This window comes from Rhizobium sp. PEPV16 (genome assembly GCF_008919455.1).
In the GTDB taxonomy this organism is placed as follows: Bacteria; Pseudomonadota; Alphaproteobacteria; order Rhizobiales; family Rhizobiaceae; genus Rhizobium; species Rhizobium leguminosarum_Q.
The window spans coordinates 11,394-68,186 of record NZ_VSZV01000350.1; the positions used below are offsets into that span (position 1 = coordinate 11,394).

The 56,793-nt window shown below is 61.3% G+C and carries 53 protein-coding genes and 1 pseudogene (1 of these 54 cut by a window edge); 19 read left to right on the forward strand and 35 right to left on the reverse strand.

Features of this window, described 5'->3' with window-relative positions; translation table 11 throughout:
- The 3 genes and pseudogenes from FY112_RS30325 to FY112_RS30340 form a co-directional block, all read right to left on the reverse strand.
- Positions 1–1,144, reverse strand: a pseudogene (locus FY112_RS30325) (cisplatin damage response ATP-dependent DNA ligase); the annotation flags it as partial.
- Positions 1,145–1,424: 280 nt separating this feature from the next.
- Entirely contained in the window at positions 1,425–2,435 is a 1,011-nt protein-coding gene (locus tag FY112_RS30335) for a ligase-associated DNA damage response exonuclease (protein ID WP_017959550.1), read from the reverse strand.
- Between the two features lie 88 nt (positions 2,436–2,523).
- Complete coding sequence (locus FY112_RS30340) at positions 2,524–3,330, reverse strand: alpha/beta hydrolase (RefSeq protein WP_017959549.1); 807 nt, start codon at positions 3,328–3,330, stop codon at positions 2,524–2,526.
- Positions 3,331–3,441: 111 nt separating this feature from the next.
- Here FY112_RS30340 and FY112_RS30345 point away from each other — a divergent pair, with 111 nt between their 5' ends.
- Positions 3,442–4,413: a glycerophosphodiester phosphodiesterase family protein gene (locus tag FY112_RS30345; protein ID WP_131630561.1), complete on the forward strand. Its 972-nt coding sequence runs from the start codon at positions 3,442–3,444 to the stop codon at positions 4,411–4,413.
- Positions 4,414–4,470: 57 nt separating this feature from the next.
- Here the strand turns inward: FY112_RS30345 and FY112_RS30350 are convergent, their stop codons facing one another.
- Positions 4,471–5,157, reverse strand: a complete 687-nt coding sequence (locus tag FY112_RS30350; RefSeq protein ID WP_245512223.1) for a GGDEF domain-containing protein — start codon at positions 5,155–5,157, stop codon at positions 4,471–4,473.
- A gap of 248 nt (positions 5,158–5,405) precedes the next feature.
- A complete protein-coding gene (locus FY112_RS30355) occupies positions 5,406–7,196 on the reverse strand; it encodes a PAS domain-containing methyl-accepting chemotaxis protein (RefSeq protein ID WP_151519995.1) in 1,791 nt (596 codons plus the stop codon).
- Between the two features lie 479 nt (positions 7,197–7,675).
- Between FY112_RS30355 and FY112_RS30360 the strand changes: the two genes are divergently transcribed.
- Positions 7,676–8,398, forward strand: a complete 723-nt coding sequence (locus FY112_RS30360; protein WP_017959545.1) for a LuxR family transcriptional regulator — start codon at positions 7,676–7,678, stop codon at positions 8,396–8,398.
- Positions 8,399–8,433: 35 nt separating this feature from the next.
- On the opposite strand, the gene FY112_RS30365 is transcribed toward FY112_RS30360, so the two are convergent.
- Positions 8,434–10,731: an EAL domain-containing protein gene (locus FY112_RS30365; RefSeq protein WP_017959544.1), complete on the reverse strand. Its 2,298-nt coding sequence runs from the start codon at positions 10,729–10,731 to the stop codon at positions 8,434–8,436.
- 286 nt (positions 10,732–11,017) lie between these two features.
- On the opposite strand from FY112_RS30365, the gene FY112_RS30370 reads away from it, so the two are divergent.
- Complete coding sequence (locus FY112_RS30370; RefSeq protein ID WP_151520051.1) at positions 11,018–12,385, forward strand: TIGR03808 family TAT-translocated repetitive protein; 1,368 nt, start codon at positions 11,018–11,020, stop codon at positions 12,383–12,385.
- Positions 12,386–12,420: 35 nt separating this feature from the next.
- Here FY112_RS30370 and FY112_RS30375 read toward each other — a convergent pair whose 3' ends face one another.
- Together FY112_RS30375 and FY112_RS38195 are read right to left on the reverse strand one after the other, a co-directional pair.
- Positions 12,421–12,885, reverse strand: a complete 465-nt coding sequence (locus FY112_RS30375) for a YbhB/YbcL family Raf kinase inhibitor-like protein (RefSeq protein WP_151519996.1) — start codon at positions 12,883–12,885, stop codon at positions 12,421–12,423.
- A gap of 17 nt (positions 12,886–12,902) precedes the next feature.
- The gene (locus FY112_RS38195) at positions 12,903–13,142 is read right to left on the reverse strand and encodes a hypothetical protein (protein WP_065279281.1); all 240 of its coding nucleotides are present in this window, start codon (positions 13,140–13,142) and stop codon (positions 12,903–12,905) included.
- Positions 13,143–13,431: 289 nt separating this feature from the next.
- Here FY112_RS38195 and FY112_RS30385 point away from each other — a divergent pair, with 289 nt between their 5' ends.
- Entirely contained in the window at positions 13,432–14,097 is a 666-nt protein-coding gene (locus FY112_RS30385) for a glutathione S-transferase family protein (protein ID WP_151519997.1), read from the forward strand.
- A 3-nt stretch (positions 14,098–14,100) separates the two neighbouring features.
- Here FY112_RS30385 and FY112_RS30390 read toward each other — a convergent pair whose 3' ends face one another.
- Positions 14,101–14,997, reverse strand: coding sequence for a LysR substrate-binding domain-containing protein (locus tag FY112_RS30390; protein WP_151519998.1), 897 nt, complete (start codon positions 14,995–14,997; stop codon positions 14,101–14,103).
- Positions 14,998–15,170: 173 nt separating this feature from the next.
- Here FY112_RS30390 and FY112_RS30395 point away from each other — a divergent pair, with 173 nt between their 5' ends.
- Together FY112_RS30395 and FY112_RS30400 are read left to right on the forward strand one after the other, a co-directional pair.
- Positions 15,171–15,368 carry a hypothetical protein gene (locus FY112_RS30395; protein ID WP_151520052.1) on the forward strand — a complete coding sequence of 66 codons (198 nt, stop codon included), beginning with the start codon at positions 15,171–15,173 and terminating at the stop codon, positions 15,366–15,368.
- 38 nt (positions 15,369–15,406) lie between these two features.
- A complete protein-coding gene (locus FY112_RS30400; RefSeq protein ID WP_151519999.1) occupies positions 15,407–15,772 on the forward strand; it encodes an MmcQ/YjbR family DNA-binding protein in 366 nt (121 codons plus the stop codon).
- Here FY112_RS30400 and FY112_RS30405 read toward each other — a convergent pair.
- Positions 15,757–16,377: a glutathione S-transferase family protein gene (locus FY112_RS30405; RefSeq protein ID WP_151520000.1), complete on the reverse strand. Its 621-nt coding sequence runs from the start codon at positions 16,375–16,377 to the stop codon at positions 15,757–15,759. The two genes, FY112_RS30400 and FY112_RS30405, sit on opposite strands and share 16 nt — an antisense overlap.
- Before the next feature lie 357 nt (positions 16,378–16,734).
- Entirely contained in the window at positions 16,735–17,091 is a 357-nt protein-coding gene (locus FY112_RS30410; protein WP_017990746.1) for a hypothetical protein, read from the reverse strand.
- A 140-nt stretch (positions 17,092–17,231) separates the two neighbouring features.
- Between FY112_RS30410 and FY112_RS30415 the strand changes: the two genes are divergently transcribed.
- On the forward strand, positions 17,232–17,987 hold the full coding sequence (locus tag FY112_RS30415; RefSeq protein ID WP_151520001.1) for a DeoR/GlpR family DNA-binding transcription regulator: 756 nt from the start codon (positions 17,232–17,234) through the stop codon (positions 17,985–17,987).
- Here the strand turns inward: FY112_RS30415 and FY112_RS30420 are convergent.
- Both FY112_RS30420 and FY112_RS30425 read right to left on the reverse strand, forming a co-directional pair.
- Entirely contained in the window at positions 17,962–18,702 is a 741-nt protein-coding gene (locus FY112_RS30420; protein ID WP_151520002.1) for a hypothetical protein, read from the reverse strand. The genes FY112_RS30415 and FY112_RS30420 overlap by 26 nt on opposite strands.
- A gap of 129 nt (positions 18,703–18,831) precedes the next feature.
- A complete protein-coding gene (locus tag FY112_RS30425; protein WP_077975900.1) occupies positions 18,832–19,839 on the reverse strand; it encodes an asparaginase in 1,008 nt (335 codons plus the stop codon).
- A 410-nt stretch (positions 19,840–20,249) separates the two neighbouring features.
- Here FY112_RS30425 and FY112_RS30435 point away from each other — a divergent pair, with 410 nt between their 5' ends.
- On the forward strand, positions 20,250–20,471 hold the full coding sequence (locus FY112_RS30435; protein WP_231285186.1) for a hypothetical protein: 222 nt from the start codon (positions 20,250–20,252) through the stop codon (positions 20,469–20,471).
- A gap of 144 nt (positions 20,472–20,615) precedes the next feature.
- A complete protein-coding gene (locus FY112_RS30440; protein WP_151520003.1) occupies positions 20,616–21,827 on the forward strand; it encodes an MFS transporter in 1,212 nt (403 codons plus the stop codon).
- Positions 21,828–21,852: 25 nt separating this feature from the next.
- On the opposite strand, the gene FY112_RS30445 is transcribed toward FY112_RS30440, so the two are convergent.
- A complete protein-coding gene (locus FY112_RS30445) occupies positions 21,853–22,476 on the reverse strand; it encodes a metalloregulator ArsR/SmtB family transcription factor (RefSeq protein ID WP_131630554.1) in 624 nt (207 codons plus the stop codon).
- Positions 22,477–22,576: 100 nt separating this feature from the next.
- Here FY112_RS30445 and FY112_RS30450 point away from each other — a divergent pair, with 100 nt between their 5' ends.
- Positions 22,577–24,016: an MFS transporter gene (locus tag FY112_RS30450; RefSeq protein ID WP_151520004.1), complete on the forward strand. Its 1,440-nt coding sequence runs from the start codon at positions 22,577–22,579 to the stop codon at positions 24,014–24,016.
- Between the two features lie 91 nt (positions 24,017–24,107).
- Here the strand turns inward: FY112_RS30450 and FY112_RS30455 are convergent, their stop codons facing one another.
- The 4 genes from FY112_RS30455 to FY112_RS30470 form a co-directional block, all read right to left on the reverse strand.
- Positions 24,108–25,106: an NAD(P)H-quinone oxidoreductase gene (locus FY112_RS30455; RefSeq protein ID WP_151520005.1), complete on the reverse strand. Its 999-nt coding sequence runs from the start codon at positions 25,104–25,106 to the stop codon at positions 24,108–24,110.
- Between the two features lie 164 nt (positions 25,107–25,270).
- Positions 25,271–27,148 carry an EAL domain-containing protein gene (locus FY112_RS30460; RefSeq protein ID WP_151520006.1) on the reverse strand — a complete coding sequence of 626 codons (1,878 nt, stop codon included), beginning with the start codon at positions 27,146–27,148 and terminating at the stop codon, positions 25,271–25,273.
- Between the two features lie 113 nt (positions 27,149–27,261).
- On the reverse strand, positions 27,262–27,501 hold the full coding sequence (locus FY112_RS30465; RefSeq protein WP_017959525.1) for a type II toxin-antitoxin system ParD family antitoxin: 240 nt from the start codon (positions 27,499–27,501) through the stop codon (positions 27,262–27,264).
- Positions 27,502–27,719: 218 nt separating this feature from the next.
- Positions 27,720–28,268 carry an HdeD family acid-resistance protein gene (locus FY112_RS30470; protein ID WP_017959524.1) on the reverse strand — a complete coding sequence of 183 codons (549 nt, stop codon included), beginning with the start codon at positions 28,266–28,268 and terminating at the stop codon, positions 27,720–27,722.
- Positions 28,269–28,422: 154 nt separating this feature from the next.
- On the opposite strand from FY112_RS30470, the gene betI reads away from it, so the two are divergent.
- The 3 genes from betI (at position 28,423) to betA (ending at position 32,389) form a co-directional block, all read left to right on the forward strand.
- Entirely contained in the window at positions 28,423–29,049 is a 627-nt protein-coding gene (gene betI / locus FY112_RS30475) for a transcriptional regulator BetI (RefSeq protein ID WP_131623952.1), read from the forward strand.
- Complete coding sequence (gene betB, locus FY112_RS30480) at positions 29,046–30,509, forward strand: betaine-aldehyde dehydrogenase (protein ID WP_094086463.1); 1,464 nt, start codon at positions 29,046–29,048, stop codon at positions 30,507–30,509. Before betI ends, betB begins: the two co-directional genes overlap by 4 nt.
- A 230-nt stretch (positions 30,510–30,739) precedes the next feature.
- Positions 30,740–32,389 carry a choline dehydrogenase gene (betA, locus tag FY112_RS30485; protein WP_131630549.1) on the forward strand — a complete coding sequence of 550 codons (1,650 nt, stop codon included), beginning with the start codon at positions 30,740–30,742 and terminating at the stop codon, positions 32,387–32,389.
- A 227-nt stretch (positions 32,390–32,616) separates the two neighbouring features.
- Here the strand turns inward: betA and FY112_RS30490 are convergent, their stop codons facing one another.
- Together FY112_RS30490 and FY112_RS30495 are read right to left on the reverse strand one after the other, a co-directional pair.
- Positions 32,617–33,714, reverse strand: coding sequence for an NADH:flavin oxidoreductase/NADH oxidase (locus tag FY112_RS30490; protein WP_131630563.1), 1,098 nt, complete (start codon positions 33,712–33,714; stop codon positions 32,617–32,619).
- A 94-nt stretch (positions 33,715–33,808) separates the two neighbouring features.
- Positions 33,809–34,609, reverse strand: a complete 801-nt coding sequence (locus FY112_RS30495; protein WP_151520007.1) for an SDR family oxidoreductase — start codon at positions 34,607–34,609, stop codon at positions 33,809–33,811.
- A gap of 89 nt (positions 34,610–34,698) precedes the next feature.
- On the opposite strand from FY112_RS30495, the gene FY112_RS30500 reads away from it, so the two are divergent.
- Positions 34,699–35,238 (forward strand): MarR family winged helix-turn-helix transcriptional regulator, encoded by a 540-nt coding sequence (locus FY112_RS30500; protein ID WP_017959518.1) that lies wholly within the window; start codon positions 34,699–34,701, stop codon positions 35,236–35,238.
- 443 nt (positions 35,239–35,681) lie between these two features.
- Here the strand turns inward: FY112_RS30500 and FY112_RS30510 are convergent, their stop codons facing one another.
- The 5 genes from FY112_RS30510 to FY112_RS30530 form a co-directional block, all read right to left on the reverse strand.
- The gene (locus tag FY112_RS30510) at positions 35,682–36,089 is read right to left on the reverse strand and encodes a transcriptional regulator (RefSeq protein ID WP_017959517.1); all 408 of its coding nucleotides are present in this window, start codon (positions 36,087–36,089) and stop codon (positions 35,682–35,684) included.
- A 4-nt stretch (positions 36,090–36,093) separates the two neighbouring features.
- Positions 36,094–36,381 (reverse strand): type II toxin-antitoxin system HigB family toxin, encoded by a 288-nt coding sequence (locus FY112_RS30515; RefSeq protein ID WP_131708496.1) that lies wholly within the window; start codon positions 36,379–36,381, stop codon positions 36,094–36,096.
- A gap of 109 nt (positions 36,382–36,490) precedes the next feature.
- The gene (locus tag FY112_RS30520) at positions 36,491–36,964 is read right to left on the reverse strand and encodes a DUF6644 family protein (protein ID WP_017959516.1); all 474 of its coding nucleotides are present in this window, start codon (positions 36,962–36,964) and stop codon (positions 36,491–36,493) included.
- Positions 36,965–36,986: 22 nt separating this feature from the next.
- Positions 36,987–37,373, reverse strand: a complete 387-nt coding sequence (locus tag FY112_RS30525) for a DUF6152 family protein (RefSeq protein ID WP_131630546.1) — start codon at positions 37,371–37,373, stop codon at positions 36,987–36,989.
- Between the two features lie 95 nt (positions 37,374–37,468).
- Entirely contained in the window at positions 37,469–37,915 is a 447-nt protein-coding gene (locus FY112_RS30530) for an Rrf2 family transcriptional regulator (RefSeq protein WP_027664993.1), read from the reverse strand.
- A gap of 419 nt (positions 37,916–38,334) precedes the next feature.
- Between FY112_RS30530 and FY112_RS30535 the strand changes: the two genes are divergently transcribed.
- From FY112_RS30535 to FY112_RS30555, 5 genes are all read left to right on the forward strand, one after another.
- A complete protein-coding gene (locus FY112_RS30535) occupies positions 38,335–39,075 on the forward strand; it encodes a phosphoadenylyl-sulfate reductase (protein WP_151520008.1) in 741 nt (246 codons plus the stop codon).
- A gap of 114 nt (positions 39,076–39,189) precedes the next feature.
- Positions 39,190–40,143 carry a sulfate adenylyltransferase subunit CysD gene (cysD, locus tag FY112_RS30540; RefSeq protein WP_003546395.1) on the forward strand — a complete coding sequence of 318 codons (954 nt, stop codon included), beginning with the start codon at positions 39,190–39,192 and terminating at the stop codon, positions 40,141–40,143.
- A gap of 1 nt (position 40,144) precedes the next feature.
- Positions 40,145–41,641, forward strand: coding sequence for a sulfate adenylyltransferase subunit CysN (cysN, locus tag FY112_RS30545; RefSeq protein WP_094086467.1), 1,497 nt, complete (start codon positions 40,145–40,147; stop codon positions 41,639–41,641).
- Positions 41,642–42,038: 397 nt separating this feature from the next.
- On the forward strand, positions 42,039–42,680 hold the full coding sequence (locus tag FY112_RS30550; RefSeq protein ID WP_151520009.1) for a peroxiredoxin-like family protein: 642 nt from the start codon (positions 42,039–42,041) through the stop codon (positions 42,678–42,680).
- Positions 42,681–42,864: 184 nt separating this feature from the next.
- Positions 42,865–45,150 carry a PBP1A family penicillin-binding protein gene (locus FY112_RS30555; RefSeq protein ID WP_151520010.1) on the forward strand — a complete coding sequence of 762 codons (2,286 nt, stop codon included), beginning with the start codon at positions 42,865–42,867 and terminating at the stop codon, positions 45,148–45,150.
- Positions 45,151–45,313: 163 nt separating this feature from the next.
- Here the strand turns inward: FY112_RS30555 and FY112_RS30560 are convergent, their stop codons facing one another.
- The 10 genes from FY112_RS30560 to FY112_RS30605 all read right to left on the reverse strand — a co-directional run.
- Positions 45,314–45,817, reverse strand: coding sequence for a hypothetical protein (locus FY112_RS30560; RefSeq protein ID WP_151520011.1), 504 nt, complete (start codon positions 45,815–45,817; stop codon positions 45,314–45,316).
- 463 nt (positions 45,818–46,280) lie between these two features.
- On the reverse strand, positions 46,281–47,462 hold the full coding sequence (locus tag FY112_RS30565; protein WP_151520053.1) for a cellulase family glycosylhydrolase: 1,182 nt from the start codon (positions 47,460–47,462) through the stop codon (positions 46,281–46,283).
- Positions 47,463–47,478: 16 nt separating this feature from the next.
- Entirely contained in the window at positions 47,479–48,858 is a 1,380-nt protein-coding gene (locus tag FY112_RS30570) for a hypothetical protein (RefSeq protein ID WP_151520012.1), read from the reverse strand.
- A 2-nt stretch (positions 48,859–48,860) separates the two neighbouring features.
- Positions 48,861–49,862 carry a glycosyltransferase family 2 protein gene (locus FY112_RS30575; protein ID WP_151520013.1) on the reverse strand — a complete coding sequence of 334 codons (1,002 nt, stop codon included), beginning with the start codon at positions 49,860–49,862 and terminating at the stop codon, positions 48,861–48,863.
- Positions 49,855–50,682 (reverse strand): hypothetical protein, encoded by an 828-nt coding sequence (locus FY112_RS30580; RefSeq protein ID WP_151520014.1) that lies wholly within the window; start codon positions 50,680–50,682, stop codon positions 49,855–49,857. The genes FY112_RS30575 and FY112_RS30580 overlap by 8 nt, the downstream gene beginning before the upstream one ends.
- On the reverse strand, positions 50,679–51,566 hold the full coding sequence (locus tag FY112_RS30585; RefSeq protein ID WP_131630537.1) for a DUF6492 family protein: 888 nt from the start codon (positions 51,564–51,566) through the stop codon (positions 50,679–50,681). The genes FY112_RS30580 and FY112_RS30585 overlap by 4 nt, the downstream gene beginning before the upstream one ends.
- Positions 51,563–53,662, reverse strand: coding sequence for a hypothetical protein (locus FY112_RS30590; protein WP_151520015.1), 2,100 nt, complete (start codon positions 53,660–53,662; stop codon positions 51,563–51,565). Before FY112_RS30590 ends, FY112_RS30585 begins: the two co-directional genes overlap by 4 nt.
- Positions 53,649–54,809 carry a glycosyltransferase family 4 protein gene (locus tag FY112_RS30595; RefSeq protein ID WP_151520016.1) on the reverse strand — a complete coding sequence of 387 codons (1,161 nt, stop codon included), beginning with the start codon at positions 54,807–54,809 and terminating at the stop codon, positions 53,649–53,651. Before FY112_RS30595 ends, FY112_RS30590 begins: the two co-directional genes overlap by 14 nt.
- A gap of 26 nt (positions 54,810–54,835) precedes the next feature.
- Positions 54,836–55,609: a glycosyltransferase family 2 protein gene (locus FY112_RS30600; protein WP_020485977.1), complete on the reverse strand. Its 774-nt coding sequence runs from the start codon at positions 55,607–55,609 to the stop codon at positions 54,836–54,838.
- 116 nt (positions 55,610–55,725) lie between these two features.
- A protein-coding gene (locus FY112_RS30605) for a polysaccharide biosynthesis/export family protein (RefSeq protein ID WP_245500464.1) crosses the window boundary here: on the reverse strand, positions 55,726–56,793 show its 3' portion. 273 nt of this gene lie beyond the right edge of the window; 1,068 of the gene's 1,341 nt are visible here — the last part of the coding sequence; its start codon lies off the right edge, out of view; it ends in the stop codon at positions 55,726–55,728.

The window sequence follows — 56,793 nt, forward strand, 5'->3', positions numbered from 1 at the left end:
TCACGCCTTCGATGACCGGATCGGGCGGGGCGGCGCGCAGAGTATCGAGCTCTTCCCACGACGAGAACGGCACGAGCGGCGAGAGATCGAAACGATCATGGGGGGCGCGGTCGATGATCTCGGTCAGCCGGTCGCGGCGATCGACATAGGTGCGGCCGCGGACGTCGTCGTCGCCATCGAAGAGCAGGTCATAGGTGCGGATGAAAGCGGGGTAATCGCCAAGCATCTTTGCCGTCACCGTCTTGCGGTTCAGGCGCTGCTGCAGGTCGGAGAAGGTGCGGGTCGGGCTATTGGAGCGGGCGGTGCCGCCGACCAGGAGCTCGCCGTCGACGACGCCGGAAAAATTGATCGCGTCGAGAATATCGGGAAAGGCGCCTGATATGTCGTCGCCGGAGCGGGAATAGATCTTGCGCCTGTCGCCGGAGCGGGAGAGCTGGACGCGGATGCCGTCCCATTTCCATTCGGCGGCATAATTCGCCGGATCGAGACTGGTCAGATCCCCCTCCTCCACCGCATTGGCGAGCATGACTGAATGGAATATCGCCGGTGTGGCCAGCACCGGTTTTTCGCCGCCACCCGCCAGCCATTCGAACAGCGTCTCATAGGGCGGCTGCAGGCCATGCCAGAGAGTTTCGATCTCGGTGACGTCCTTGTCGCCGAGATCGGCGAGCGCCTGCTTGGCAAGGCGGGCGGAAACGCCGATGCGCATGGCGCCGGTGGCAAGCTTGATGAAGGCGAAACGGCCGGACGAATCCAGCCGGTCGAGCAGATCGCGGACGTAGCTGCGCACTTCGGTGCGGCCGAGCGCATTCATGCCGGTGACGATCTCGCCGAGACGCGGCTGGGCAAGGGCCGAGCGGTCGATATCTCTCTCATTGTCCCAGACGAGCGAAATGGTTTCGGCAAGATCGCCGACATAGTCGTAGGAATAGCGAAACAGCACCTCATCCATGCGCTCCAGCACCAGCTCGCGCAGCATGGCGGGCTTGACGTTGCGCACCTCCAGCGTGCCGGCGATGGCGGCAAGGCCGTAGCCGCGGTCCGGGTCCGGCGTGTCGCGGAAATAGTCCGTCAGCAGCTTCAGCTTGCCGTTGCGGCTGGGGGTCAGCACCAGGCGGTCGAGGAGATCGGCGAAGGCTTTCATGGGTGCCTCCCACTGGCGTGAAGAGGCCCAAGGGGTACTCCCTCATTCCTGTCCTCGGGCTTGACCCGAGGGATGTCACAGGAATCCAGTGCGTCCAAGTCCTTGGACGCGGGAGGCTCTTTTCCGTTGCATGAGTCTTTCACCGCGCCGGCGCGCGGTGGCTGGATTCCTGTGACAAGCACAGGAATGAGGGAGCGAGAAATGCGTCGGGCGCAACGGGTTAGCCCCTCCCCCTTGTGGGGAGGGGTTGGGGCGGGGTTTTCAGCGACAAACTCCATCGTCAATCCCCCTCATCCTCGTAACCCACCAGATGCAGCGGCTTCGCCTTGATGCCCTGCAATTGGCACCAGCGCACCAGGGCCTCTTCGCGGCCATGCGTTACCCAGACCTCGGCCGGGTGCAGCTCTCGGATTGTTTCCGTCAGTTCCGGCCAGTCGCAATGATCGGAGATGACCAGCGGCAGTTCGACGCCGAGCTGCTTGGCGCGCTGGCGCACCATCATCCAGCCGGAGGCGAAGGCCGGCAGCGGCTCGTTGAAGCGCCTGGCCCAGCGATCGGCGAAGGCCGATGACGGGCCGATGACGACCGCACCCCTGAAGGCGGATTTGTCGCGGCTTTCGATTGTCGCCGGCAGCAGTTCCCCGAGATCGATGCCCTGCCCGATGTAATAGTCGCAGAGAGTTTCCATGGCGCCGTGGATATAGATCGGTTCGGCATAACCGGCATCGCGCAGCAGCCGGATGACGCGCTGGGCCTTGCCGAGCGCATAGGCGCCGACGAGATGGGTCCGCTCGGGAAATTGCCGCAGCGATGCCAAAAGCTTGCCAATCTCGTCCATCGGATCGGGATGATGGAAGACCGGCAGGCCGAAGGTCGCCTCGGTGATGAAGACATCGCAGGCAACCGGCACGTAGGCGGCGCAGGTCGGGTCGGGGCGGCGCTTGTAGTCGCCGGAGACGACGATGCGGGTGCCGTTCTTCTCGATGGCGATCTGGGCGGAGCCGAGCACATGGCCGGCAGGATGAAAGCTCACCTTGACGCCGTTGACCAGCAGTTCCTCGCCGAAGGCTGCCGCCTGCTCGCTGGCGCAGAAACCGTCGCCGTAACGCAAGCGCATGATGTCGAGCGTCTGGCGGGTGGCAAGCACGTTCACATGGCCGGGGCGGGCATGGTCCGAATGGCCGTGGGTGACGAGCGCCTGCTCGACGGGCCGCACCGGATCGACATAAAAGCCGCCTTCCGGGCAATAGAGCCCCTCGGGGGCGGGATAAAGCAGCGCATCAGGTCTCATGAAACGAGAGATAGCGGCAAATGGACGCGAGGCCAGAGGGCAGGAAGAAGGGACTGGCGAATGCGCCGCGGCTCAACTGCGGCGATCGTCACGATCCTATTCCATCGAGGAAGGATTCCACGGCGGCATTAAATTGCGACGGCCGCTGCAGCGGCGCGAAATGGCTGACGCCCGTGAGATAGATCATCTCAGCGTTCGGAATGCTGCGGGCAAGATATTCGGCATGGTCTGGCTTGATGAATTCGTCGTGCTCGGCAAGCACGATGGCGACCGGCACGCGGATCAGACCCAAGTCGGCGGCCTGATAATTCGGCTCCGTCCGCATCATCAGGCTGACCGCCTCGACGAAGGGATTAAAATCATCCGGCGTGGTGGACAATGCGGCATAGTCCTTGGCGTGCCGGCTGAAGCATCGGTCGATGACCGGAGTCGCGACGAATTCCCGCGTGCCGCTCGGATCCATGTTGCAGCCGAAGAAAAAGACGCCCTCGACCCGCGACGGCGCCGCCATGGCGAGGATCAGAGCGATGCAGGCGCCGTCGCTCCAGCCGATGATGGCCGCCTTGTCGAGATGAAGTTCGTCCATGACGGCGAGCACATCTGAAGCCATCAGCTCATAGCTATAAGGACGGGAATCGCGGGTGCTTCTTCCATGACCTCGGCTGTCGACAAGCACGACGCGGCGGCCGCGGCGCAAGAGTGCCGGGACCTGATAGCCCCAGTTGCCGCTGTGGCCGAGGCCGCCATGCAGCAGAATGACGGGTGGGCCAGAGCCATAGCTCGCATACCAGATACGGGCGCCGTCATGCGCGATATGACCGTCGACTGCCGCCGGCGGCAGCGGCGCGGCGCCGTGCGCTTCGAAATGGATAAGCTCGTCGTCGTCAAATTCCATAGCGATCAGACTCATTGTTGTCGCAGCATAGAAAAGCCGGAAAACAGCCCAAGAACAACCGGAATCGCTTTCTAGCACTTGCTCGTCGATGCAACCAGAGGGGGATCAACTTTGGGCAGGAAGCTTTTCTATTGCGCCGGGGCGATCGCGGTTGCAGTCGCCGGCATCTACCTCAACAATACCAGTCTGCTCGCCGAACATCGGCCGGGAAAGCCGGTGCTGCTTGCCCATCGCGGCATCGCCCAGCGGTTCGACGAAACCGATCTCAAGAACGACACCTGTACGGCGAGCCGCATGCTGCCGCCGAAACACGACTATCTGGAAAACACACTTCCGTCGATGCAGGCAGGCTTTGCCGCCGGCGCCGACATCGTCGAAATCGACGTGCATCCGACGACGGACGGGCAGTTTGCGGTTTTTCACGACTGGACGCTCGACTGCCGCACCGACGGGCATGGCGTCACCCGCGAGCATTCGATGGCTGACATGAAGAGGCTCGACATCGGCTATGGCTATACCGCCGATGGCGGCAAGACCTTTCCCTTCCGCGGTCGGGGCATCGGCATGATGCCGACGCTTGCCGAGGTGCTGTCCACCTTTCCGAATCGGCGCTTCCTCATCAACGTCAAGAGCCGCGATCCTTCCGAGGGCGAGAAGCTCGCCGCCGTGCTCAATGGGCTTTCCACTGAGCGACGGGCCGAGATCATCGTCTATGGCGGTGACGAGCCGATCGACGTGCTCCGCCTGATGGCACCCGATATCAAGACCGCCTCGCGCAAGAGCCTGAAGGGCTGCCTCACCGGCTATATCGGCTATGGCTGGACGGGCCTGCTGCCGGACGAATGCAAACATGCGATGATGCTGGTGCCGATCAATATCGCCCCGTGGCTCTGGGGCTGGCCGGACCGTTTTCTCAACCGGATGGCGGATGCCGGGACCGAGGTTTTCGTGCTCGGCCCCTATCGCGGCAGCGATTTTTCCACCGGCATCGATGACCCCGCGCAACTGGCGCGGCTGCCTGAGGACTATGCGGCGGGAATATGGACGAATGAGATCGAGGCAATCGGTAAGCTTGTGAAATGAGGTTCGTCCTCGGACATCGTTGAGGACGTGTCCGAGCTGTCTTCGAGATTACGCCGCTCATGCTTGATCTGCGGCCGCCTCAACACGGTCGCGGCCATGCTTCTTCGCCGCGTAAAGCGCCTGGTCCGTGGCCGCGACCAGTTCTGACGGCGTCGCAAATCGATCTGAGATGTTCGCCACGCCGATACTGACCGTCACGATCGCTTTGCTGCTTTCGCTGTGCGGGATTGCGCGCCGATGCAATGCCGAGCGCAGCATCTTGGCAAGCCGCAGCGCGCCATCCCTGTCTGTGCCGGGCAGCAGAATGGCGAACTCCTCCCCGCCAAATCGCGCAGCGAGGTCGCGGGGTCGCTTGGCAATCGACCTGAGGACCTCCCCAATCATCCTTAGGCAATTGTTTCCTTCGAGATGACCGTAGGTATCGTTGTAGGCCTTGAAGTGATCGACATCGATCAGCAACAGGCTGAGAGCGGATTCGGCCCGGCGCGCGCGCGCAAACTCTTCCGCGATCGCCTCGTTGAACATTCTTCGATTGGCAACACCGGTCAATGCGTCGGTGTCCGCCAGCCCTTTCATCTTCACGAGGCGCTTTTCTCGGTGACATCGCGGGGCGCGCCGGAAAGCCCGATCAGATCGCCGTGGCGGTTCCGCAACGGGACCCTTCGACGTCAGGAACCAGCGTTCCCGGCCATTCCCTTGGACGAGCGGTTCCTCGAAGTCGACGATGGATTCGCCGGTCGCCATGATCTCCTGTTCTCGAGCCGAAGCCAAGTTTCGCCTGGACCTTGGAAAGGCGATAGAGCTTGTAGTGCAGGTGCATCCACACCGAGATAACGAGCGAGACCGCAGCCACATTGCCTATCAACACTTGCCAGGGCACAATATCTTCCCCCTCATACGCACGATAACTTGCTGTAAATTTCTTGATGAAATCGGCATGCTGGCGCACTGCCGATCTCGGGGTCCGAGACCGCCAGCCGCCTCATGCGCGATCAGAACTCTTCCCACTCGCCTCCTGCAACCGCGGCATTCCCGTAAAAGGCGGCAGCCACCTTGGCCGTCCTTGCCCGGGCCGGCGACGTCACAGGCTTGGAGGCCGCAGTTACCGCGGTCGGGCGATATTGACGTTGCGCCGTGCAGCCGATGTTGAACTGACCCAGCAGCTGGAAAAGCGCATCAGCTTCTTTGGCAAGGCCATGGGCCGCGGCCGTCGATTCCTCCACCATGGCGGCATTCTGCTGCGTACCTTGGTCCATGGTGTTTACGGCCGTGTTGATTTCCTTCAATCCCGTCGCCTGCTCCTTGGAACTTTCGACGATCGCCAGAACATTGCCGTTGACTTGCTGAACCTGGGCGACGATCTCTTCCAGGGCCTTGCCGGTTTCGCCGACCAGGGTCACCCCGCTCTTCACATGCTCGTTGGAGGCGCTGATGAGCTCCTTGATCTCCTTTGCCGCTTTGGCCGATCTCTGGGCAAGCTCGCGAACTTCTTGCGCGACCACCGCAAAACCCTTGCCGGCATCGCCCGCGCGTGCCGCCTCGACGCCCGCGTTCAGCGCCAACAGATTGGTCTGAAACGCGATTTCGTCGATCACGCCGATAATATTGCCGATCTCCGCGGACGATGTCTCGATCTTTCCCATGGCATCGACGGCGTTGCGGACCACCGCGCCGGAGCGCTCGGCATTCTCGCGGGTGCTGCGCACCAGTTGGCCGGCCTCCTGGGCGCGGTTGCTGGAATCGGAGACCGTTGTGGTGATCTGTTCAAGGGCGGCTGCTGTTTCCTCGACGGAGGCTGCCTGCTGTTCCGTGCGCTTCGACAAATCGTCCGAGGCGGATCGAACCTGCTGGGCCCCGGCGGCAATGCCCGTTGCGTTCTGGGCCACGACCTGCATCGCAGTGCGCAGCTTGCTCACCGCCGCGTTGAAGTCGATCCGGAGTTTTTCCAGTGTCGGAATGAACGGTGTCGCGACTTCCTGGGTCAAATCCCCTGCGGACAGGGACGTCAGGGATGCCGCGAGCTGATCGACATTGCTGACGCGGGCAGTGACGTCAGTCGCGAATTTAACGACCTTGAAGACCTTGCCGTTCATGTCGAAGATCGGATTGTAGGAGGCCTGGATATAGATCTTTTTCCCGCCCTTGCCGATGCGCATAAACTCGTCAGCCACGAATTCGCCACCTGACAGACGCTCCCAGAACCGCTGATAATCGTCGCTGTTTGCGTAAGCGCTCTCGCAAAACATCGAATGGTGGCGCCCCTGGATCTCGGCAAGCTGGTAGCCGAGCGCCGACAGGAAATTCTCGTTCGCCGTCAGAATCTCGCCTTTCGGTGTGAATTCGATTACCGCCTGGGCCCGCGAAAGCGCGCTTATTTTGCCGGCATCCTCGGCGCTTTGCAGCTTCTGCTTCGTGATATCGGTGGCGAACTTCACGACCTTATACGGTTTTCCGCCACTGAAGACGGGATTATAGGAGGCTTCGATCCAGATTTCCTTGCCGCCCTTGCCGATGCGCTTGTATTGCCGCCGATCGAACTCGCCCCGGCTGAGCTTTGCCCAGAACTCGCGATAATCGGCCGACGAGGCTTCTGCCGGCTCGACGAACATCCGGTGGTGCTGGCCGACAATCTCGGACAGTTGGTAACCGAGCGCAGCGCAGAAATTGGCATTGGCCGTTAGAATCTTGCCGGTAAGGTCAAATTCGATGATGGCCTGCGACCTGCTCATCGCGGCCAGTACAGCCTTAGCATCCAAACCGAAGCCGAATCCTATCTTCGTCATGCTTTCCCCCTAACTCAACTCTGAGCGTGACTGCCGCGACCCATCGCGGGCTTGCGCTGGACGAGCAACCTGAAAATAAAATCCGATAAATTCTTTAAGCATCCATTAACCGGGCCATCGCAGAACTGGCCCCTGCATACCGCGGCCGCGCGAGAAAATAACAAAGTAGAATCAGCTATTTGTATGGGAGATGCCAGAAGGGTCGCTTTGGCAGAGGATCTTCCGGCGAGAATTTCGCGCGCGAACATAGCGCTTTTTTATCTCGGCCTGCTCCGGAAATTCGTAGCCACGTTTACTCTTTGTTAAGCACAGACTGCCCTTTATATTCGTGTTCCCGGCAGCCGGAGGCCTTCTGTCTTTCCCCTGCAAGAGCATATTTCACCGTCCTTCGAGCGTGTAGAATCAACCTCCGATACGAGCGGATAAGGTGGACACATCAGCCGCCAAGCGCCGGATACGACCGGCGATCGGAGAAAGTCATGATACTCGAGGCCGAGTTCAATCGAATTGAGGAAGTCGCCGCAGGCTTCAACACGCATTACGAAGTTTTCAAATATATGAAGGGCCTCACTCAGGATCTGGGAATGACTGCCTTCCTGATCATGACGCTACCCACGGTCGACTTCGTTGAAATAGGCGCAACAAAGATCATCACCAACTGGCCGGCGGAGATGATCGATTATTATGATGCGCATAACCTGATGGTCGACAGTCCGGTCATCCGCCGGATGCTGAGATCGACCAGCCCCTTCAACTACGATGTCGAAGCGATCAATACCAATCGTGGAGGAGGCAAGAAGTCCACGGTCATCGAGCTGTTCAACCGATACGGCATGGAAAAAGGGGCCTATTTTCCTGTTCACGATGCCGCGGGTGGACGCGGCGCCATGTCGATTTCGGGATCTCGGAATTTCAGCATGATCGAAATGGCGAAGCTGCTGTTCATCGCCACACTGATCTATGACCGGATCTCGCAGCTGACATTGAACGAGAAACACAAGCCCATCGAGTTTACGCCGAGCGAACTGGACTGCCTGAGGCTGACCGCCGGCGGCAGGAAGGGCAATGAAATTGCCAAGCTTCTCGATCTCACAGAAAATGCGGTCAACAATCACATCGGCAACGCGATCAGGAAGCTCGGATGTACGACAAGAACGCAGGCCGTCGTGAGCGCTCTGCGGCTCAATATCATTCGTGTTTAGAGATCGAGGCGATCGGCAGGCTGATGAAATAAGGCTCAGAGACTGCGTGCCCGCAGCAATGCCGGGATCTCCTCCGGGGAGACCGGTTTGGAGAAGCGGAAGCCTTGCGCCTCCTCGCAGTGCGCCTGGCGCAGGAAATCCATCTGAGCGTCGGTTTCGACGCCTTCGGCGAGAACCGAGAGCTTCAGCGTCTGCGCCAGCGAAATGACCGCCGAGGCGATGGCGACGGCGGTCTTGTCGCCCGGCAGGGCCTCGACCAGCGAGCGGTCCATTTTCAGGCGGTCAAAGGGGAAGGTCTTCAGCGCCGCAAGGCTGGAATAGCCGGAGCCGAAATCGTCGATCGACAGGCGCACGCCAAGCCCCCGCAGCGTTTCCATCATGGCAAGCGCCCGTTCGGCATTCTGCATCACCACGCTTTCGGTGACTTCAAGCTCCAGCCAGCGGGACTGCAGGCGGTGGCGCTCCAGCGCCTCGGCGACATGGGTTGCGAAATCCGGATCGGCGAACTGCTTGGCCGATACGTTGACGGCGATCGTCAGCGGCGGCAGGCCCATGTCTTGCCAAAGACGCGCCTGGCGGCAAGCCTCGTTCAGCACCCAGAGACCGAGGGGGACGATCAGGCCGGTCTCTTCGGCGAGCGGAATGAAATTGACCGGCGGCACCCTGCCCTTTGCCGGATGGTTCCAGCGCACCAGCGCCTCGAGCCCGGTGATGCGGCCGGTGGCGACATCGACCTGCGGCTGGTATTGCAGGAACAGCTGGTCGCCGGTGATCGCCTGGTGCAATTCCTCGTGCTCGCCAAGCGGCATTCCGACGGGCGTGCTGCCGCCCTCGTGATGTTGCAATGTGTTGCGGCCGAGTTCCTTGGCGCGGTACATGGCGCGGTCGGCATTGGCGAGAAGCTCTTCCGAGGTTGCGCCATCGAAGGGGAAGGCGGCAACGCCGATGCTCGAGGTGACGGTGATCTCGCCGTCGGCGCCGCGGATCGGCCGGTTGATCGCCTTCTGCAGCTCGCGAAGGCGGCGGGTGATGCCGGCATCGTGGCTCGACTGGTGGACGAGCACCACGAGGAATTCGTCGCCGCCGAGACGCACCACCATATCCGACGCCCTGACGCTATTGGCCATGCGGGCGGCAATCTCCTTCAGCACCTCGTCGCCGGCGGCGTGGCCGCGGCCGTCATTGATGTTCTTGAAATTGTCGAGATCGATATAGGCGACGGTCACCTTGCGATTGTTGCGCCGGGCCTGGTCGAGGATACTCGCCAGCCGCTCCTTCAGGAAGGCGCGGTTCGGCAGGCCCGTCAGATCATCATGATGGGCCATGAAATGAATGCGGTCGTCGACACGTTTGCGCTCGATGGCGATGCCGGCGATATGGGTGGCGAGCGCCACCAGCGTCATCTCGTGCTCGGTGGGACGGCGGACTTCCCTGGAGTAGAGCGCGAACGTGCCCAGCACATTGTTCTGCGAGGTGGCGATCGGCGTCGACCAGCAGGAGCGGAACCCGAACGGGGCGATCAACGCGCGAAAATCCTCCCAGAGCGGATCGCTCATCACATCCTCGACGATCACGGTCTGACCGCGCCACGCGGCGGTGCCGCAGGAGCCGACCTTGGGACCGATCGTGACACCATCGATGAGGCGGCTGTAGCCGCCGGGCAGATTGGGAGACGCGCCGTGATAGAGCCTGGTGCCCTCGCTGTCGAGCAGCAGCACCGATCCGTCGATCCCTGTCAGTTGCTCCTCGATCATCAGCACGAGCGCCTCGAGGATCATCGGCAACGGCTCGTTGCGGGCAATCATTTCGAGCAGGCTCGCCTGGCCGCGATGCAGATCCTCCTGGCGCTTGCGTTCGGTGATATCACGGGAAACGCCGATCAGGCCGACGATCTCGCCGCGATCGTTGCGCAGCGGTATCTTCGAGGTCAGCCGGCATATCGGTCTTCTGCTGCCGGGAAGGACGTAGGATTCCTCCATGTCGATGCGGGCTTCACCCGTCGTCATGATCTGCTGTTCGATATCGAAATGGTGGAGCGCCGTCTCGAAATCGAACAGGTCGAAATCGCGCTTGCCGGTGATCAGCGCAGCGCGCTCCAGACCAAGGCTGCTGGCGGTGACGGCATTGGCGAAGACGAAGCGGCTGTCACGATCCTTGACGTAGAGAAAATCCGGAAGTTCGTGGACGATTTCCTTGAGGCGCAGATTCTCGATGCCCTCGGAAAGGTGGTGGGCGGTCGATGCCATCATTGCCTCCGTCGCGGCGACGATACGCCGCGTTTCGGCCGTCAGGGCATCGGCTGATTCCCATCGCCTGGCACTCGGTTCGTACATGCCGCCATTCTCCCCGCCGGCCGAAGGCCGTATCCCGCACCCGTCATCAAAGAAATTCCCTTAAAAGTAGTCCTCATTTCCTTCGGCTTGCTTAAATGAAAGGGTGAACAAGACGACAATATAAGCGGCGATATCCTGCCGTCGGCCTCGGCCATAACGGCAATTTCGCCCGCCGTTGCCAAGCTTGTGCCAAAAGAATACTGCGCGCTTGGCACGTTTCCTGCTACGGGCGCGTTATGATTGGCACGTTTCCTGCTACGGGCGCGTTATGACAAGTGATCCCCGGATGCCCTCACGCCGCGATATGCTTCTATTCCTCGCTGCCTCGGCCGTTGCGGGAGGGGCATCGCGCGCCCTTGCCTCGCCGCTGACGGCAGCCGCTCAGCCCGATCTGCGCGGGGCGATCGACGCGGTGGAATATCGCGCCATTCCCGAAAGCGGCAACCGCAAGACCCGCAACCTGCAGCAGATGATAGAACAGGCGGCGCGCGAGAACGTGCCGGTCTTCCTGCCACCCGGCACCTACCGGGTCTCCGATCTCACTTTGCCGGACAATACGCGCATCACTGGTGTGCCCGGCGCCTCGCGGATCGTCTATACCGGCGAAGGCCACCTGTTTGCGGCCGAGAAGGTGCGGCGGATCGAGCTTTCCAATCTCGTCATCGACGGCGGCAACCGCTGGCTCGGCGACTATGCCGGCGGACTTTTGCAATTTACCGGCGTCGACGAGGTGCTGATCGACAATTGCGAGATCGGCGGCAGCCGCAAGCACGGGCTGCAACTGGAGCGCTGCGGCGGGCGGATCGAGCGCAGCCGCATCTCGGGAGCTGCCCAATCCGGGCTTTACGCGGTGGATTCCACCAACCTCTCGGTCACCGGCAACACGGTCTCGGATTGCGGCAATGGCGGTATCCTGGTGCACCGCTGGAAGAAGGCGGAGGACGGCACTGTCGTCTCCGGCAACCGCATCTCCAACATCCGCGCCAATGACGGCGGCACCGGGCAAAACGGCAACGGCATCAACATCTTCCGCGCCGACGGCGTGATGGTGGTGAACAACCAGATCTCCGATTGCGCCTTTACAGCGATCCGCGCCAATTCGGCCTCGAACATCCAGATCAGCAGCAATCAGTGCCGGCGTTCCGGCGAGACGGCGATCTACGTCGAATTCGCCTTCGAGGGCGCCGTCGTTTCCGCCAACATGATCGACGGGGCGGCAAACGGCATCTCGATCGCCAATTTCGACGAGGGCGGCAGGCTGGCAAGCGTCACCGGCAATGTCGTGCGCAACCTGACGCTAAAAGGCCCCTATCAGCACGAGGTCGGCTTCGGCATCGGCATCGCGGCGGAGGCCGATACGCTGATTTCAGGCAATGTGATCGAGGGCGCGCCGCGCTGGGGGCTGCAGATCGGCTGGGGTCCTTATCTGCGCAACGTCGTTGTGACAGGCAATGTGGTGCGCAAGGCGCCTGTGGGATGCGCGGTTTCGGTCGCCGATGGCGCCGGGACCGCCGTCATCACCGACAACATCTTCCAGGAGACCGCCGAAGGGGCGGTTTTAGGATTCCAATGGGATAAGAAGGTCTCCGGCGAGATGGCGGGCGGCGGCACGCCCTATGCGCAACTCACCGTCGAGCGGAACCGCGTCTCCTGAGGAGCACGTCGTCATCCACGGTCAATTTCCATCGGTTATCGCGCCTGATAGGTGCCGGTGACGGTCGCTTCCTCCAATGTGTGTTTCTTTGCCTCTGCCCACATCACGCCTATGCCGGCGGCATCGGGAATCGAAAGTGTCGGCACGTCGAGAGCAGCGAGGCGGAAGATATAGCGATGCGGGGGATCGCCGGGCGGCGGTTGCGGGCCGTCATAACGGGCGTGGCCGAAATCATTCTGATAGAATCGCGGCGCGTGCTCCGGCGCCGTATCGGCACTTTCGTCAAGAGCAGTCCACTCAGCCGGGATGTTGGCGATCCCGCAATGGCGGAACGTGCCATGAGGGGCGTCCGGATCCTCGACCACCAGAGCGAAGCTCCTGGTTTTGTCAGGAGCGCCGCTCCAGGCCAGCGGCGGGAAGAGGTTCTCGCCCGTTCGCGCATATTTCGCAGGGATCGGCTGGTCTTGGGCAAAAGCTTTGCTGATCAATGTCAAAGCCATGACGTTCTCCTTCCCTCTCAGGGGCGACCGCTTCCCTTTTTATGCCCGCTTTCCTGATTGCGGCCGCGCACAATGCTCCGATCCTCGTTTCCGGAATCGGTGCCGGTCTTCAGATCGCTTCCTTTTCGATAAGCTTCTTTCGCCTGTTCATTGCGGTGCAGATCCGCCGCTGCGTCGAAGGCCTCGTCGGCATTGGCGGTTTTCTCGCGTTTTTCGATGATGCGAAGCTGCTGTTCATGCGTCTTCTTCCCCGTCATGACATTCTCCTTTCGTTGCAGGTGTATGTTTTGGGGTGCGGTTGATCGCTGTGGACACCTTGGGGGTTCCAATCTCCGAGTCGAACCCGCTGGCGTTGCCATTGTTCCTACGAAACTGCAGGAATTGTGCTTTGATCTTTGCGGGCGGGGGAAGTGCATCTGAACTGAGCCGCGGTCGGTCCGAGCTCTCGCATCAAAAGCTTTCATCATCCCATTAGCGGCAGGGACTTTTCGCAACCCGATCCAGCATTTACGCTCTCCTGGACAAATATCGAGGGGGATATTCATCATGCTGACAGTCTACGGGGTCTATCGCTCGCGCGCATCGCGTGTCTACTGGATGGCCGAGGAGCTTGGGCTCGAATTCCGGTCGGTGCCAGTGCTGCAGGCAAGGCGGCTCGCAGATCCGCTGGCGCCGGAGGCGGCGCTTAACACGCACTCGCCTGACTTCGCTGCCGTCAATCCGATGGCGCAGATTCCCAGCATCAGGGACGGCGAGTTCGTCATGCACGAGTCGCTCGCCATCAACCTCTACCTCGCGCGCAAATATGGCGGACCGCTTGGCGGGCAAACCGTCGAAGAAGACGGATTGCTGACAATGTGGACGGTCTGGGCGGCGTCGCAGGTCGAACCGCAGACGGTGAAGATCGTGCTCACTTACGATGACGGGCTCGAAAACAGTGAAGACGGCAAGCAGATAATCGCCGTCGCCTGTCGCCTGCTGCGCAGGCCGCTGGCGGCTCTCGAAAGCCATCTTCACGGCCGGCAATGGATCGTCGGCGACCGCTTCACCGTCGCCGATGTCAACATCGCCGAGGTGCTGCGCTACGCCCAGAGTGAAGAGGCGCTTTTTGAAGCACATCCCCATATCAAAGCCTGGATCGAGCGCTGCCAGTCCCGCCCGGCCTATAAGGCGATGCAGGCGACCCGGGCCAAGGAGCCGGTCGAGGTTTGAAAACTACTTGAAAAGCGCCAACGTGCCGGCCATTTCCTCGCGGATCCAGGCCTTGAAATCCTTGACCTTCTTCGGCTCGCGTGTGCCTTCGGCGGTGACGAAGTAGTGACCGAAGCCGGTGCGGGCGCGAATGCCGAAGGGGGCGACGAGCCGGCCCTCGACGAGCGCGAAGCCGGCAAGGGTCTGCCAGGCCAGCATGACGCCCTGACCGGCGATCGCCGCATCGAGGCAGAGCGAGGCATCGTTGAAGACGTGGCGGGTCGAAAGGGTGGCGCCGGATAGTCCGGCCTCGCGCATCCAGACCTCCCAGGTAAACATGGCGCGGCCATCGATGATGGCAGGCAGTGCGAGGATATCGGCGGGTTCCTTCAAATTCGCCGCCATCTCGGGGGAGCAGACGGGAAAGACCTCCTGTGCCAATAACAGTTCGGCCTTCACGTCAGGCCACTTGCCGTTGCCGACGCGGATGCCAATATCGACGTCGCAAAGCGCCGGATTGACGAGATTGGTCGTCGCATCCAGCCGGAGCTTGATGTCGGGATGCCGCTCGGCGAAGCGATCGAGCCGGCAGACGAGCCAGCGGGCGGCGAAAACCGGCGCCACCGAGATCGTCAGAATCGTATCGTCCTTGCGGCTGGCGATCGACACCGCCGCCGAAAGACGGGCAAAACCCTCGTCCAGCGCCAGAAGCACCGGCCGGCCGGCTTCGGTGGCGACCATGCCTCTGGCGGTGCGCTCGAAGATCACCTGACCGAGTTGGGCTTCGGCCTTGATCACCTGCTGACTGACGGCGCCGACCGAGACGCCGAGTTCATCGGCAGCGGCCTGCAATGAGCCGAGACGGCCGACGGCTTCCAGCGCCCGCAGGCCGTTGAGATGGACCATGTTCAAGTTCTTCATGTAGTTTTTCTATAGCGCCTCAGCGTTATTCTCAATTGAAAATCTGCCTGTTGAGGCCGACATTGCAAGCATAGGCAATCCATTCGAACGTAATTGCGCGGACGGATGGGATGGCAGAGGCGAAAAACCGCTGCGCGATCACGTCCGCGCCACTTAAGAAAGCGAGGTATGCCATGTCGTTGCTGAAGTTTTTCTTGAGGCCCGTCCTTCATCTGGGCAATGCGGAAATTGCCGATGCCGCCTGGAAGGACGATCCGTTGCGGCATCCCGAGGTCGAGCGCATGTCGATGCGCGAAATCGCCGATCTGCCGCTCGGGATGCAGGCCGGTTTCCAGGCAGAGGCCAAGCCGCCGCTGGCGAAATGCGCGTGAAAATATGGTAGGTTCGCCCTGGCAGAAAGGGCGGAACCATGGCCGGCGATGTCGATGCGATCTTCGAACGCCTGAAGCGGCTGGCGGCGGAAGCCGGGCTGCCTGATGTCGAGGAGAGTACCTCCTATGGCAATCCGGCGCTGAAGGTCGGCGGCAAGAGCTTCGTTGCGGTGAAGAATGCCGAGACGATCGTGATCTCGATTTCGCTCGACGACAAGGATCACCTGCTGGAGATGGCGCCTGACGTCTATTTTCAAACCGATCATTATGTCGGCTGGCCGCATTTGCCTGTGCGCGCCGCCGTGATCGGCGACGAGGAATTGCGGCTGCGGCTGATCGGCGCCTGGCTGTTCCGGGCGCCGAAGAAGCTTGTCGCCGGATTTAAGGATCAGGCCCGATCATAGGCCAGCGCCCGCTGGACGGCGGGGCGCTGCAGCATGCGGGCGTGGTGGTCGCTCGCCTTTTCGAAGCGGGTGGGATCGACGCCGTCGGACGGCAGCCAGTCGGTCATGACGAAGAGGTAGGGATCGGCGAGCGAATAGGCCTCGCCCATCACCCATGGGCCTTCGAACATCGTCTGCTCGATCAGCGTGAAACAATCGGCCATATTCTGCGGCACCTTGGCCTTCATCGCCTCGATTGCCGCCGGCTCGTCGGCCCAGCGCGAGCCGCGCGGGCGGTGGGCATGGTTCACATGCACGGTCGAGCAGATATAGCTGTTGAAGGACTGGAGCCTGGCAAATTCGAAGGCATCGTCAAGCGGCGCCAGCTTGGCGGCCGGCGCGCTCTGGGCGATATAAGTCAGGATCGCCGGCGTTTCCGTCAGCACGCCGCGCTCGGTGACAAGTGCCGGCACACGGCCTTTCGGGTTGATCTGCAGATAATCCGGCGAGCGCTGCTCGCCGTCGCGGAGACTAATCTTCCTGACATCGAAGGCCAGGCCGGATTCTTCCAGGGCAATAAGGCTTGCGAGCGCGCAGCTTCCCGGCGCGTAGTAGAGTGTCAGCATTGGTTTCGACTCCCTTTCGGCAAGGGTTATAGCGCAGCGGTGCGCGCGTCGGAACTGGTGAGATTGGGTTTTGACGTCCATCGGGACAAGTGAGGTGCGTTGAGCGCGAGCGAAGGGCAATGAATGGTGTGCCGTGCAGCCCCCTCAACCGCCTGCCGGCACCTTCTCCCCGCTGGGGAGAAGAGATTCGTGGCAGCGCCTCACTTCCAAGCGTCTGTTGAAACGAGGGCAATCGGCTTGCTCCCTCTTCTCCCCAGCGGGGAGAAGGTGGCCCGAAGGGTCGGTTGAGGGGGTGAGCGGCAAAGCCGCGAATGCGCTGAGCGTAAGCGAAGGGCAAAGCGCGGGCAAGCAATCCGATCACCCGCAGCCCGGCACGTCTTCCAACCGGTGCCAGACCGGGATGCCGCGTTCCCTAGCGATGCGCACGTCGTTGTCCGCTCCCTTGGAATCGCCGGGCAGGCGCAGCACGCCCTCGCAGAGCTGCAGCAGCCGGCCGGCGACCGGGTGGAAGATCTCTTCGTAGAGTGTGTCGCCGACCGACCGGCCGCCGGCGGCGTGCCAGATCGGCAGGGCCACCCATTCGCCGATCATCGGCACATGGCCGGCTTCAAACAGCGCGTGCGAAGGCGCTTCCAGCCGCTTCAGGTTGGCGGCCATCTTTTCCGGGTCATCACCCGTTCCGGACCGATAAGGCCCGGCAATCAAAATCAACATGATCCACTCCTTCGCTCCGCTTATGCGTGAGCACTCCCGGCCTCATGCACGGGATTTCGTGAAAATGCACGATATTTCTTGAATGTCGAGTCATTTCGTGCAATATCGGGCTATTATGTTTAATTTCGTGCAGAAAGATCATGCTGACAACCCAACGCAAATCCCTCATTCTCGACATCCTGCGCCGTGACGGCCAGGTGGTCGCCAAGCGCGTGGCTGAGGATTTCGCACTTTCAGAAGACACGATCCGGCGGGACTTAAGGGAAATGGCGGCGGAGGGATTGTTGAAACGGGTGCATGGCGGTGCGATGCCGCTGGCGCCAGAGCTGCCCGATTTCACCGCGCGGCGCGGCGTCTCGTCGCAGATCAAGGTGCGGCTTGGCGCGGCGGCGGCGGCGATGGTGAAGCCCGGACAGATGATCTTCCTCGACGGCGGCACGACGACGGCGGAGGTCGCCAGGCACTTGCCGCGCGACATGCCGCTGACGGTTGCAACCCACAGCCCGACCATCGCCGCTGAACTCGAACACCACCCGACAGCCGAGGTGATCCTCACCGGCGGGCGGCTCTACAAACATTCGATGGTGGCAACGGGGGCAGCGGCCATGGCGGCGATCTCGCTGCTGCGCCCCGATCTCTTCTTCCTCGGCGTCACCGCAGCGCATCCCGTGCACGGGCTTTCAACCGGCGATTTCGAGGAAGCGGCGATCAAACGGCATATCGCCCGCTGCTCGGCTGAAACGCATGTGCTGCTGACCGAGGAGAAGTTCGACCTCGTCTCGCCCTGCCCGGTGCTTGGCATTTCCGAGGTGGCGGGGCTGATCGTGCCCATGGAGATGACGGCCGAACGGCTGAAACCCTATCGCGACCTCAACGGCGCAATCGCCGCAGCATGATGGTGCTGCGAGAGGGCTGTGGTGCTGCAGCATGTGGCAGGAGACTTGCGGCAAGGGCCGCGATGAAGGCCGCCAGCACGGCATAGGCCGGCGCCATGCTGCCGGTTCCAAGGGTGAGCACCGTCTGCAGATAGGGTTGCGCCAGCGCGATGACGACGGAAAGTGCCGGCATGTCGAGCAGGGTCCGGGCGATCCGCGACAGTTCCGGCATAAAGGCCGCACCGGCAAGAGCGCCGTAGACCGCCGTCAGGCGGAGTGTGAGGTGCAAGGGCACGGAGGCTGCAAGCGGCAGCCTGTCGCCATCCTCGACGGCAATCACGAGATAGGCGACGAGGGCCGCCAGAAACAGGAAGGCGACGGGCAGCGCCGCCAGGGTGGCGGGCTGCGTCAGAGCCACTGCATCCGGCGCCAGGAAAAGCAGGATCGGCGTGGAAGCGACGAACCAGATGGCGACGATCGGCCCCCAGAACCAGATGAGCGAGAGAGTGTGAAGACGGAGCAGCGTCGCCATGAAGAGCATGCCGATCGCAGCCCAGATGCAGGCGGGTTTCAACATGCCCGATATCAGCCGGAGAACCGGCTCGCAGGCGCCGGACATATCGCCGCAGCCGGACAGCTGGATCGTGAGCCAGGTGATATAATCGAGGCTCAGCGCGGCGAACATGAAGATGCCGATCCCCATCAGCATCCACCAGAGATAGCGGCCTGCAAACATGCCCTGCCCTCACGGCTCCCAGGACTGTGCTCACGTCGCCGCGAAAGGGTGCATCCGCGATCGCAGGACGTACCCTTTTATATTAGTCAATTCTTATTTTTATAATAACTTATGTATGCAAACTCGCATTCACCCGGCCAAGGCGGAGGTGACCCTGACATCGCCGACATGGATGCCGTTCCAGTTGCGCATCGGCGTTGCGGCATAGGCCATCAGCGCCGCATGCACCTCATCTTCCGTCTCGAAGAACCGGGCGAGTGTCGCCGCCACCATGGCTTCGGCGGCGCGGGTCATGCCATCCTCGCATTTGAGTGCGATGGCGATGCCCTTTTCCGGGATCGCGGCGCAGAAGACGCCCTCGGCGCCTGTCTTGACGAAGATGCGGCCTGGGGCGATCTGCATCAGCTTGGTGCAGGCGCGGCCGGAACCGGCGACATAGAAAGGCTCGGCCATGCAGGCCTCGATCAGCCGGCGGGATGCCTTGGCGCGCAGGGGTTCGAGGCCGGTACCGGTCGCCATCTTGGCGAAACCGTGGGCAAGGCTCCTGAGCGGCACGGCATAGGTCGGAATGGAGCAGCCATCGGTGCCGCAGCTATCGGCGCCAATCACGGCTCCCGTGAGGCTTTCCATCGCCGCACGGATCTCGATCTGCAGCGGGTGATGGGTGCCGACATAGCCCGTCGGATCGACGTCCTGATGGCAGCAGGCGCAGATGAAGCCGGCATGTTTTCCCGAGCAATTGTTGTGCAGCGCGGTCGGCGCTTCGAGCGTGCGGGCCTGCTGGATCAGAATCTTCTGGCTCATCGACCAGTGGGCGCCGCATTCCAGCGCTTGCGCATCGCGACCGGCGCGCGACAACATGGAAGCGGCAAGCGCCACATGCTCCTCCTCGCCATTATGCGAAGCGCAGGCAAGCGCCAATTCCTTGTCGCCGAAGCCATAGGCATCTGCAGCACCACTCTCGACCAGCGGCAGCGCCTGCATCGCCTTGCAGGACGAGCGCGGGAAGACCGCGGCCTCGATGTCGCCCAGCGAGAAGACAAGCTTGCCATCGCCATCGACCACAGCCACCGCGCCGCGATGGCGACTTTCGACGAGCAGGCCGCGGGTGACTTCGACGGTGACGGGATTGGTCATGAGCTTTTATCCGGATGCTGGCGGGATAGCGCAGTCCATAACGCGTCACGCGGGGAAAGCCAACGGGGTTGACGTTTTGCCAGGGTTTAGGCGGCTCCGCGGGTGCCTGCTGCTAGTGCACCGGCTCTATCTGTGGCTGGACGTCACCGCATATTCCGTCCTCCTCTGCCTTGAGCCGAGGATCCATACCCGCTGCCGGTGGAGGCCGGCGTAGATCCTCGGGTCAAGCCCGAGGAAGACGGAGGGCGGGGTGAGCCTCTGGAGCAAGTACAGCGAAGTCACCGGAATTGCGCCTCCTGCGGGTCGCGCCGCAACCTCCGCCATCCTAGGCCTTGAGTTTGGACGCATCGGGACGCTATCGTGCAGCCGGGTTCACATCCCAAGGGATTGTTTTGCAAGCAGGCCTGTCTATGACCGAGTCCATATTGTTGGCATTTTTGACGATTGTCTCTTTGGCTCTGGCGTCTTGGCTGGCACGCCGGCCGGCAAAGGCGAGCGTTGGAATAATACTCGGAACACTTCTGGGGCTAGCGCTGATCGTCAGCACGTCAGCTCTGGTCGGATTTTTGGGAAAGGTGCTTCCCTTCGGGCAAATCGACTTCTGGCTCTCAGGTTTGGTCGCGAAATTCTGAGTTCGGCGCTCGGCCGCGCTGCGGGCTCGACCGCGATCACATCGTCCAAATATCGATCACATAAATTGACCGAGGCGATCGAAAACTATCGTTTCTCTGATGGGTTCGATGCGGCTAAGAGTGGGGCATCAGGAACCACTCCCCATGCCATCCACCTTTTCCTTGATCCTTCGCGACAACAGGATCCGCATCCCAACCGTGACCCTCGTCGCGCTCGCCTTCACCTATGCGTCGACCGCGCCCTACCAGTCGATCATCGGAATCAACGAACTCGGCTTGAGCAACGGCGCCTATTCGGCACTGGTGTTCTTCTCTTCGATCGTCAACGTCACGACGAGCCTGACACTCGGCATCTGGTCGGACAGGCTGAAGGAGCGCCGGCCGCTGGTGCTGGGGCTTTCCGTCGCCGGCATGCTCGGCTTCGGATCGATCGCGCTCATTCATAGCCCCGCGGTCTTCATCTTCTCCACGCTGTTGCTGGTGCCGATGAGCAATTCCACCTATTCGCTGCTGTTTGCCAGCCTGCGCGCCAGGACCAACCAGATGGACCGCGGCCAGGGGGCGGCGATCACCGCAATGGTGCGGGCGCTCTTTTCCGGCTCATGGGCGCTGGCGCCGGGATTGATCGGCCTCTATCTCGTCAGTTCGCCGTCGATGACGCCGGCCTATGGGATCGCGGCATTGGCAAGCTGCACCTGCTTCTGCCTGTATTTCTTCTTCGCACCCGGAAATGGCGCCGGCGGCCCTGCCCCCGACCCAGTCGGCTTCTTTGCTTCGCTGAAACGGATTTTCGTGCCGCATGTGCTGTCGCGCGTCATCGTCATGGCGATGCTGTTCGGTCTGCAGCGGTTGAACAGCATGCTCCTGCCGCTGATCATCACCCATTCGGCCGGCGGCACCGTGGTCGATGTCGGCTTCATGGCAGGCTTGACGGCCTTGCTCGAGATGCCATTCATGATGATGTGGGGTTTTGCACAGCGCCGCTTCAAAACCGTGCATGTGCTCGCCTTCGGCGCGCTGATCTATTGCGTCTATCTCCTGCTGCTCGGCTTTGCTTCCGCACCCTGGCACGTCTATGCACTCCTCCTCTTCAATGCCTGCGGGGCGGCAGCGATCCTCAGCGTGCCGATCACCTATCTGCAGGACCTGATCGCGGACCGGCCGGGGCTCGGAACCTCGTTGATCTCGCTGAACACGTTCATTGGGGTTGGCGTCAGCGCCGGCCTCTTCGCCTTCGGCACCGCGATCACCGATTATTCCGGCACTGCCTTCGTCGGCGCGGCCGCGGGTCTCGCATCAATCGGCGTGCTGCTCTATCTCGAAAGCAGCAGGCGGCAGGCGCGGCAACCGGCGTGAAATGCGGCGCTCCGATCGACAGGCGTCAATGCGGCGTGATGCGATAGGCACAACGGCGGGCGCCGGCGAGGATGTGTTCGCTGCGTTCGACCTCGGCGTCGAGGACGGCGCGGAAGGTTTCGAGTTCGGAGCGGCAGAAGCCGACGCAGGCGGTGGCGGCGGCGCAGATCGGGCAATGGTTTTCGACCAGCATGAAGGCGCCGTCGGCCTCCTGCCAGTGATCAGCCATATAGCCCTCGCGGGTGCGAATGCCGGCAAGAGCCGCGACGCGCGAGGCAAGGTTGTCGGCATTGCCGAGTTCCTGCCGATAGCGCTGCAGCGTCTCGGCCTCGCGGGCGGAGATGACGGTATCGAGGGCTGCGGGGCCGAGCTGTTCGACGAGCGTGCCGAGGAGATTTGCCGTCAACTCGGCATGGCCATCCGGGAACTGGCGGTTGCCGCTGGCTGTGAGGTGCCAGAGCTGGCGCGGCCGGCCACGGCCCGCGCCGGCAAGGGTGACCGGTTCCACCAGCCCCTCCTCCGCCATCTTCGAAAGCTGCTGGCGGGCGGCTTCGCCTGATATGCCGAGCGCATCGCCGATCGCGGCGGCGAGCTGTGGCCCGTCGGTTTTTATCAGGATCAGGATCCGGTTGGCTGGGGACTGGCGCATAATTTCCAAGTCAAGTCTTGTTTAATTCGAAACGGCGTGTAATTTTCCAATTTATAACTTGGAAAATAGTCCTTCGCCAGCAAAAATCTCCAGGCCTCCCATGTCGAATATCGACCAGACAGCAACCATCCCCAGCCCCAGCTCCGTCTTCCACCTCTTTGCGCCCGAGCACCTGCCGGCAACGCTGATGCTGGCAGGCGGCGTGACGCTTTATGCGGTGGAGACTTACATCATGGCGACGATCGCGCCCTCGATCGTGCGGGATATCGGCGGCCTCGCGCTGTTTTCCTGGGTCACCAGCCTGTTCGTCGCCGCGGCCGTACTCGGCTCGATCTTCGTCGCCATGCGGCCGCGCGGCATCGGACTTCGATCCGTCTATGTGATCGCGGCGCTGGTCTTCGGCGTCGGCAGCCTGATTGCCGCAGCCGCGCCGTCGATGCCGGTGGTGCTGATCGGACGTGCGGTGCAGGGTCTCGGAACAGGCGCGCTTGCCGCGCTCGGTTATGCCTTCATCCGCTTCGTTTATCCCGAGCCGCTATGGCCAAAAGCCTCGACGCTCTATGCGGCGATCTGGGGTGTGGCGACCGTCATCGGGCCGACGTTCGGCGGCTTCTTTTCATCCGGCCACGCCTGGCGCTACGCATTCATCGTGCTCGTGCCGCTCGGCCTGCTGATGGCGCTCCTGGCGCCGCGGCTGTTGCCAGAGGTCGAGGACGACCGCGAGCAGGCAAAGACGCCGATTGCCCAGATCGGGCTGCTGCTTGCCGCCGTCCTGATGGTCAGCACGGCCGGCGCGATCGAGACGACAGCCACCAAGGTCGCGCTGATCGCCGCTTCGGTCGTCGCGGTCGCCAGCATGATCATCATCGAGGGCCGAAGCCCGAACCGCCTGCTGCCCTCCGGCGCCGTCAACCTTTCCCAGCCGATTTCACGGGTCTACCTGGCGATGCTCGCCATGACCGTCGTTCTCGTCAGCGACGTCTTCATTCCCTATTTCCTGCAAACCTTGCATGGGGTGCCGGCGATCGTCTCGGGCTATCTCGTGGCGCTCGTCGCCCTCGGCTGGACCTTCGCGGCCTTCCTCAGCGGCTCGTGGACCGGCGGCCGAGCCTACTGGGCAATCGTCATCGGCGCCCTCATCGAGGCGGCGGCGACTGCTTGCCTCGCCGTCTTCCTCGCCAGGGACAATCCCGAGGGGCATATGCTCGTCATCGTGCCGGCGGCGATCGGCATGTTCATGATGGGCTTCGGCATCGGTCTCGGCTGGGCGCATCTCGTCGCCATGGTGCTGAAACTCGTCGCCGACAACGAGAAGGACAAGGCTTCTGCCGCCATCCCGACGATGAGTTCGCTCGGTGGGGCGTTCGGGGCCGCCTTTGCCGGCGTCATCGCCAATGGCGCCGGCCTCGTTCATCCCGGCGGCATATCAGGCGCGCTGTCGGCGGCGCACTGGCTCTATCTGCTGATGGCGCTGCCCGGTGTTCTCGCGGTCGGCATCTCGCTAACGCTAGAGCGCCGCGCGTCCGACGGGACGCGCTAAGGACGCTCTATCTCTTTGTTTTGGCGCAATTCCCGGCAAAAGCGCTTCGCTTTGCCTGGCAAAACCGTTGCACACTTTTGCTGGAATTGCTTTAGCCGACGCGCAGCATGATCTTGCCGACATGGCTGCCCTCTTCCAGCAGCTGGTGGGCTTCGACGACATCTTCGAAGGCAAAGACCTTGTGGATGACGGGGGCGACTGTCCCGGCTTCCAGCAGCGGCCAGACCTCGGAGAGCAGGTCGTCACGGATGGCGCGTTTTTCTTCCGCCGTGCGCGGGCGCATGGTGGAGCCGGTGACCGTCAGGCGCTTGACCATGATCGGTGAGAGATTGACCTTGTCGGCGACGGCGCCGCCGAGGAAGGCGATGATCGACAGGCAGCCGTCCTTCGCCAGCGAGGCGATGTTGCGCTCGAAATAGGATGCGCCGATCATGTCGAGGATGATATCGACGCCCTGGCCGGTCTCGGCCTTGATCACCTCGGCGAAATCCTCGGTCCTGTAGTTGATCGCGCGCTTGGCGCCGAGCCGCTCGCAGGCCTCGCATTTCTCCTTCGAGCCCGCCGTCGCGTAGACCTCGGCGCCGAAGGCGCGGGCGAGCTGGATTGCCGTCGTGCCGATGCCGCTGGAACCGCCATGGATCAGCACCGTCTCGCCTTCCGTCAACCCGGCCATCTGGAAGAGATTGGCCCAGACGGTGAAGAAGGTCTCAGGCAAAGCTGCCGCCTTCACCGCGTCATAGCCCTTGGGAAAGGGCAGGATCTGACCCGCCGGCAGCAGGCAATACTCGGCGTAGGCGCCACCATTGGCGAGGCCGCAGACCTTGTCGCCGACGGCATGGCCGCTGACGCCCGAGCCGACGGCAACGATTTCGCCCGACAATTCCAGGCCGAGGATCGGGCTCGCATCCTTAGGTGGGGGATAGCTGCCCTGGCGCTGGGCAATATCGGGGCGGTTGACGCCGATCGCCTCGGCGCGCACCAGGACCTCTCCGTCGCCGGGCACAGGAAGCGGACGCCTGCCAATCGCCATCACCTCCGGTCCGCCGAAGGACGGCAGATCGACGAAACGCATATCCTGAGGCAAAGGCATGACCGGCTCCTCCCTAGAGCGGCTGAGAACCGCTCTACCTTTTTGCTTTGACGCAATCCCGGACGCAAAACCGCTTCGCACTTTTGCTGGGAATTGCTCTAATCGCTGGACACAGGAAATAAATCAGCCCCGCAGGATTGGGAAGGCTTGATGTGGCAGAGGCGTCAATTCGCCTCGCCCAGCAGATGGAAGACCAGGCCTTCCTCGCTGTCCTTGGCGGCCGACTTGATGATGGCGATTTCGGCGCTGACGCGGTTGATATCGTCGATGACGAGGCCCTCCGGCAGTTCGATGACGCCGATCGAGCAACGCATCAGCGGGAACAAAGCTTCGGCGCCGGTGCGGTCGTGACCGAGGATGCGGCCGGCGGCGCGATCCTCGTCGGAATAGAAATCCCGCACGTCGTCGTGGAAATCGCTGATCAGCCGGTCGAGGATCTCCGTCAGTTCCTCCTTGGTCCAGCCGACGATGCCGATGAAGAAATCGTCGCCGCCGACATGGCCGAGGAAATGGCGCTCGGCGAAGAAGTAGCGGCGCATCAGCGCGGCAAACAGCGAGATCGCGTGGTCGCCGAGATGGAAGCCGTAGGCATCGTTGAAAGGCTTGAAATTGTCGAAGTCGCAATAGCAGAAGTGGCGGAGCTCATCGCCGTCGCGGCCGGACTGACGCATGAAATCGCGGATGGCGCGATTGCCCGGCAGGCCGGTCAGTGGGTTCTGGTCCTGTGCGGTCTTCAGCTGTTTCTCGTTGATGACCTTGATCAGCGAGGCGGCGGAGACGACGCCGGCATAGCGCATATTGTCGGTCAGGATCAGGCAGTTGCTGCCTTCCATATTGGCGAAGATCGCCATCAGATGCTCGGCGTCGCTGTCGAGGCCGACGATCGGCGCCATCTCGACGAAATGCGAGATGCTGCGCTCATACATTTTGTTCTTCAGGAGATCGCGGCCGAAGGGCTGGTAGATATATTCCTTGAGATGATGCTCGTGAATGATGCCGCGCGGCTCGTCATTGGCGTTGAGGACGGGAAAGTAGGCCTGGCGCGGATTGCGGCGGAAGAGTTCGAAGACGCTGTCGATGCTGTCGTTCTCGTAGACCGTCGGCAGCAGCTCGATCTGCTTGCGGATGAGGATTTCGTCGAGCGACTGGCTGCCCCGCTTGCTCTTGCCGAGCTCCTGCAGATGCGGAAAGGACGGCGCCAGCTCCGATATATGCGTCGTCGGGCGGGAGATGAACCAGCCCTGGACGAGGTCGACGCCATATTCGCGGCAGGCGATGAATTCGGCCTCGGTCTCGATGCCTTCGGCGATGACGCGCGTGCCGAGCACATGGGCGATGTTGACGATGCTCTTCAACAGATGGCGCTTGCGCGGGCTGCGATCGATCTCGGCGACGAAATGGCGGTCGATCTTGAGATAATCGACGGCGTAATCGCAGAGCAGCTTCATCTCGCCGTGACCAACGCCGAAATCGTCGATCGCCAGCTTGAAACCGGCCTTCCGCAGCCTGGAAACCAGGCCGGAAAATTCCGGCACGCTGGTATTATCGAAACGTTCGGAGAATTCGAAGCAGACGGAGGATGGCGGAATATTGGCCTTGCGCAGGTGTTGCAGCAGGGTCTCGACCAGGCTTTCGCCATGTGGAATGAGCCGGACATCCAGATTGAGGAACAGCGTCGAGGTGGAGAAATTCGACAGCGTCGCGAATTTGGCAAGGGCGCGGCTGGCGACCATCTGTTCTAGCTGCAGCAGCTGGCCGGCCTGGTGCGCCTCGTCGAGAATGTCGACCGGCGTCTCGTAGCCGATGCGATCCTGGCCGCGCATCAGGGATTCGTAGCCGAAAACCGTGCCGGTGCCGGCCTCGACGATCGGCTGGAAGGCATTCTCGACCACAAGCTTGGCAAGGGTTACGATCTGATCGCTGGCATAGCGGCGCAGGACATCCGGCGCGACGGTGGCAGCCAAGGACACCCCAGTCTTCACGTGGCCGGTCTTCATTGGGGTTGATCTCCACTGTGACTTGTTCTTTTTCGCCAGGAACATGCCGCAGAAGGATCAATGAAGTCTTTCGCCAATATGAAAGTTTTATGAAAGGCGCAGAGCACCGATGCCCGCTCCGGGTTTATTCAATTTTTCCAATGCAATCAAATGCTTGTTCAGGCGGAGCGACGGCGCTCCGCCTCGTGATCGGCGAACATGTCGGCGACGCATCTGCCGCCGGATGGAGTGCCGTCGTCAAGAATATCGTCCCGGAACTCATTGAGCTTGCGGGTGCTATCCCAAAGACGGAGCGCCTCGCGGACGACCTCGCTGCTCGAGGCATAACCGCCATTATCGACGGCGGCGCGGATCCCCGCTGCCTGTTGCGGAGAGATGGAAACGGTGACCATCGGCATGAACTTCCTCCCTTTTCTGATCAGGCAGAACCCTGCCTCTGGGGGACGCATGACCATTTTTAGCATTCTCGGCGATTTCGCCGGTGCCTTGGTGCATTCGCACATCGGACCATCCGTGTGCTGGGATTGGTCCGTAACCCCTTAAGTCTAATCCCCTGTCCTAGTCTTGTCAAAAAAGAACGGGTCTTGTCAAAAAAGAACGGTCAGCGGCATCAGTTTCAACTGCGGATGCCAATGCCGAAGGCAATCATCGTCGAGCCCTGGACGATGAGATCGGCGGCCAGGAACAGGCCAAGGATCCACAAGCTATTCACCGGCCAGCCGAGCGCGATGACGAAACCCGCAAGAGCGGTGATGACGCCGCTAGCGACGATCCAGCGCCAGCCCTTGGTGGGCTTCATGCGCATGCCGACCCAGGTGCGGAAGACGCCGGCGACGACGAGTGCCAGCGACAGAAACAGCGTCAGCGCCGCCGAAGTCAGGATCGGATTGACGAAGGCGCAGATGCCGGCAAGCACATAAAGCAGGCCACTCAGTATCCAGAACAGCACGTGATCCCAGCCGCGCACCTGGAAGGCATGGACGAGATAGATCACGCCGCCGAACAGCATCAACATGCCGACATAATAGACAGAGACGACGGTGGCGAGCATCAGATTGCCGAGCGCGATCAGACCGCAGACGAGCAGCAGCACGCCGAGGCCGGCAAACCAGATCCATTTCGACTGCAGCGAAGATGTCGGCGTTCCCTCGAAGACATCGGCCATGACGCACCTCCTGACAGATTCGAATATGCTGCAGCAATTCGGGAGGGAAAGATCTGCGTTCGAGCAAATCGGCAAAGATTTTTATTGATTGATCAGTCAATCAAAAATAACCTGTCGCTGATTTCAAAGGAGTGGTCTGTTGCCGAAGGTCGGAATGGAGCCGGTACGCCGCAAGGCGCTTGTCGATGCGGCGCTGCGGGTGATCGGCGATCACGGCTCGCTTGCCGTCACCATGTCCGACATTGCCCGGCAGGCCGGCGTGTCGCCAGCCCTGGCGCATCATTATTTCGGCAGCAAGGAACAATTGCTGATCGAGACGATCCGCTCGCTTCTCCGACAGTTGCGCAGCGATACGGTGGCGGCACTTAAGGCCGCCAGGACGCCGCGGGCGCGACTTTCGGCCGTCATCCGTGTCAGCTTCCACGCCGATCAGTTCGCGCCAGAGACGATTGCCGCCTGGCTTGCCTTTTACGCCGAAGCGCAGCGCTCGGAAGAGACGCGGCGCTTCCTGGTGATCTATGCGCGGCGGCTGCGCTCCAATCTGCTGGCCAATCTGAAAGTGCTGTTGCCAGATGACGCCGCAGAACGCATCGCCGAAGGCGCTGCGGCGATGATCGACGGGCTCTATATCAGGCAAAGTTTGAAATCCGCGCCGATCGGCATTGAAGCCTCGATCGCGCTGACGGAAGACTATCTGAATGCGCTTTTGGCCACCGCCTCCCCTTCTCCCCGGAGGGAGAAGGGACGACCACATCGAACCACCCAAGGACAAATGACATGAAAGCCCAGCCGAAAGCCTCGCACTTCATCGACGGCGAATATGTCGAGGATACCGACGGCACCGTCATCGAGAGCCTCTATCCCGCGACCGGCGAGGTGATCGCCCGGCTGCATGCCGCAACGCCTGCAATCGTCGAAAGGGCGATCGCCGCCGCCAAACGCGCCCAGCCGGAATGGGCGGCGATGAGCCCGATGGCGCGTGGGCGCATCCTGAAACGGGCAGCCGACATCATGCGCGAGAGAAACCGGGCGCTGTCCGAACTGGAAACGCTCGATACCGGCAAGCCGATCCAGGAGACTGTTGTCGCCGACCCGACCTCGGGTGCCGATGCCTTCGAATTCTTCGGCGGTATTGCGCCGGCCGGTCTCAACGGTTCGCAGATCCCGCTCGGCCAGGATTTTGCCTATACCAAGCGGGTGCCGCTCGGCGTCTGCGTCGGCATCGGCGCCTGGAACTATCCGCAGCAGATCGCGTGCTGGAAAGCTGCGCCGGCGCTTGTCTGCGGCAATGCCATGGTGTTCAAACCCTCCGAAAACACGCCGCTCGGGGCGCTGAAGATCGCCGAGATCCTGCATGAGGCAGGACTGCCGAAGGGGCTCTTCAATGTGATCCAGGGCGACCGCGACACCGGCCCGCTGCTCGTCAACCATCCCGACGTCGCCAAGGTGTCGCTGACCGGCTCGGTGCCGACCGGGCGCAGGGTGGCGGCGGCTGCCGCCGGCAACCTCAAGCATGTGACGATGGAGCTCGGCGGCAAGTCGCCGCTCATTGTTTTCGACGATGCCGATCTCGATTCGGCGGTCGGGGGCGCGATGCTCGGCAATTTCTATTCGACCGGCCAGGTCTGCTCGAACGGCACGCGTGTCTTCGTGCAGAAGGCGATCAAGGACGAATTCCTCAAGCGGCTGAAGGTGCGCACCGAGGCGATGTTGATCGGCGACCCGCTGGACGAGGCGACGCAGGTCGGGCCGATGGTCTCCTGGGCGCAACGCGAGAAGGTGATCTCCTACATCGAGAAGGGCAAGGCCGAGGGCGCGACACTCATTGCCGGCGGCGGCATTCCGAACAATGTCTCCGGCGAAGGCTATTACGTGCAGCCGACGGTGTTTGCCGATGTCACCGACGACATGGCCATCGCCCGCGAGGAGATCTTCGGGCCGGTCATGTCAGTGCTCGATTTCGACGCCGAGGACGAAGTGATTGCCCGCGCCAATGCCAGCGTATTCGGCCTTTCCGGCGGCGTCTTCACCGCCGACCTCACCCGCGCCCACCGTGTCGTCGACCGGCTGGAAGCGGGCACGCTGTGGATCAACACCTATAATCTCTGCCCGGTGGAAATCCCCTTCGGCGGCTCGAAACAATCCGGCTTCGGCCGCGAGAATTCGCTGGCCGCGCTGGAGCATTATTCCGAACTGAAGACGGTCTACGTGGGCATGGGGCCGGTGGTGGCGCCTTATTGAAGAATATCTGGTTGCCCCTCACCCTAACGGGGTCGAGCCACTCGTCTCGACCCGTCCTCCGGACCCCCGCTCGCGGGGACGTGGCATACGCAGCGTCGAGGTTGGGGGAAGCCGGTGCGGCATGTCCCTTCGCCCCGTTTACGGGGAGAAGGTGCCGGCAGGCGGATGAGGGGCAGGCTCTGGGAAAACAAGACGCAGCCGGATGATGGCAGCTCGAGGGGAACAAGACTATGCAAGCAGATTTCGTCATCATCGGCTCGGGCTCCGCCGGCTCCGCCCTCGCCTACCGCTTGTCGGAAGACGGCAAGAACAGCGTCATCATCATCGAGGCGGGCGGCAGCGATTTTGGGCCGTTCATCCAGATGCCGGCTGCCCTTGCCTGGCCGATGAGCATGAAGCGCTATAATTGGGGTTATCTGTCCGAACCGGAGGCGAACCTCAACAACCGGCGCATCACCGCGCCGCGCGGCAAGGTGATCGGCGGCTCCTCCTCGATCAACGGCATGGTCTATGTGCGCGGCCATGCCGAGGACTTCAACCGCTGGGAAGAGCTCGGCGCCAGCGGCTGGGCCTATGCCGACGTGCTTCCGTATTTCAAGCGGATGGAACATTCGCATGGCGGCGAAGAAGGCTGGCGCGGTACCGACGGGCCGCTCCATGTCCAGCGCGGCGGTTTCACCAATCCGCTCTTCCAAGCCTTCATCGAGGCCGGCAAACAGGCGGGCTTCGAGACGACGGAAGATTATAACGGCAGCAAGCAGGAAGGCTTCGGTCTGATGGAGCAGACCATCTTCGGCGGCCGCCGCTGGTCTGCCGCCAATGCCTATCTGAAACCGGCGCTGAAGCGTGACAATGTCAGGATCATCTACGGCTTTGCGCAGAGGATCGTGATCGAGGACGGGCGGGCGACCGGCGTCGAGATCGAACGCAACGGCAGGATTGAGGTAGTGAAGGCGAACCGCGAGGTGATCGTCTCGGCCTCCTCCTTCAATTCGCCGAAGCTCTTGATGCTGTCGGGCGTCGGTCCCGGCCAACATCTGCAGGACATGGGCATTGCGGTCAAGGCAGACCGGCCGGGCGTTGGCGCCAACCTGCAGGACCATATGGAATTCTACTTTCAGCAGGTCAGCACCAAGCCGGTGTCGCTCTATTCTTGGCTGCCGTGGTTCTGGCAGGGGGTGGCGGGCGCACAATGGCTGCTCTCGCGCGGCGGGCTCGGCGCCTCCAACCAGTTCGAGGCCTGCGCTTTCCTGCGCTCGGCGCCGGGACTGAAGCAACCTGACATCCAGTATCATTTCCTGCCGGTGGCGATCAGCTATGACGGCAAGGCGGCGGCAAAAAGCCACGGCTTCCAGGTTCATGTCGGTTATAACCTGTCGAAATCGCGCGGCAGCGTGAGCTTGCGCTCGGCCGACCCCAAGGCCGATCCGGTGCTGCGCTTCAACTATATGAGCCATCCGGAGGATTGGGAGAAATTCCGCCACTGCGTGCGCCTCACCCGTGAAATCTTCGGTCAGAGCGCCTTCAACGACTATCGCGGGCCGGAGATCCAGCCGGGTGAAGGCGTGCAAAGCGACGATGAGATCGACGCCTTCCTGCGCGAACATCTGGAAAGCGCCTATCACCCTTGCGGCACCTGCCGGATGGGCGCCAAGGACGATCCGATGGCGGTGGTCGATCCGCAAACGCGGGTGATCGGCATCGATGGCCTGCGCGTCGCCGACAGCTCGATCTTCCCGCACGTCACCTATGGCAACCTGAACGGACCATCGATCATGACCGGCGAGAAGGCGGCCGACCATATTCTCGGCAAACAGCCGCTGGCACGCTCGAACCGGGAGCCATGGGTCAACCCACGCGCGGCCGTCAGCGATCGATAAGAAGCGAGCCGTCCGACGTTACCTTGTCCGCCCATGCAGGTGACCGCTTCGGCGGACGCGGTGAAAGCCAGCGACCGAGGCGTTCGCCAGAATGATCGCCGTCACGGCCCGACCCGTCTGATGTAAGGCGCGATGTCTGCGATATCGAAAGCATGAATCAGCGGGCCGGGTTCGTTTTTTAATGCCAGGAGACAGGGCCCTCAACGCTGTTCGAGAGCCCCGATCACTCAGGCAGTGCGGTAGGATGCGAGCCAATGTGCGTAAGGGGCAGGCAATGTCCAGGACGGACGCTCGACACCGAGCTTGCGCGCGGCTTCGTAGGGCCAATGCGGATTGGCGAGCATCGCTTTGCCGATCATAACCAGGTCAAGCTGCCCGCTTCGGATGAGTTCGTCCGCTTGCTCCGGCTGAGTGATGTTCCAACTTGCGGCACCGGGGAGGCCAGTGGCCTTGCGGACTTGATCGGCGTAAGGCGCGATGAACCCTGGACCCCAGGGAATATTGGCGGCCGGGGTTGAGAAGCCGAGGCTGACGTCGATGAAGTCGAGGCCGGCCTCCTTGAATTTGCCGATTAGATTGATCGCGTCCCGCAGGGTTTCCTGGTCGCGACCGTCAAACTCGATGACGCCGAAGCGAGCCGTCAGCGGACGATCCTCGGGCCAGACTTCACGAACCGCCGCCAGCGTCTCGAGGAGAAAGCGTCCACGGTTATCGGCGCTGCCGCCATATTCGTCGTCGCGCTGGTTCGAATGCGGCGAGAAGAAGCTCTGGCCGAGATAGCCGTGAGCAAAATGCAGCACGAGCCAGCGGAATCCGATGTCGCGCGCGCGGATCGCTGCAGCGACAAAATCGCCGCGGACGCGATCTATGTCGGCCTTCGTCATGGCGCACGGCACTTTCGCCAAGCCGCCGCCGAACGCGATGGCGGACGGTGCGATGGTTTCCCAGCCGCGCGAGTCGCTATCGGCGATATGATCGTCGCCTTCCCAAGGACGGTTTGCACTGGCCTTGCGGCCGGCGTGGCCGATCTGGATCCCTGCAACCGCGCCCGCCTTTTCGATGCTGGCGACGATCGGCCCGAAGGCCTCGGCCTGGACATCATTCCAAAGACCGGTGCAGCCCGGCGTGATCCGCCCCTCCGGAGAGACAGCCGTGGCTTCGACGTTGACAAGGCCAGCACCACCGCGCGCCAAGCTTGTGAGATGGGCGGCGTGCCAGTCGTTCGGAACGCCATCAATCGCGGAATATTGGCACATGGGAGATACCGCGATGCGGTTTCGGAGGATGACGCCTTTCAGCGTGAATTGGTCGAACAAGCTGGGCAACGGAAGCTCCTTAAAATGAAGTTCGATCAACCGCACGGATCTGCCGACGCCGCTGGCGTACGGGTTAATCCGTGCGCTCGATCCTTCGGGGTGTCTAGACGGCGCGGTAACGGGGCGCAGGTTCACCGGTCTGCGTCGCGGCGAACAGTGTGGATCGGGCTTGGTCGAACTTGTCCCACAGACTGGCGTCGGCAACGGATGGCAGCGTGATATCTTCGCCCTTGTCGAAACCGGCCAGGGCGGCGTCGACCAGGTTTTCGGACGTCATGACGGTCGCCTGGTTGAGCGACGCCAGCGGTACGCCCGACAAATCCCAGAGTTCGGTCGCCGTGGCCGCCGGCATGACGAGTTGCAGGCGGACATTGGTCTCAGCCAATTCCTGCTGCAGACCCCGGCTGAAGTTCATCACATAGCCCTTGGTGCCGCTGTAGATCGCGCTGATCGGCAGGGCATGAAAGGACAAGACCGAAGCGACGTTGATGATCGCGCCGTGGTTGCGGCTGAGGAATGCAGGCAGAATGGCGTGCGTCAGCCGCGTGAGCGCAGTGACATTGAGTGCGATCATCGCGGCCGCATCTTCCTCAGCGGTCTTGGCGACCGGAGCCAAGGTCGAGTTGCCGGCGTTGTTGACCAGGAGCGTGATCGCTGAATTTTCCTTCAACACCTTTTCGACGCGGGTGACGTCGGGGTCTTTCGTTAGGTCGGCTTCCACGACCTCGACTTTCGTGCCGTGGGCAGCGCCGAGCTTGTCCGAGAGCGCCTTCAGACGATCGGCCCGCCGGGCGACGAGGATGAGATCACAGCCCCTTTCGGCGAGGCGCGCCGCATAGATGGCGCCGATGCCAGCGGAGGCGCCGGTGACGAGGGCGACGGGCTTGCGCGATGATGCAGACATGTCAAAATCCTATTTGGTTGAGTGCTCAAGTTTACGTATGGTCGCGATGTCGTCTTGTCAATGGATGAGCCCTCAACTATTTTAATTGGATGGGCAAGAAACTTTCGATTGGCGATCCAGGGGAGGAGTTGCGCGCGGGCAGGCTAACCCCGCCGGAGCTCCTGGCCGAACTCGTGTGCACAAACACCGCCCTCCGGCGCGCGTCACGGCGGTTGGGGCAGATCTATGATGACGCGGTGGCGCCAACCGGCCTGAAGGCGACCCAGGTCGGGCTTCTGACCCAGATAGCAGCGTTGCATGAGGGCAGCCATGGATGGCCAACCTTGCTATTGCTCGCCGAGCGCCTTGCCGTCAGCATTTCCGCTTTGACCCACGCCCTTCGCCCGCTCGTCCGGGACGGACTGATCGAGCTTATGCCTGACGAACATGATGGCCGGACGAAGCACGCAATGCTGACGACGTCCGGCGAGCAACGCCTGCACGAGGCATTGGCCCTGTGGGCCGATGCCAATCAGCGCGTTGAGGTGGTGCTGGGTCCTTCCGCAGCTGCGCTTCGCGCGCTCGCCGATGACGTCGCCTCTCCGGAGTTCCTGGAAGCTTATGAAGCTCGTCGCATGCTGAGAGGCTGACCGCCTTGACCTGAAGCTCGGGGAGAGACCCGCTCAGTGCATCAAAGTGCAGCTCGTCGCGCTCTACGATGCCTTTCCGACATCAAAAGACCTCCTTGGAAAATTGAAGCAGGCGGGCCGGCCGTGGGATGGACGCGGCAGACGATTCGGGCGACGAATTCTAACAAGCATGTTGAAGCCGCCGTGCCGCGCGAGCCTTTGGGCGGGGTGCGCGTCGCCGACAGCTCGATCTTCCCGCACCTCACCTACGCCAACCTGAACGGCCCCTCGATCATGACCGGAGAGAAGGCGGCCGACCATGTCCTCGGCAGACACCCGCTGGCGCGTTCGAACCAGGAGCCGCGGGTCAACCCGCGCGGCCGTCAGCGACCGCTGAAGCGTAGAGAGCTATTGGGCAGCACTGCCACCGACCGGTCGTCGCTGGTCGTCGGGAATGTCTATCGTCAGAGCGATAGAAATACGGATGCCGGTATCAGAAATCGCTCACTCAGCGCGCGGGCTTGTCGAACATTGATTTGTCGCTTCCCGCTCAAAATCTCAGACACGACGGACTGAGCGCCCACTTCCGGCAGTTCGGACTGGCCAAGGCTGCGCTCCTCCATGACATAACGGAGTGCATCGGCGCCAGTCACCGGAGGCATTGGGCGGTTTTGCTCGTCATAGGCCTCAACAAGGTCCGCCATGCGAGACGCAAGCAACGCCAAAGGATGGTCCTCATTGTCGCCCACTTCAGCGAGAATCTCGTCAAGTTGCTTCACGAGATGATCATACTCAGCTTCGTTGGCCGGCATGGCAAGAAGAGGAGCCACATACGTCCAGTGCTCGCTTACCAGTTTTACAAGTGCGCTCATCGGCCTAATCCTTCCATGCTCCTTTGTCGTATTCGGCATGATCCATAATCCGCTGAATATAGACCTTCCTAAATTTGTAGTGCACCACCGCGATCAAGCGCAGCTTGTTGCCGCCTATGTCGAACACGTGGTGCTGCCCGACTTTGTCTATTGCCGGAAACAGTGATTTCATGTCGGCGAAGTCTGTCGGCTCCGACGACTTCATCAGTCGATACCAAGTATCCAGGGCATTGGCTGTTTGAGGCCATCGGTCTTTCGCCTCCCAGATCTTTTTCTGTGTGATGACGTGCATAAATCCGGAATCGTGTATCGCATTTTGCTATGGCTGCAATCTAGCGCAACTATCTGATTATAGCAAGTTGCTATGGATGAGATCGAAGACCAGCAACCGGGTCTTTGCCTCAGAGAAATCCGATCCACCGTCCGGCGATCACGGCGGCGATCCAGATCGCGGCCGACAGGGCGGCGGAGAAGCGCAGGCCGGGCCGGACGATACCCGTCGACACCGCCGTTTTCCAGCCTCGCCCGAGATGCACGATCGACAGGTTGAGAAGGCCGAGGGCGACCAGGCAAAGCTTGGCGAGGAAGGCGGGATTGCCGGCATATTCGATCGCCCGGACGCTGAACAGGCAGAAGCCGGTGACAATAGCCGCGACCAGGCCGACGCCGGCGGCGCGCGACAGAAACGGCGCGAGGATCTCAACCGGCACCTTGCGGAAGAAGCCGGCGAGCCTCAGATCAAGCGGCAGGATGGCGCCGACCAAAAGGCCGATCGCCAGAATATGGGCGGCGTTGACGAACATGTAGAGCGTTCCGGAGCGCCGGAGCGCGAGCGCAGGCGTGGTAGCCGACAGCCATTCGAGGGTGTCCATCACGACAGGTCAGTTCGCCCAGAGGTCAGTTCGTCTTGATGCGGTCGGGATAGATATCGTAGCGCTTCTCGCCGATGGTGAGGCGCACGGCCTTCAGCCGCTTCTCTTTTGCATCCTGCGAACGGTTTCCAAGGGCCACCACCTGGTCGCCGGGCTTGGCCACACCTTCGACGAAACCGGAGCGTTCCGTCTGGCGTGGATTACCGAGTTCGACGAGCCAGACGCCGTCATCGGCGGTGGCAACGTCGAGCGTCGGATGTGGTCCGCCCATGGAGATCTTCTCGATGGTGCCGCGCAGCTCGATCTGATCCGCCTCGGCCCACGACCAGCCGTGATGAGCGGCCGCGCCTGTCGCGAGGGCCGCCGAGAATATGGCCGCAGCCACGATCCGCTGTGCTGAAATTCCAAACATGATATTCTCCCTACCAGCATGAGCAGGCAGGTGGAGCATCCCGACTGGAAGAAAAGGGATTTCACCAAATCTTGAAGCAAGAGGCGGGCGTATGCTCAAGCCAGCAGTCGAGTGACTTCGGCGCTGTGCTTTGGGGCGATGGCATCGGCGATGGTGGTGGAGAACAGCACCTTGCGGGTGGCGTCTGCGACCTTGGCGAAGACATGGCGGATCTGGCAGTTCTGTTCGCCGTCGCAATCGTCGCACCTTCTATAGGCGGTGATCGACAGGCATGGAAGCGGCGCGATCGGGCCGTCGATGATGCGCAGGATCTCGCCGAAGGTAATGGTTTGGGCAGGCTTGAGAAGGAGATAACCGCCCTGCTTGCCGCGACGGCTGGCAACGACGCCGTGATGTTTCAGGTCGAGCAGGATCTGTTCGAGGAACTTCTTCGGGATCTTCTGCTGCGCCGCGATATCGGAAATCATCACCGGTTCGTCGGCATCGGCATCAGCCAAGACCGTGAGCGCCCGCAGCGCATATTTCGCCTTTTGCGTAATCATTTTTGACCATCGACACACACAGGCGGCACGAATCTTCGCACCGCTACGGAAGTACTTTTGCCTCTATGGCACAACCAGCATGAACGGAATTTGAACGCGCCGGAGAAAGCCTTGAGAGACAAGAGTTTTGGCCTTGTTTTTCGCCCTCGGCCAAGCTCTCTTAATCTATCCCAAAACCGTGTCTTCTGCACCATTTTCGGCATCACTTCAGATTTCGGATTGACAGGCTGCGTGTAACTCTACTATTTCTATAGCATTCGAGCTGCCGATGTGGATTTTCATCCGCAGGCGGCTGCTTTTCTGCATCGCGGCAGCTTGGGAGAGATATTTGCTCCTCCGGCCGCAGCTTTCGAAATCCCTTTTTCTGTCCGATCCATGCGCGAACTGCGATACTCCCGTCAACAAAGGACAGGATTCCCATGACTGTTAACAATCCCATCGCAGAGGCCGAAGCGCTGAACGACCGACTGGCAGGCCTCGACCTTGCCGGACGTCTGTCGCTGGTCTCCGGCCTCGGCGGCCGCGTGGTGTTCACGACGTCACTCGGCATCGAGGATCAGGTGATCACCGCCGAGATCGGCACGCACCGCCTGCCGATCGATATCGCGACGCTGCAGACCGGCCGGCTCTTTGCCGAGACGCTGTCGCTGATCGACGAGACCGAAAGCCAGTACGACATCCATATCCATCGTTTCGAGCCCCAAAAGGCCGATATCGACGCCTATGCGGCGCAATACGGCCTCAACGGTTTCTACGAGAGCGTCGAGGCCCGCCATGCCTGTTGCGGCGTGCGCAAGCTGAAGCCGCTTGCACGTGCCCTTGAAGGTGCTGCGATCTGGATCACCGGCCTGCGCCGCGGCCAATCGGCCAACCGCGCCGAAACGCCCTTTGCCGAATATGACGCCGAACGACATCTGCTGAAGGTCAATCCGCTCGCCGATTGGGACCTGGAGGCGATCAAGGCCTTCGTTTCCGCAAACGGCGTGCCGGTCAATCCTCTGCACGCTCGCGGTTATCCCTCGATCGGCTGCGAACCCTGCACCCGGGCGATCAAGCCCGGCGAGCCGGAACGCGCCGGCCGCTGGTGGTGGGAGCAGGACGAGACGCGCGAATGCGGCCTGCATGTCGCCGAAGAGGCCGCAGCGATCGCCGCACAGTAAATCATCTCACGGCTTTCCCAATCAGGGCGCGGCGACCGCCGCAGCCTTGGGAAAGTCAACACCAAGGAATTGCTTTGCGGGCACCCGCAAAGGATCGACAGTCTGGAGTAAGACATGCCCGATAGCCGTCCGGATACGGAACTCAGCAATCCGCAGAGCGCCAAGGCACCGCTCGACCCGCATCTGAAAGCGCTGGAAAACGAATCCATCCACATCTTCCGCGAGGTTGCGGCCGAATTCGAGCGTCCCGTCATGCTCTATTCGATCGGCAAGGATTCCTCGGTGCTGCTGCATCTGGCGCGCAAGGCCTTCTATCCCGGCCGGGTGCCCTTCCCGCTGTTGCATGTGAACACCGGCTGGAAATTTTCCGAGATGATCGCCTTCCGCGACGAGACCGCGAAGAAGTACGATCTCGATCTGATCGAACACATCAATCCGCGCGGCAAGGCCGAAAACATCACGCCATTCACGCATGGATCGGCCGCCTTCACCGACATCATGAAAACCGAGGGGCTGCGTCAAGCGCTTGATGCCGGCCAGTTCGACGCCGCTTTCGGCGGCGCGCGGCGCGACGAGGAAGCCAGCCGCGCCAAGGAGCGGATCTATTCCTTCCGCACGCCCGATCATCGCTGGGATCCGCGCAACCAGCGGCCGGAACTCTGGAACATCTATAACGGCATGATCCGCAAGGGCGAGAGCGTGCGCGCCTTCCCGCTGTCGAACTGGACCGAAGTCGATATCTGGCGCTACATTCAGGCCGAAGACATTCCGCTGGTGCCGCTCTATTACGCCAAGAAGCGGCCGTTCGTGGAGCGCGACGGCATGATGATCCTGGCCGAGGATCCGCGCCTGGAACTGCTGCCCGGCGAAGTCCGCCAGGAAGGCATGATCCGCTTCCGCACCCTCGGCGACTTTCCGCTGACCGGCGCCATCCGCTCACAGGCCACCACCCTCGAAGAGGTGATTGCCGAACTCGAAATTGCAACGGTGTCCGAACGCCAGGGCCGCGCCATCGATCGCGACCAGTCCGGCTCCATGGAAAAGAAGAAGCGTGAAGGATATTTCTGAGATGACCGCCGCCCAAACCGCCGTCTCGGCCGCAACCGTCGTCAACCTGCCCGCCGCCGAGCCGCTCAAGGCCCTGCGCGATACCAGGCCGCTGCGCCTCATCACCTGCGGCAGCGTCGATGACGGCAAGTCGACCCTGATCGGCCGCCTGCTCTGGGACACCAAGGCGGTCAAGGAAGACCAGGCCGCCACCCTGCAGCGCGATTCCACCGGCAAGCAGAACGATCTCGGCCTGCCCGACTTCGCGCTGCTGCTTGACGGCCTGCAGGCCGAGCGCGAACAGGGCATCACCATCGATGTCGCCTATCGCTATTTCTCGACCGACAAACGCTCCTTCATCGTCGCCGACACGCCCGGCCACGAGCAATATACCCGCAACATGGCGACCGGCGCCTCGACCGCCGATCTCGCCATCCTGCTCGTCGATGCCCGCTTCGGCATTCTCGAGCAGACGCGCCGTCACGCGACGATCGCCTCGCTGCTCGGCATCAAACAGTTCGTGCTCGCGATCAACAAGATCGACCTGACGGGCTACGACCGCGCCGGCTTCGACAAGATCAGCCATGATTTCCGGGAATTTGCCCTGTCGCTCGGCGTCAAGCAGATCACCGCCATTCCGATGTCGGCGCTGAAGGGCGAAAACGTCGTCTATTCCGGCCAGGCCGCCATGCCCTGGTATACCGGCCCGACGCTGGTGGAAACGCTGGAGCTTGCCACCGTGCGCTCGTCGCAGACGGTCGGCTTCCGCCTTTCCGTCCAGCGCGTCTCGCGTCCCGGCGAAAGCTTCCGCGGCTATCAGGGCACGGTTGCCGGCGGTTCAGTCAAGCCGGGCGACAGCGTTATGATCCTGCCGTCGGGCATGGTCGCCAATGTTTCCAAGATCGTCACTTTCGATCTCGTCCGCAACGCCGCCGTTGCCGGCGATGCGATCACCCTGGTGCTCGACCGTCAGGTCGACGTGGCGCGCGGCGACATGATCGTCTCGATCGACGCCCAGCCGCAGGTCGGCCTTGCCTTTGACGCGCAGATCGTTGCCTTGCAGCCTGAGGGTATCGAGCCCGGCAAGCGCTACTGGCTGAAGAGCGGCAGCCGCCGCCAGCGCGTGCAGGTGCAGCCGCTCAGCCAGCTGGAGCTGAAGACCGGCACCTGGAACGCCGCCCAGCGGCTCTACATGAACGCCATCGGCAAAGTCCGGCTCGTCTTCGACGAAGCGGCGATCTTCGACCCCTATGAGCAGAACCGGCTTTCCGGCTCCTTCATCCTGATCGATCCGGAGACCAACAACACGGTCGCCGGCGGCATGGTGACCGGCAAGCGCACGGAACTCGGCGGCCTGCACAATGGGGAAGCCCGCGTCATCCTCTCGCTTCCGGCCGATCTTGCCGAGCAGATCATGGCGAGCGAACTCTTCGCCAGCCGCAGCCACGAAGCCGAAGTACGGCGCATGACGGCAGCCGAAGCGGCCGACCTCTGGTCGAGCGCTGCGAGCGATATCTGACAAGGGATAAGGGGCCAGCAAGACTGGCCCCTCATCGCAGCCGAATCCACTGGCTGCAGGGCTGGCGGATTCCCTGTCGAACGGCAAAGAACCGATCAGAACCTGAGACTTTGCGCTACGCGGCCCCCCGCTGCTTGAACGCAAAATTGGCTGGTCCCCCAGCTCAATTTTTTGTGTCGGCCTCTACGGCCGCTAAAAAAGTCAGAGTTTGCAGAAAACGGACTTTTCCCATTCACGATTCGCTGTTTTCCGCTTGCCCGCGGGCCAATGTAGGACCATTCTTAGATCGGATCCTGGCGGTGCGGTAAAACGAGAGGTCAGGCCTTGCAACGCTCAATCTAGACCTCGAAGCACTTAACGTGGCGCCTTTTCTCGACTGATCCCGAGGAGGTTGTCCATGTCCACGCTCTATGTCGACCATCCGCTACAACCGGGCGACCGGGTCCCGAACGTTGTCTTTGATGCGATCTCTCGCGAGGGGAAAATCGCACTTGATGATTTTCGAGGCCGCAGCCCGTTGTTGATCGGTTTGTTTCGAGGCCTGCATTGTCCGTTCTGCCGGCGCCACGTCGCGGCCATGGCATATCTCAACCCGGTGCTGCGTGAGAAAGGCGTCCAATCCCTGGCGGTGGTAAACACCCCGGTCGAACGCGCGCGGCTCTATTTCCGTTACCATCCGATACCCGATCTTCTTGCTGCTTCCGACCCGGTACGGGCTTCGCACCAAGCCTTCGGCTTACGCGAGGTCGGGCTCGACACGGCCATGGCGATACGGATCGATCTTCCGGGCGAGTTGCCCGAGCCTATGGGCGTGATGGCAATGGACGAATTTCTCAACGAGAAGGAAGGATATCAGATTACGGAGGCCGATCAGCAGATGATGACTGCAGACCACGGGCAGCTTGTCGGTCAGTTCCTAATCGACAGGGAGGGAATCGTGCGCTGGAGCTTCACTGAAGTTCTGGAGGCTGGGCTCCAGACATTTCAGGCTCCGAATTCCCAGGAATTGATGTCGGTAGCTTCCCAAGTCGCACATTGACAACGAAAACTCGCTCGACGCCCAGCCGCAAGTCGGCCTTGCCTTCGACGCGCAGATCGTTGCCTTGCAGCCAGAGGGCATCGAGCCCGGAAACTCCTCGGAACCGTTGCGGCCTTTTACGGTGGAACACTCCGCGTCACCCGGCTATAAAGGTCAATGTGCGTTGGCTTTTTCGCGGTAATCGATGCCCAATTCTCCCGAATCCTCAGGTGAAAGCGTTAGCGGCTCGAGCTCCGGTCGCGATCAGACACTCGATTCAGCAGCGCAAGCGGCTGCCTCGGATTCGCCGGGAACCACCCGAGTCGACGACTCGCAACCGCCCCCCGGATCCTTCGGCCAAACTCGACGGGCCGCCAGGACTCTGTTGCGTGCGCTGCGCCAAGATTTGCAGGCAAGTTCTGTTTTGGCAAAGATCAAGACGGCCGCCTTGTCTTGGAGGACAAAACTGAGGTCGACGCGACCCGGAATCGCGTCCGCTGCCCACAAGTGGATGACGAGTGCTTTGGTTAAAGTGGGGCGCGGTCAGCGTTCAAAGCCGCGTGAAAGTCGACGAAGCGCTCCGTTCATTGCGGGCTGGCGCAAATTCGCTATCGGGTTGGTCTTGCTTGTCTGCCTCCTCGCAGGAAGCGTGCTGGTGTGGGCACTGAAAGACGTGCCCTGGAGCGAAATCCGGGCTGGAACATTAAAGCCGGTCGTCGTGCTGGAAACTGCCGACGGCGCGCCATTGGTAAGACAGGGACCTTATCAAGGACCATATGCGCGATACGACCAGTTTCCGCCCCATCTGATCGATGCCGTCCTTTCGATCGAGGATCGCCGGTTCATGGATCATTTCGGCGTCGACCCCAGGGGCATCGGGAGGGCGCTTCTGCGGAACTTGGAGGCTGGCTCGGTGGTGGAGGGTGGCAGCACGATCACCCAGCAACTCATCAAGCTGCAATACCTCGACAGCGACCGAACCATAAAACGAAAGATACAGGAAGTCGTCATCGCCTTCTGGCTGGAGTGGAAGCTCGGCAAGGCGGAAATCCTGACGCGCTATCTCAATAGCGTCTATCTTGGCGCGGGCGCCACCGGCATGCCTGCCGCAGCGCGCATCTATTTCAACAAGGAAATCGGCGCCCTCAACCTGCCGGAGTCTGCGATGCTGGCGGGGTTGCTGCGGGCGCCGAGCCAATGGAATCCGATCGACAATTTCGAAGGCGCCCGGCAGCGCACCTTGGTGGTTCTCGACGCGATGGCAGCCAATGCCAAGATCACCGAGCCACAGGCGGCGGAGGCCAAGACGAGCTTTGCCAGGCTGCACCCAACGACGCCTACGCCGCGCTCCGGAAGCTGGTTTGCCGACTGGATTTCGCCGCAAGCAAGCGAAATCGCCGGCTCCTCGCCAGGTTCGACGACGGTGCGCACCACGCTGGTGCCGCGGTTGCAGCAGATCGCCGAAAGGGTCGTGAAAAGAGCCCTAGACAGTGAAGGAAAGACGGTCGAAGCATCACAGGCGGCCTTGGTTGCGATGACGCCCGACGGCGCGGTCGTAGCGATGGTTGGAGGGCGCGACTACAAGGCAAGCCAGTTCAACCGCGCCGTCACTGCGATGCGCCAGCCGGGTTCCACCTTCAAACTATTCGTCTATTACGCAGCATTGAAGGCTGGGCTCACCTTGTCTGACCAAGTTCCGGACACGCCAATTGACATCGATGGCTGGTCGCCAGAAAATTCCGGTGGCAATTATCGCGGCTGGGTAACCCTTGCCGAGGCGTTCGCGCGATCGCTCAATGCCGCCTCAGTGGCGCTTGCCGAAGAGGTGGGTCTGGACAATGTGATTGCCGCAGCGCGTGAACTCGGCATCGATGCGCCACTGGCCAACACGCCGTCTTTGGCGCTTGGCACATCAGAAGTAAATCTGCTTAACCTCACCAGCGCCTATGCGTCCGTCCAACTCGGCAGGGCACCTGTCAGGCCCTGGGGCATCATCGACTTCCAGGCGGCGGGGCAGCCCAAGACGTTTCGAGTTGGCTCACAAGCAAAGCCGAATGTCGATCTTTCGCCCTACCAGTCCGACCTCCTCGGCCTGCTGCAGTTGGTGGTCGAGCGCGGCACTGGACGTGGGGCAGATCCCGGCACGTTTGCGGCCGGTAAGACCGGCACGAGCCAGAACAATCGTGATGCCTGGTTCGTCGGTTTCACGGAAGCGCTCGTCGTCGGTGTCTGGGTCGGCAATGATGATGACGCGCCGATGAAGGGGGTGACGGGCGGCGACCTGCCGGCGCATATCTGGCGGGACTTCATGCGTGAGGCAACGACCGAACCGACTCTGAACGGAGTGCGATCGACCGAAGCAGTGGTCGATGGTCAAGGCGCACCCCAGTCCTGTAACATCACCGCCTGCTCGCGCAGTTACCGCTCATTTCGGCCGTCCGATTGCACTTATCAGCCATATTCCGGCGGCCGACGGCTTTGTGAAAAATGATGTGATTCGGCAGAGATCGAGCACCGGTCATCCTTGCCTCACGCCCGTTTCGCAGATCGGCGCCGAATAATCGTTTGGCCGATATTGCGAAGGCGCACGAAGAGATGGAATCCGGACGTTCGGCGGGCAGTCTCCTGCTGAGACCTTGATTGGTCAACGTCCGTTATTTCGGCTTACGCAGATGGAGAGATCCAGTCGGAATAGGGACCACACTGGCAAGCCGTTGGCCTACCACCGTACCGATTGTGGCAACCCCGGACGTATTCCTGGATGCGGGCTCGATTTGCCGGAGAAACAGTCCGCTATTATCCGCGAGAGGTCCGATAGTAATCATCGGCTCATCGTCGACGAAAAGTATCAATCCAATGCCGGATCCAAGCTTATCCTCCACCCTGCATGGCAGGGCTCGCAGTACGGTCTCCGCTTTTGTCGAAAACAGGGATTTCACAAGCCCGCCAAGTGCCTCGATACTATTGACAAACGGCCGGACGACAAGCGTGACTGCTTCTTGTTCGGATAGAGAGAGTTCGACGGAAAGCTGAGCCGGCGCAGAACCGGTTGGCAGGCAAGCACTATAAAGCTGGAAAATCGCGGCGCGGGCGAAATTCAAGCGTGTATCAGGGGATTCGGCTTCGACGATTGATTGAAGAAAGCCTGAAGAGTTCACTGCCGCAATCCCTATTTCGAATCGGGGTAGCCCGATGAAGTTTCATTATACGATACCGCTTCTGCGGGCGAGCCGTCCGCATTATTCATATTAACAAATGCTGACCTTCAAAAATCTCCGGCTTGTCCCCGATATCCTGGAATAGACCGCGAATATTTGTCCAAGCTGGAGACCCAGTTTAGATCGCAACAAAATATGGAGGCATTTAGGTCAATACCCCAGCGTGTCGAGATCGCTATCACTCGTCTATTAGTATGCGGCGATGTTGCGGAGAGTGTCAGCGGGTATTCGGACGACATCATGCTCTGTAGAAACAGGATTCAGATTTTAGGCCGACCCGGCCTAAATCATCCTGTTCTAGGGGAAAGAACGCGCAACCGTTCCGGTTCCCAGGCGCGCTTCCGATCTTCGTGTCACGCATATTGTCTCTTGAAATCGGGTTCCGCCTTCGAGCGAGCCCTGATTATTGAAGCTTGAGGGCGGCGGCGCGCAGAGCCTGCCAAGCAGGGCTTCCATCGTTATGGATGTCGAATTTGTCGTAGTCGTCCTCAGGATAGAGGCCCGAGTCCTGCGTGCTGGTAAGCCGCCAGACCACCCAGCCTCCGCAATCCGAGGTGGCGATCGTGTTCAGCCAAGTTTCATAGGCATTTGCCTGATCGGCATCGGATCGGGGAATTCCAAATTCCTCCAGGATCACCGGTTTTCCGATATTTCGTGCGATCGCGCAGTATCCGCGAATGCGGGCGTCGAAATCGGAATGGCTCATTTTGACGTAGGATGGGTAGCCATGCCACGTGCCGAAATCGACGCTCGGAATGTTCATATCCGCCAGCTTCTGTTCCATGTTCCCATGGCCCGTCGTGACGAGCTGTTTCGGTGCCAGGGATTTGACATAGGCTGACATTTCCGACACCCAGTCATGAAGGAGCGGTTTTGGATGGATGTCAGGTTCGTTGGCCAGATCCCAGGCAAATATGGTGGGGTCATCGGAATAGCGCACACCAGTAATCGTGTTGACGCGCGACAGAACATGCCGAACCCATGCCTTGTAATCGCGGCGGGTTCGCGGATCAGCGGCAAAAAAAGTGTATTTGTCCGAACTCCCGTACCAGGCGTTCATCTGCTGGGCACCGCCCGTGTAGGCCCAGAAATCGACGAATGCGAGGATCAGCTTGAGCTTGCGCTTCGCCGCTTCCGCGATGAGGTAATCGACCTTTTGCAGACCGTCAGGTCCGTCATTGGGAACCATCTTGTTGGTTATCGGATCCCAACTCATCATATAGATGCCCTTGGTTCCCAGATTGCTGGAATCGGCCGTGCTTTTTGAATTCCAGATCGTCGGCACCTGGCCGTCCAGCGACCCTATAACCGGTTGCAGGAAGGTGCGCACCACATTGGCACCCATTGCCGTGGCATCGTCCAACACGCGGGTGACTTCGCCTGGCGAGCCAAATGTGAGATAATGGTTGTTGACGCCGGCCACGCGAAATGGCTTGCCGTCCAGCAGGAAGCCCCCCTCTTTCGTCGTGACGAAAGATTGCTGCCCAGATGACTGCGCGTCCGCAGATCCGACCTGAGCAGACCCAAAAAGCGCCAGCGCCGCAGCGCCGGCAACGAAATTCCGGAAACGGTGAATAGGCCTCATGCGAAGAAACTCCCTTTCAAGCCCGTGACGCAATTCCGATCTGGTCTGCCTTGTCGAGGACATTGCCGTATGTCGAGACGCCGGCAGCCGCTGATGGCGCGGTGGCGGACGGCGTCGCAGTGCGCCGTGCGGCCCAATACAATGCCGGGCACAGAAGGAGGCCTTCCAGCGAAACAGCAATGACCCAGAAGTTGGCTGTGCCTGCGATCCCGAATTGCGCACCACCGACGGCGGCCGCGATCTCCAGCACCGCACCGCCGGTCAGAACGAGCGTGGCAAAACCCAGGCGCCGTCGGACACGTTGAACCGCCAGATAATGATACTTCAACGCCATTCCGAAAGCGGCAACGCCCAGAAACTGGAGACTATTTCCTGCAATCACAGCATAGGCCGGATTGAATATCCAGAGCATGAAGCGCGACAGGAAGAGGAACGCCAAGGCGGTCGCCGCGCAGACCAGCATCGACAAGCCGAGCGACAGCCGCAGGCGCGCAGGAAATAGCTCCGGCTCCCGCACAGCGATGGCAAACAACACCGAGGCGAGTGACGCAGGGACGAGAAGCGCGACGTTCAGCACCGTCCAGGCGGCATAGAAGGCGGCGTTGATCTCAGCAGACAGCATCACCGTGACGACGAAGGGCAGCAGCAGCGCCGGCGCCTGAACAGCCATGCTGAGCGTATGATGGCCGAAAACCTGTCCGAGCGCCGGGCGGTAGGCGCGGATCTCCGGCCGGTGGAAAACGCGCCTGCCGGCATAAACAAGAAGCCCGGCCACGACGACCAGCGAGACAAGCTGTCCGACAAACCAGGTGGTGAAGATCCCCAGTTCGCTGCTCGCGCGGCCAAGTGTCAGGCCGAGAGCGATCAGTAGAAGAAGCTTGCTGGCGGCGAAGACGACATTTCGGGCCAGTTGAAGGCCGCTGCGCAGAAGGCCAACAAGGGCTTGGTCGAGCACGAGGGTCACGGCCGTCAGAGCGCAACCAGCGACGAAGAAGAGATCGGTCGCGGAGGAGCCGACAATCGAGCCAAGCTGCGTCGATGTGAAGGCAGCGATAGCAAGATAGATCAGCCCCACGATGATGGAGGCGCTGAACGAGGCCAGGAGGGCGCCCGCCAAAAAGGGACCTGCTCTTTTCTGACGGCCTATCTCGCCCATCAGGAAGGGCCCGAGACCGACTTCGCCGAAATTCGCGAGGAGATTCATCAACGATATGGCGGCGGCAGCGAGCCCGACAGCTTCGGCCGAGAAGGAACGCGCCGCGAACCACCAGTAGACGAAGCCGAGAACGGCCGTCATCAACGTTCCAAGCCCCAGCATGCCTGCATTGAGGAGCAAAACCGCCTGATTCATCAGCAGACTGCGGACCTTGGTCATGGCGGCCCTGACGGTCATCATGCCTATTCCACCGGTTCGAGAGCGCGAGCAGGAACGGAGGTGAACGGTCGCGTAAGGGCAGCGCGGGTCCTGCCGAGAGCGAAGCCGGCCGCAGTGGCCGCTAGGCCGGCGCCCAGCGCGACGGCGCGAAGAAGGCCGCTCGGCTGACCAAGCAACACATCGGCGAATCCCCGCATAATCCCTTGGGGCAACGTCCTCGTCATATAGGTCTTTTCCGACGCCAGCGCCTCGCCGGAGCCTGCCATCAACGACAGGCTGGCCTTTGAAAGCCCTTCGGCCCAGCATCGATGAAGGAAGTATTTCCACGTCGCGCGATCGGCGGGTATGGCGTGATCGCTGCCGCTCGACGGCTCGAAGACGAAGCGGCCATGCGGCAAGGCCCTGGTTGCACGGATGCAGAGTTCGGTTTCCTCGCATCCGAGCGGCAAAGCCTTGGCCGTTCGGCCCAAGCCGGAATCGAAGCCGCCCGTATGATCGAAGACGTATCGGCGGATGCACATGGACGCGCCGATGAGGTTGCGCACCGACCCCGGATGAAGGCCGCGATAGGTGCAGCCGAGGGTCCACAGGAATTCGTCGGGAAACCAGGACGGACGGTCTGTTTCCCACAGCGGGCGGATAGCGGAGACGGCGCCCAGAACCGAAGGATCCTCCAGTTGCCGCACCAAGGTCGCCAGCAAATCTTGATCCGACACGGCGTCGTCGTCGAGAAACAGGATGACCTCTCCGCGGCTGACAGAAATCCCGGTGTTGCGGGCACTGGAGAGGCCGGGCGGATGAATATTCTCGACGATGCTGAGCGGGGTTTCGAAGCGCTTGGCGCGCAGACGCAGCGCGAGTGCCGGATTGTGATCGACGATGACGACGATCTCGTCCGCGGCCGGGACCTGGCGCGCTGCCGCTTCGATTGCCTTGTTGAGAATGTCCCAGCGCTTGTCGGAATAGCAGCAGATGACGATTGCCGTCGTGAGCTTGCCGGACGCGGGGTGCTGGAAATTATCCATTTTTCGGCTCCGGGGCGAACTGAAGGGTTATTCCGGTGGGTGCCGGGGACTGGAGCGCGTCGGTGGTCATCCAGACCTTGCGGTAGATCGTTCCTCTGTCGCCGTCCTTGTAGAGCCAGGCTTCCAGCCGTGCGGGGGAGCGCGTTTTTGTCGGTACGGAGAATTCGAAGGTTTGGCTGGAGGAAGGCGCCAGTTCGAAGGTTGGCATCTTTCCAATCAACGTGCCGCCCAGAACAAGGTCAAGACTGTAAAGCGTCCTGGCGTCTTCCGAATTGCGCACGCCGACCGTTACCACATTGTTCGTCCAGTTCCATTTGGGCACCATCCAAAGCTCAGTGAACTGAAACGGCTTGTGTTCAAGCGCGACCGGGCGCGCCATGAGGACGGAACTCGTCGCCAAGATCATGGAAGCTGCGAAGGCGCCAAAGCGGCGGTCGGGCCAAGCCCAGGGAATGCCTGGATCCGGCCTTGCGAGCTGCAAAACGACATTCAGCCATCGAATGGCGATAGTCGTCAGGCCCAGCGCGTATACCCAGCCTCGCGCATCGAGATGCCCGACGACATGCAGCAGAAGCCCCAAAAAAATGCAGGTCGCGAAGCTCAGAAACACCGCGAGCGTCCCCCTTGTGACCGTATCGCCCTCGATGCGCAGGGTGTCCACCAGCATGCGGCCAGGGAAATACAATATCAGCGGCGCGCAGAGCGCCAGACGGACCGCCTTCTCCCAGGTCGAAAAGGTTTCGGGCAGCCACGTTACGGCCAACGCAGCGGCAAGAACCCACAGCGGAATGATTCCCAGAAAGACACGGCGGGCCATCATCGGGGACGCGCTCCTGCATCCGCCCATGCCGTCGCGCCGATGATCTGAGCGGCGCCCGGGTTCACCTTCATGAGCTTCTGGCGGATTACGTTCGGGTCGAAGGATTTCTGGACGAGATGAACGATCTTGCTGTCCAGCCGGCTCAGAGTGAGGCCGAGGCGGCTATGGATCTGCGTCAGATAGGCCCCGCGCGCATCGCGCATCGTCGGCGACTGGTGCATCACATCGAGCAGAAAGACGGAATAGAGCGTCCATTCCCCGAACCGTGTCTGGTCTTTTGACGCACTCAGACCCTTGAGCAGCTCGACGTAGGGTTTTGAGCCGTATTTCGACGCGATGTAGTCATTCAGCGCGATGAGCCATTCACGCTTGAAGCAGAAGAAATCGTTGATGAAATCGACGTAGCGAAAAGATCGAACCGGCTCGACGCCGAGGATCTTTGCAACATTGCGCAACCGTTGCTTCTCGAAACGGTAGTGCAGATCGGGCAGCCTGTGGCTGGAATAATAGAGAACCGGTTCGCCCCGGTCGATCAGATCGGTCGTCGCGATGGGCCGCAGCAGCAGTGTATCCGCACCGAGATTGCAGAAATGCTCGGTCCGGCAGAATTCGAAGGCGCGCAGCTTGACGATCTGCTGCCGAAACCAGCCGGGAAGTTCCAGTTCGCTGGCGGAAAGCCAGTCGTTGTCGCCGGTGACGGCTGCGCCGGGCACGAGACCCTTCGCGTCGAGGAAGGCTCTTAAAGCGGCCGGGTTGTCGGTGACCATGGTCAGGTTTCCCTTGTCGGGGAAATGCTGCTGGTAGGAGCGAAGGGACGCTTCGAGCAAATATTCGATGTCCCGCGAATGGACGCACATGAAAGCGTCGATACGGCTATCGATCATTGCAAATCTCCGTCTGTTCGTCCCAAGGATTGCACCGGCTTTCCGGTCCGCTTACCAGGGACGGCGGGCTGCCGCGCTTTCCCGAGCCGCCCGACGTCGAAAATGACCATGAAGCCGTTGTCGAAGATGCGGTCGACATCGGGCTCGGAATTGAACTTGAGCAGCGACGGCGACTGGAGGGGGACCAAGTGGTTTCGATCCTGCGCGCCGCCGTCGAAATAGACGCCGACGCCGGGCAGGCCGGTGGTCATGCGCAGATCGACCATGACGAAACCGACGCCCGCGTCGATCAGCAGTTTGCGTTCCATCGAGCCGAGATCGGCAGCAGTGATGGCCATGCCTGTATCCTGCCCGCTCTCAAGCGTGGTCGAGACCTTTTGCCGGCCGTAGGTGGACAGGAGCAGGCGATTGATCCGGTCGGTTGCGAAATGCTGGTCGTCGCCCAGCCATTCCCTGGTCCACTTTGCGGCGCTGATCCCCATCGGTTCTATCGACGAGGAGTCGGCCGACACCTCATAGCCGGCCGGAACCAGGATACGTGGCCCCTCGGAGCTGATGACGCCACCAATCAGCACCGTCGTTGCGGCGGCGGCAAGCGCCGTTGCGCGCAGCCAGCCACGCGACATGCCGTGCCAGAACGCCGCGACGGCCACCGCGACGACAATTGCGACGCCGAGGAAAGATAGGGAGCCGATGCGGTTGCCGATCTCCCACCCACTGCGCGTCAGGCGGAAGATGATACTGACAGGATAGGCCAGCGTCACCAAAACGAGGACGACGAGAAGGCTTGACCGCCATAGGCGCCATCTGGTCGGCGGCCAGAGGATGCTCGCATTCCGTGGCTGCCCATTGAAAACGAGCGAGCGGAGAAAGCCGGTGAGAAGTCCGAGGCAGATCAGCGCGACGCCCGCCATCGTCAGATAACGTTGCCACGCAGGCGCCAAGGCTCCCGTGTCCGACACGAAAAGCTTACGTGTCGCGGCCGAGTTCGATACGAGTTGCACTACCTCGTGTATGCCGCCTGCCAGTACCGGAAGGATGTAGCTGCCGGTGGGGTTCCCGATGATCTTCGACCAGGCGACAGGAGTAATCACGGCGATCGAGGCCAGCAGGATCGCCCGCTGCCTCTGCATAGAGGACGCGCCATGCCTCAGGCATTCCATCACCGCCGTGCTGCACAAAAGGGCCATGCAAAAATAGGAGGTGAGATGATGAGTAATCGCGAGTGCCACGATGAGGACCATGGTGGCGACGACCGTCGACCAGCCTGCCGCGTCGCTTCGCTCCATGCGTCGGCTTTCCGAAGCCAACAGCACCGCCGCAAGCATGGGGATCGCCAGGCTTTCATAGGAGTAGTGGACGTCAAACAGCAAAAACGCGGACGAGCCCATGTAGATGAGGCAGGCGATTGAGGCGATCCGTGCCGAATCCGTGATCTTCTCAAAGAGCAGGAAGAGCGCGCACATCAGCATCATCCGTGCCGCCGCCAACACGATGAGGCCTGCCGCGAAGACGGACAGTCCGGACAGGTTGACCAAAGCGGACGTTATGAGCTCCAGGCCGGGATAGAGGGGGCTGACCGGCAACAGGGGATTGGGCAGGAACAGTCGCCCCGCCTCCAGAATGTCGTTCACCGTCGCCCAGTGCAGGAATTCGTCATGGTCTATGAAGGCGACGGGCGCGCGGATGAGGCGCACCACGAAGAGGGCTGAGGTGACGATCATTATGAGCGCCAAGCGCTCCAGGCGGCTGGCCCCTGGATGGATGATCCGCGCCGCCGCGGGGAGAAAGATCGCGGCGATGGCGCAATAGAACGTCGGAACCGCCCAGCCCTCTCCCAGCCGACTGGCATTTGCAGCAAGAGCGGCCACAATAAGGGCGCAGCTGCATAGGAAGGCAAAGACCGGCGACATCCCCAGCGACGAAGGATCGGCAACGCCCCCGACCGCGCTGTCCTGCCTACGCAGGCCCAGAAAAGCGGCAATCCACAGATCGACGCGTGGAATGGAAACCTTTTCTGGATAGCCATGACGATAAGCTCCGTCCTGGTAGGCCTTCTGCTGGCCTGGAGAAGCCCGCCCCTTAACAACGGTCATCGTGCTTCAAATCTCCAAGCAGTGCCGGACCGGTTCGCAGTTCAGGCTGCGGATGCGAAAGTACGCGCCTGTACACCATCAGCAGCCGGTCCGTGCAATCGTCCCAGTCCGGCAACCTCGTCTCAATTGAGATCGGCCCCGCATCCATGGCGGCGAGCATTTCACGCGCGGTGAAGTCTGGCGAAGCGTTGAGCGGAATGGAACGCACGAGGCCCTCCTCAGCCAGCTCCCGAAAGCCGGATGTGTCGGTGGTCAGTACGGGAGCCTTGACCGAAAGCGCTTCCATAACCGCCACGGGATGAGCTTCATAATCGCTGAGGAGCACGACAAGAGCGGCCGAAGACAAAAGATCGGCCATTGCGGACCGATCGGTCGGCGGAATTGCCCCGATCTCGACATGGTTGCCGAGCCCGAGCTCGGCCACCTGCTGACGCAGCTTCGCCTCATAAGGCCCCTCCCCCAGGATCCGAAGGCTCATATCAGGGAATTTTGTTGCCAGCACATGAAATGCAGCAAGCGCCCGATGATGACCTTTGTAACGCTCCAGCCTGCCGAGCGAGACAATCAGCGGCCCGTCGCGAGGTGAAGCCGGCCGACGCCCGGACTTTTCCGGCAGGCGCGCGCCATTGGGGATAACGATGAACCGGTCTCTCGCGATTGCCATATTGTGGCTGAATAGATCCGCTTCGAACCGCGACACGCCGATGAGTTGCGCTGCTCTGGCGGCCAGAGGCGCAAGCATTCTATGTTGGAAGCGCCGGATCGAAGACCGAAATCGCGACGAATGGCCCCCGCTGTGAAAGGTGACCACGAAAGGAAGACCCTTGCGCGATGCGGCGGCCATTCCGAGCGGTGCCAGAAAGGTGTGGTAGCCCTGGACATGCATCAGGTCCCAATCGCCTTCGGCGACCGCCCTGAAGACGCCGGGAGCGAAGCACCAATCCCGCCCACGGGGATACGTCTTCAGCCTGACAATCTGCACGCCGTCTCGGGTTTCCGCTGCCGGAAGAAGGCCGTCGGGATTGCCCGTCAAGACCGTCACCGCATGCCCCTTGCGCACGAGCCGGATTGCGACCTCGCTTACATGGGTTTCCGTTCCTCCGGCAAAAGGCAGGTATCTCGCGCTGAGCATCAAAATGCGCATCATGCGGCCTCGCCAATTACATCCGGACCTCAGGACATGCCCTGCTCGAGGACTTGGACGCCCGTCGGCGTACTGACGCGTTCTCGGAAGATCGTCTTCAGCACGCGCCAGCCGTCCGGAAGGGCACGCAGATTGCTGACGCCGTAGATACGCTCCGATTCAAAGCTCGCGACTTCCATGATTTTGAGCTTGTTCTTCAGGGCCCGCAAATTGATCAGCGTCTCAATTTCGAAGCCGTCGCAATCGGCACGCAGCAAGGGAACATGCCGTCTCCAAAAGCCCATGTAGCCGTAGCACAGATCGCTGAAAGAGCTGCCATAGAGCATCCGGACCAGGAGGGTCAGGCCCAGATTGCCGAAACGGCGGATGACCGTCATGTCGCTGGTGCCGCCACCCTGCATAAAGCGCGACCCCTTGACGAAATCCGCACCGGCAACAAGAGCCGCGACGAACAAGATGATTTCGTAAGGATCCATCGACCCGTCAGCATCGAGCATCACGATCATATCACCAGACGCGGCTTCGAAGCCGGTCCGCAATGCGATGCCTTTGCCCTTCTTGGGCTGGAGTACGATCTTGACATCGTCGCGCATGCTTCGCGCTATGTCAGGCGTTCCGTCTGTCGATCGCCCATCGACGATGATAATTTCATGTACCCATGTCGGTATGCGGGGCAAGAGCAGCTTGATGTTTTCGGCTTCGTTCAAGGTTGGAATGACGAGTGAGGTCCTTGGCAACTTGAACATCGGACCTTGGACCGGCATTGAGGAATGCGAGGATTCTAAAGCTTCGATTGTAGACATAAGCTCTCCTTGGCGTTTTGGACCGCGTGACAAATCGCAAATCGACGATGCCCCTGAGCTCTTTGGCCGAGAGGAGGACTAAACTCTCCCCGGTCGGAGGAGTATGCGGCTAAGCCTCAATGTACTTTGATCAGATCGCCTGGCTGTAAGACCGTTTCTTCGGTCGCAGGTTCGACGATGACACCATTCGGTCCAGGCCGAACGATTTCAAATTCAACACCGGCGCTATCATTCGACGATACCATCGACCGGAAAATTTCAAGATCGCTCTCGGTCGTCTTCAACGCCGTGGATAGGCCTCTTTCGGCATCCGCTGCCGACTTTTCGATCTCGATCTTGCGTTCGATACGATCGCGCTCAACGTCCTGTTTCGCTGCCGCCAGCCGTTGCTTCGCGCTCTCGACATCGATGACGGCCTGCTGCTTTCGATCTTCCGACTCGGTCAGTTCGCTTTGTGCCCGGGTCAACTCAATGCTGGTGACAAGTTTGTTTTTGGCCAATTTCTCGATACTTGCCAGCCGATCCTGACGGACCCGAATGGTGGCATCATAATTACCGACGCGTGCCTGACGCAGATCGAGATCGGCCTGAGCATTTGCCACAGATTTCGCGTAAGCACTGCTCTGCGCATCCTTGCTCGTCGTTACCAATTGGCGCTGCCATGTCTCATCATCCAGTAACCGCTGAGCATCGGGATCGGGACCAAGAACAGGTGTGCCAATGCTGGCAATTTGTACGGAATCGCGTTTCGCCCTGAGCACCTCGGTTCGCGACGCAAGCCGCTTCAGATCGGCCAGCCCAGCCTTCAACCGCTCGATCTGGCGTGTAATTTCCACGCTCTGCCATGGCTCAATACTCTTCGCCGCCATGCCACCCGCTTGCGCAACGGCATGCAGAACAGTCATGCCATCAACATATCGAAACGATCCAGGGTTACGAACCGGGCCGGTAATGTAAATCGGCTGGTGCTCAATCTTGACGATATTCACGAACCCCTTTCTGCCGACCAAACTTTCGTACGAAGGAAGAATTATCGCCTCCACATCGGCCGGAGGAAGCCCTCGAACCGGGAAGCGTCCCAAAAGCGGAAGCGAAATCGTTCCGTCCGCTTCAACGACGTATTCGCCAGTGAGCTCGGGCCGCTGGTAAAAGTTCCAGGGAACCGTCCCCCGCGAGCCCGTCCA

Coding starts and splice junctions, on each gene's coding strand:
- FY112_RS30335 (WP_017959550.1), bottom strand. CDS start 2,435: ATGAGACCTGATGCGCTGCTTTATCCCGCCCCCGAGGGGCTCTATTGC.
- FY112_RS30340 (WP_017959549.1), bottom strand. CDS start 3,330: ATGGAATTTGACGACGACGAGCTTATCCATTTCGAAGCGCACGGCGCC.
- FY112_RS30350 (WP_245512223.1), bottom strand. CDS start 5,157: ATGGCGACCGGCGAATCCATCGTCGACTTCGAGGAACCGCTCGTCCAA.
- FY112_RS30355 (WP_151519995.1), bottom strand. CDS start 7,196: ATGACGAAGATAGGATTCGGCTTCGGTTTGGATGCTAAGGCTGTACTG.
- FY112_RS30360 (WP_017959545.1), top strand. CDS start 7,676: ATGATACTCGAGGCCGAGTTCAATCGAATTGAGGAAGTCGCCGCAGGC.
- FY112_RS30365 (WP_017959544.1), bottom strand. CDS start 10,731: ATGTACGAACCGAGTGCCAGGCGATGGGAATCAGCCGATGCCCTGACG.
- FY112_RS30370 (WP_151520051.1), top strand. CDS start 11,018: ATGCCCTCACGCCGCGATATGCTTCTATTCCTCGCTGCCTCGGCCGTT.
- FY112_RS30375 (WP_151519996.1), bottom strand. CDS start 12,885: ATGGCTTTGACATTGATCAGCAAAGCTTTTGCCCAAGACCAGCCGATC.
- FY112_RS38195 (WP_065279281.1), bottom strand. CDS start 13,142: ATGACGGGGAAGAAGACGCATGAACAGCAGCTTCGCATCATCGAAAAA.
- FY112_RS30385 (WP_151519997.1), top strand. CDS start 13,432: ATGCTGACAGTCTACGGGGTCTATCGCTCGCGCGCATCGCGTGTCTAC.
- FY112_RS30390 (WP_151519998.1), bottom strand. CDS start 14,997: ATGAAGAACTTGAACATGGTCCATCTCAACGGCCTGCGGGCGCTGGAA.
- FY112_RS30395 (WP_151520052.1), top strand. CDS start 15,171: ATGTCGTTGCTGAAGTTTTTCTTGAGGCCCGTCCTTCATCTGGGCAAT.
- FY112_RS30400 (WP_151519999.1), top strand. CDS start 15,407: ATGGCCGGCGATGTCGATGCGATCTTCGAACGCCTGAAGCGGCTGGCG.
- FY112_RS30405 (WP_151520000.1), bottom strand. CDS start 16,377: ATGCTGACACTCTACTACGCGCCGGGAAGCTGCGCGCTCGCAAGCCTT.
- FY112_RS30410 (WP_017990746.1), bottom strand. CDS start 17,091: ATGTTGATTTTGATTGCCGGGCCTTATCGGTCCGGAACGGGTGATGAC.
- FY112_RS30415 (WP_151520001.1), top strand. CDS start 17,232: ATGCTGACAACCCAACGCAAATCCCTCATTCTCGACATCCTGCGCCGT.
- FY112_RS30420 (WP_151520002.1), bottom strand. CDS start 18,702: ATGTTTGCAGGCCGCTATCTCTGGTGGATGCTGATGGGGATCGGCATC.
- FY112_RS30425 (WP_077975900.1), bottom strand. CDS start 19,839: ATGACCAATCCCGTCACCGTCGAAGTCACCCGCGGCCTGCTCGTCGAA.
- FY112_RS30435 (WP_231285186.1), top strand. CDS start 20,250: ATGACCGAGTCCATATTGTTGGCATTTTTGACGATTGTCTCTTTGGCT.
- FY112_RS30440 (WP_151520003.1), top strand. CDS start 20,616: ATGCCATCCACCTTTTCCTTGATCCTTCGCGACAACAGGATCCGCATC.
- FY112_RS30445 (WP_131630554.1), bottom strand. CDS start 22,476: ATGCGCCAGTCCCCAGCCAACCGGATCCTGATCCTGATAAAAACCGAC.
- FY112_RS30450 (WP_151520004.1), top strand. CDS start 22,577: ATGTCGAATATCGACCAGACAGCAACCATCCCCAGCCCCAGCTCCGTC.
- FY112_RS30455 (WP_151520005.1), bottom strand. CDS start 25,106: ATGCCTTTGCCTCAGGATATGCGTTTCGTCGATCTGCCGTCCTTCGGC.
- FY112_RS30460 (WP_151520006.1), bottom strand. CDS start 27,148: ATGTTCCTGGCGAAAAAGAACAAGTCACAGTGGAGATCAACCCCAATG.
- FY112_RS30465 (WP_017959525.1), bottom strand. CDS start 27,501: ATGCCGATGGTCACCGTTTCCATCTCTCCGCAACAGGCAGCGGGGATC.
- FY112_RS30470 (WP_017959524.1), bottom strand. CDS start 28,268: ATGGCCGATGTCTTCGAGGGAACGCCGACATCTTCGCTGCAGTCGAAA.
- betI (WP_131623952.1), top strand. CDS start 28,423: ATGGAGCCGGTACGCCGCAAGGCGCTTGTCGATGCGGCGCTGCGGGTG.
- betB (WP_094086463.1), top strand. CDS start 29,046: ATGAAAGCCCAGCCGAAAGCCTCGCACTTCATCGACGGCGAATATGTC.
- betA (WP_131630549.1), top strand. CDS start 30,740: ATGCAAGCAGATTTCGTCATCATCGGCTCGGGCTCCGCCGGCTCCGCC.
- FY112_RS30495 (WP_151520007.1), bottom strand. CDS start 34,609: ATGTCTGCATCATCGCGCAAGCCCGTCGCCCTCGTCACCGGCGCCTCC.
- FY112_RS30500 (WP_017959518.1), top strand. CDS start 34,699: ATGGGCAAGAAACTTTCGATTGGCGATCCAGGGGAGGAGTTGCGCGCG.
- FY112_RS30510 (WP_017959517.1), bottom strand. CDS start 36,089: ATGAGCGCACTTGTAAAACTGGTAAGCGAGCACTGGACGTATGTGGCT.
- FY112_RS30515 (WP_131708496.1), bottom strand. CDS start 36,381: ATGCACGTCATCACACAGAAAAAGATCTGGGAGGCGAAAGACCGATGG.
- FY112_RS30525 (WP_131630546.1), bottom strand. CDS start 37,373: ATGTTTGGAATTTCAGCACAGCGGATCGTGGCTGCGGCCATATTCTCG.
- FY112_RS30530 (WP_027664993.1), bottom strand. CDS start 37,915: ATGATTACGCAAAAGGCGAAATATGCGCTGCGGGCGCTCACGGTCTTG.
- FY112_RS30535 (WP_151520008.1), top strand. CDS start 38,335: ATGACTGTTAACAATCCCATCGCAGAGGCCGAAGCGCTGAACGACCGA.
- cysD (WP_003546395.1), top strand. CDS start 39,190: ATGCCCGATAGCCGTCCGGATACGGAACTCAGCAATCCGCAGAGCGCC.
- cysN (WP_094086467.1), top strand. CDS start 40,145: ATGACCGCCGCCCAAACCGCCGTCTCGGCCGCAACCGTCGTCAACCTG.
- FY112_RS30550 (WP_151520009.1), top strand. CDS start 42,039: ATGTCCACGCTCTATGTCGACCATCCGCTACAACCGGGCGACCGGGTC.
- FY112_RS30555 (WP_151520010.1), top strand. CDS start 42,865: ATGCCCAATTCTCCCGAATCCTCAGGTGAAAGCGTTAGCGGCTCGAGC.
- FY112_RS30565 (WP_151520053.1), bottom strand. CDS start 47,462: ATGAGGCCTATTCACCGTTTCCGGAATTTCGTTGCCGGCGCTGCGGCG.
- FY112_RS30570 (WP_151520012.1), bottom strand. CDS start 48,858: ATGATGACCGTCAGGGCCGCCATGACCAAGGTCCGCAGTCTGCTGATG.
- FY112_RS30575 (WP_151520013.1), bottom strand. CDS start 49,862: ATGGATAATTTCCAGCACCCCGCGTCCGGCAAGCTCACGACGGCAATC.
- FY112_RS30580 (WP_151520014.1), bottom strand. CDS start 50,682: ATGATGGCCCGCCGTGTCTTTCTGGGAATCATTCCGCTGTGGGTTCTT.
- FY112_RS30585 (WP_131630537.1), bottom strand. CDS start 51,566: ATGATCGATAGCCGTATCGACGCTTTCATGTGCGTCCATTCGCGGGAC.
- FY112_RS30590 (WP_151520015.1), bottom strand. CDS start 53,662: ATGACCGTTGTTAAGGGGCGGGCTTCTCCAGGCCAGCAGAAGGCCTAC.
- FY112_RS30595 (WP_151520016.1), bottom strand. CDS start 54,809: ATGATGCGCATTTTGATGCTCAGCGCGAGATACCTGCCTTTTGCCGGA.
- FY112_RS30600 (WP_020485977.1), bottom strand. CDS start 55,609: ATGTCTACAATCGAAGCTTTAGAATCCTCGCATTCCTCAATGCCGGTC.